Here is a 57,671-nt window from a genome sequence, read left to right as displayed (position 1 = left end):
TAGATGGAATAATTGAAATTTTTAAATCCCGTAAAGGTATTATTGCATTTTTTATGTCTTCATCTTCAATCAGTACTGTATATGTAGTGTGCTTTAAAGAAGCCGGGTTTATCCCAAAGCCACTCGTCATATTACTTTGAGGGTCTATATCTATACATAAAACTTTTTTCCCTTGTGTTGCTAAAGAATATCCTAAGTTTATAGTTGTAGTAGTTTTACCTACACCACCTTTTTGATTTGCAATAGCAATAACCTTACCCATTTCTTCACCCCCTTTTGCATACAAATACCTCTTTAAGGATGCTAAACTTATATGTCTATTATATCATTGTTTATATCAATGTTCCACATGGAACATTATCAAAGGGGGTGAAAAAGCTTTTACTTTTTTGAAATTTTGATTACAAACTCTATATATTCTTCCTTATCATTTTCAATATACTGCGCCGGCACACCGGATTTTTTCATTAAATCTACCGCTTGTTTCACTGTATTTACAAAAATTCTTATGTCTTTATAAAATTTCATCATTTTTTTGTTTTCTTTTTTTACTTCTTCCGGTTGCTTTGTTATTTTGTCTATCATGTCTTGTATTAATTTTTCTGTTTGACTTACATTTAATTTTTTCTTTATAATTACATCTAGTGCCTTTTTTTGCAACTCTTCATCAGGAAGTCTCAAAAGTGCTCTGGCATGTCGCTCCGTTAAGTCATTTTCCAATAATTGTTCTTTTATCTCTTTGCTAAGCTTCAAAATCCTTAATTTGTTAGCAATAGTTGATTGGCTTTTACCCAAAATCCTTGCTAATTGTTCCTGTGTTAGATGGTGGTCGTTTATTAGGTTGTAATATGCTTCTGCCTCTTCAATAAAATTAAGATTTTCTCTTTGTAAATTTTCAATTAAAGCTAAAACAGCTGAATCTTCATCTTGCGCATTTATAATTATTGCTGGTATCTCTGCAAGACCTGCCAATTTAGAAGCCCTTAACCGCCTTTCCCCCGCTACTAACTCATAAAAATTATTGTGCACCATTCTTACAGTAATAGGTTGCAATACCCCATAAGCTTTAATTGATTCTGCTAATTCTTGTAAATTTTTTATATCAAAGTTCTTTCGAGGCTGATATGGATTGGGCCTTATTGAATCAATAGGCAGATAACAAATTTCTTGTGTTTTACTCTGTACCACTTTTACACACCCCGCTCTTAAAACAATTAAAAAATTCCTCCACAATATATATTCGACAGATAATGTAAAATTCCTCCTTAAATTCAAATATATTGTTAAAAATTATAAAAAAGTTTCGGGAACAGGAATAAGATTTTTAAAAAAATTCTCTTGTTGTATAAGCTCAGCCAATTTTTGAGGATAAACTTGATAGTTTTTCAAATCCTTAAGTTCAATCCATTTTACCTCTTTTAAAACCTGTTTCTCTTTAGGTAATTCAGGGTCACTTCCTAATGTCAATCTTCCTCCAACAATTGAAGAATAAAAATATGTTACATAGTAAATATCATATTCCTGAATATAGCAGACACCATTTAACTTAATGTCATAACCTGTCTCTTCTTTACATTCTCTTATAGCAGCATCTGCTACTGACTCATTTTCTTCTACTCTACCTCCTGGAAAAACCCATGCTACTTCCTCCCCTTCTTGATGTTTTACTAAGAGAACTTTTTCTTCTTCAACAATGACAACTCTCGCTACTAAAAAGCTCGCTCTAAATTTTAACATTTTTTCTTCCCTCATTCCAAGAATGGTAAGTTATTTGGAATATTTATATTAAAATTATACCACAAAAATTTTTATAAAAATAAAAAACAGTCTAAAAGTAATTTTAGACTACAGTTTGTTGACAAAGTTAAAAAATATTCAAAGTAGATATTTTGCATCGTCGCTCCGATGTTCAAAAGTGACAAAACTAAAGCTCGACCTTCGGGCTCCGGCAGGGTACCTACGTCAGGTGGCATCCATGCCTTAAGGTGCCCGCCTCCGCCCTCACAAGGCTACGGCCCTGCCTCTACCCTCGGTCTTGCTAAGTTTCCCGGCACTCAAGTAAGTATGCTTGTTTTTTCTATTTTTGCTTTATAAACTTTCTTACTTGAGTGCCGGGCCACTTTGTCACAAGTCACACCGATCGCAAAATATCCTATTTTCGAAAGTTTGTCTACAGGAGAGAAAGACAGCGATTTTAAGCTGCCACAAAACAAGCCTTAGGCACAGCTTAGAAACGAGAACATGTACTCGAGCATATTTATTCTTTCAGTTTATAAAGGAGATCTTTGTATAGCATTTGCTCTTCTAGGATACTTTGTAGGGCATTTATCTGTTTTTTTGATAATTATTAAGTGATGTAATATATCACTATAAGGAAGTTTAACTTCCTCTATTTTTTCAATTTTTCCCTTTAATTCTTTTAAAGCTTTTTGACTATTTTTTATTTCCTCTTTAATCTCTCGGCCTTTTAAAGCAATAAAACAACCATCTACTTTTACAAAAGGAAGAGTATATTCCAATAAAATATTTAAAGGTGCCACAGCTCGTGCCACGGATAAATCAAACTGTTCTCTATATTTTATGTCTTTTCCTATATCTTCAGCTCGTCCGTGAATTAATTCTATTTCATTTATATCCAATTTATTTATAACTTCTTCTAAAAAAATAATTCTTTTTTTGGAAGAATCTAAAAGAGTAGCTTTTAATTTAGGAAATACAATTTTTAAAGGAATAGAAGGAAAACCAGCCCCTGTACCAACATCTATAATTTTTTCGTCCCCTTTTATTTTTCCACTCTTAACCGCAGATAAACTATCTAAAAAATGCTTAATTACAACTTCACTTTCTTCTGTAATTGCCGTTAAATTCATCTTCTGATTCCATTCCAATAAAAGAGCATAATATTTTTGGAAATGTTCCACATGGAACATTTCCAAAAATATACCCCACTCTTTAGCTCCTTCAATTAGCATATCAACCGATTTGTTCTTCATCGCCTTTATTTCTCCTTAACTGCTCCATAAAAATTAAAAGCACAGAAATATCTGCAGGTGAAACTCCCGAAATACGAGAAGCCTGTCCAATTGAAGTAGGCCTTATTTTTGTCAATTTTTCTTTTGCTTCATTGCTCAAACCATGAATTTGATAATAATCAATATCATCTGGAATTTTTTTGTTTTCTAAAGCTTTAAAATGTTCAACTTGTCTTAGTTGTTTCATTATATATCCTTCATATTTAATATTTATATCTATTTGTTCAGCCACACTATCTAAAATATCATGGGGCCTGTTTTTATCCAAAAATTCAGTAGACTTATAATCAATTTCAGGTCGCTTTAGCAAAGTATAAAGGTCAACTCCTGTAACTAAAGGAGTACTTCCTTTAGAGATGAGAAAATTGTTGACTTCCTCAGAAGGTCTTACCATGACGCCAGGAAGTCTTTGCATCTCTTTTTCTAACTGAATCTTCTTCTTTAAAAATTTTCCATATCTTTCTTCTGTTACAAGGCCAATTTTATACCCTAGCTCTGTCAATCTAAAATCTGCGTTATCTTGTCTTAATAAAAGTCTATATTCTGCTCTCGAAGTAAGCATCCTATAAGGCTCATTTGTACCTTTTGTCACTAAATCATCAATTAGCACTCCTATATAAGCTTGAGACCTATCTAAAATTACAGGAGGTTTGTTTAAAAGCTTCATAGCAGCATTTATTCCCGCCATCAAACCTTGAGCAGCTGCTTCTTCATATCCAGATGTGCCATTGACTTGTCCTGCAAAGTATAATCCTTCAATTTTTTTAGATTCTAAAGTAGCTTTTAATTGCGTTGGGTCTATACAGTCGTATTCAATAGCGTAAGCTGGTCTCATCACTCTTACATTTTCAAGACCGGGAACAGTCCTCAAAAATTCCAGTTGTACATCTTCAGGTAAACTAGAAGACATGCCTTGTACATACATTTCATAAGTATTTAATCCTTCTGGTTCAATAAAAATTTGATGCCTTTCTTTGTGAGGGAATTTCACAACTTTATCTTCAATAGAAGGACAGTATCTTACTCCTACCCCTGTTATTTCACCACTAAAAAGAGGAGAGCGGTCAATATTTGCCATTATTATTTCATGAGTTCGTTTATTAGTATAAGTAAGCCAACAGGGTAACTGTTCTATTTCGATTTTATCATGCATATAGGAAAAAGGAGTAATTACTTCATCCCCTGGCTGTATTTCCATCTTGGAAAAATCAATACTTCTTTTATCAACTCTCGCAGGAGTACCTGTTTTAAATCTCATCAACTTAAAGCCTAATCTTTTTAAAGTCTCAGAAAGCTCATTAGCTGGAAAAAGTCCACTAGGCCCACTCTTAAAACTTACATCGCCAATTATAACTCTTCCTTTCAAGAAGGTACCTGTAGTAATAATACAAGCCCTACATTTATATATCGCACCTAATTTTGTTACAACCCCTGTAACTTTGTTGTCTTCTACCAAAATGTCTACAATTTCCGCCTGTTTTATATCAAGGTTATCTTGTCTTTCTAAAGTGTACTTCATGTTTGCTTGGTAAAGTTTTTTGTCAACTTGTGCTCTCAAAGACCTTACAGCAGGGCCTTTACTTGTATTCAAAGTGCGAATTTGTAGTAGCGATTTGTCTGTATTTATAGCCATTTCTCCACCTAAAGCGTCAATCTCTCTCACCAACTGAGCTTTGGCAGGGCCTCCAATAGAAGGATTACAAGCCATCAAAGCAATAGAATCTAAGTTTACAGCAAAACCTACCGTTTTAAGGCCCAACCTTGCACAGGCGAGAGCAGCTTCACTGCCCGCATGTCCCAGCCCTACCACTGCAACATCGTATTCACCTGCAATAAAATTCATACTTTCACCTACTTTCCCACACAAAATCTCTCAAAAATTTCATTTATTAAATCCTCAGTTGCCGTCTCTCCAGTAATTTTACCTAATTGGTCAAGAGCCGCATGCAAATCAATTGTAATTAGGTCTTCACTATACCCCCTTTCGATAGCATTAACACAGCTTTCCATATAATTTTTAGCATTGATAAGTGCTTCTTTGTGCCGCGAATTTATGACTATTTCATCTTCCCTCACACTTATGTCTCCTCTAAACACCAAATTATAAATGGTGTTTTCTAATTCTTCCAATCCAATTTTTTCAACAGTCGAAACCTCTATTATTATACCATCTTTGGTAAGATTTTTTAATTCTTTTTCATCAATTTTTTTAGGTAGATCTATCTTATTCAGCACAAATATGATGTTTTTACCTGTTAAAATATCGAAAATTTCATAGTCCTCTTTAGTTAACTCTCTTGAGGAATCCAGCACAAACAATATTAAATCTGCTTCACCCAGAACTTCTTTACTTTTAGCAACCCCTATTTTTTCCACCAATTCGTCTGTATCTCTAATTCCTGCTGTATCAATAAGTTTTATTGGAATACCTTTTACATTAACATATTCTTCAATAATATCCCTGGTAGTTCCTGGTATATCTGTGACAATAGCTCTATTTTCTTTTAATAAAGCGTTTAAAAGAGATGATTTACCAACATTCGGTTTACCAATTATGGCGGTTTTAAGTCCTTCTCTTATAATCCTTCCACTTTCAGAAGATGCTATAAGTTTATCGATATCTTCCACTATTTCCTTAGAAGTTTCTAACATTTCTTTTCTCTCTAGTTCCTCCACATCCTCTTCAGGAAAATCTATTAAAGCTAAAAGATGAACTAACAGACCCATAATTTTATCTTTAATTTCCTTTATTCTACTTCCCACATATCCAGCCAACTGTTTCTGAGCATATTTATTAGCAAGCATAGTCTTAGCGCTAATTATATCTATAACTGCTTCGGCTTGAGATAAATCAATTCGCCCATTTAAAAAGGCTCTTTTTGTAAATTCCCCTGGTTCGGCTAAACGGGCACCTTGTTTTAATACTAATTCCAAAATTTTAGAGGTAATTACTATACCTCCATGACAATTTACTTCAACTATATCCTCTCTTGTATAGGTATTAGGTTTTTTCATGATAGATACTAAAACTTCGTCATATACTTCTTCTGTTTCAGGGTCTACTATATGTCCATAATGTAAAGTATGACTTTTTACCTTTTTTATATCTTTAGGCTTATGGGGCTTAAAAATTTTTGAAATTATTTCTAAAGCATCATCTCCACTTATTCTAACTATTCCAATTCCTGCTTCCCCTGGGAAAGTGGAAATAGCTGCAATTGTATCAAAAACCATTTTCATCACCAACCAAAAAATTATCTTATAAAATAATATACCAATATTTTGGGCTTTTCAATCACAAATATAAAAAAACCCCTTTCACAGGGTATTATTTTAAAGCTATTATAACTCTTCTGTTAGGCTCCTCTCCTTCACTATAAGTCTCTACATAAGGATGGTCCTGCAAAGCCATGTGAATTATTCGTCTTTCATTAGGGCTCATCGGCTCTAACTCAACGCTTTCTTTTGTCTCCATTACTTGTTTAGCTAATTTTTTGGCAAGCCTAATTAGAGTCTCTTCCCTTCTTTTTCTATAATTTTCTGCATCTAATATAATCCTTCTATATCTATCATATTCTCTATACTTGCTGGCAACAATATTTACAAGATATTGCAATGAATCTAATGTCTCTCCCCTATGACCTATCAGCAACCCTACATTTTTTCCATATAAATTAAACTTTATAGTATCCTCCTCTTCTTCTATATCAAATTTAACATCTAATTTCATCGCTTCAATTACTTGTTGTAAAAAATTTCTAGCACTCTCCTTTACTACATCTTTTAAAATCACTTTAACTATTGCCTGCTTGCTTATAAGACCTAGAAAACCTTTACCCCCTTCATCCAACACTTCTACTTCTACCATTTCCCTCGTTACGCCAAATTCCTGCAAGGCAAGATTTACAGCTTCTTCAACCGTCTTGCCTGTCCTTATAAGCTCTTTCAACTTATGATTCCCCCTTAGCAGTATTGGTCTCTCTCATAAAAATATACTGCTGCACTATCTGGAATATATTACTTGTAACCCAATATATTCCTATACCTGCTGGCAAAGAAACAGTTATCCACCCCATAAAGATTGACATCATTATATTCATAGAATTTTGACTTTTGTCCGTTGCTATCATGGCAGAAGATATATAAGTAGTTACAGCAGCTAAAATAGGAATTATATAATAAGGGTCCTTTTGCGCAAGACTATGCATCCATAAAAAAGAAGCAGTTGAAAAAGCCGGATAAGTTCTAAGCATTGTAAAAAGCGGCCACAATATTATCAAAGGCAAAAGCATAGGTAAACATCCACCAAAGGGATTTACTTTCTTCTCTTGATACAATTTCATTGTTTCCATATTTAATTTTTGAGGGTCTTTAGCATACTTCTTCTGAAGCTCCTGCACAAGAGGCTGTATTTCTTTCATCTTTTTCATCGTACTCATTTGCTGCATATAAAAAGGCAAAAGAAGTATCCTTATTAAAATAGTAAAAATAATTATAGCAATACCATAATTTCCTACATAATGATGTATAAATTCTAACAATTGTCCTAAATACATAGCAATTGTTGCCATAATATACCTCCAAAAATTTATTTTACAGGGTCATATCCCCCAGGATTAAAGGGATTGCACCTTAAAATTCTCCAAATAGACATAATCCCACCTTTTAAAAGTCCATACTTTGATATTGCTTCTATAGAATATTGAGAACAAGTTGGATAAAATCTACAGGTCCTTGGCTTCATAGGCGAAATATATTTTTGATACACCTTAATTAAAAAAATAACAACATTTTTCATTTTTCATTCCCCGCATAAATAGGTGTTTTCATAATTAATTTTTTAATAGAACTTTTTAAAGTGTGAAAATCAGCCTCTACAATTTTCCCTCTTGCGACAAAAATTATATCAAAACCTGTTTTTATCTCAATATCTAAAAGTCTAAAACTTTCATGTAAAAGCCTTCTAACTCTATTTCTTACCACACTTTTACCTATTTTTTTACTCACTGAATAGCCAACCCTATTAAAGCCTAAATTATTTTCCATAAAATACATTACAACAAACTGATTAGCAACAGATTTGCCATTTGAATAAACCTTTTTAAATTCATAACTCTTTTTAATTTTTACAATCTTGTTACTCATTTATACCTCCGGATTGTAAAAAAGGCCCTAAAGGCCTCACGCTGTCAATCTATGTCTACCTTTTTGTCTTCTTCTTTTTAAAACATTGCGACCACTTTTGGTAGACATCCTCTTTCTAAAACCGTGTACTTTTTTTCTATGTCTTTTTTTGGGTTGATAAGTGCGAAGCATTGCCACACCTCCTAAAACCTAAAAAATGCTATAAAAATTATAACGTTAATTAAGGAGGATGTCAACAAGACTTTTTAAAATAAGAAAATTATCAACAACTTAAGAATTATCTACACATAGCTGTAGACAAAATTATTTTTCTTATTGATAATCTGTTGATAATTTGTTATTATAAAATTAAACTGTTGATAACTTAAATAAATTGTAGCCACAAAAATAACAACTTATTCACATATTGTTGATAAATTTGTGGATAAGTTGTTATTTCAATGTTAGTTTTCTTATTCATTATACTTATAATGTAGGTATTTTAATTTTTTTATCTATTTTTTTATTAAAATATTTTTTATCAACAATATATGTATATGTGTTTTTGCAAAAGTTATCAAATTAAAAAATTCACAAAATCAAATCTAATTTACTAACAACCAAATTAAACCGATATATATTATGCCACCCTTTTAAATAAGTTATCCACATTTTATTGATGGGCTTAGGAGGTCGTACAATGTATGGTGATCATCGTCAAACATGGGAGAGGATAGTGGAAGTCATAAAAAGTGAGCTTACCCCCACCAGCTATAACACTTGGTTAGTTCACATAAAACCATTAGCAATTATTGATGATGTACTATTTTTAAGTACCCCTAACACTTTTACAAAAAATATAATAAATGGAAGATATATAAATATTATCTATGATGCTGCTTCAAAAGCCTCAAATAAATTATACAACATAAAAATATTGTCAGAAGACGAAGAAGAATATAGAGAAATTAAAGAATCTATCGAAAAAGAAAACTTAACTGAATCCACTACTCTTTCCACCCTAAATCCAAAATATACTTTTGATACTTTTGTAGTTGGAAACAGCAATAAACTTGCTCACGCTGCATGTCTTGCAGTAGCTCAAGCTCCTGCAAAAGCGTATAACCCTTTATTTATTTATGGAGGAGTGGGTTTAGGTAAAACCCATTTAATGCATGCAATAGGGCACTTTATCAATAAACATCAAAGTGGTTACAAAATAATGTACGTTACGTCAGAAACGTTTACAAATGAGCTGGTTAACTCCATAAAAGACGACAAAAACGAAGAATTTAGAAACAAGTACAGAAACATTGATGTCCTTCTAATAGATGATATTCAATTTATAGCAAAAAAAGAACGAACTCAAGAAGAATTTTTTCATACTTTTAACACTCTTTACGAAGCCAATAAGCAAATAGTTATATCCAGTGATAGACCACCAAAAGAAATTCCAACTTTAGAAGAGAGACTAAGGTCAAGGTTTGAATGGGGTTTAATTGCGGATATACAGCCACCAGATTATGAAACAAGAATTGCAATACTTAAGAAAAAAGCTCAATCAGAAAATCTAAATATACCCGACGAAGTTTTAGCTTATGTGGCAGAAAAAATCCAATCAAACATAAGAGAGTTAGAAGGAGCGTTAATAAGAATCGTAGCTTTTTCAAATCTTACAAAATCTAATATAGATTTAGAATTAGCTAAGCATGCTTTAAAAGAAATTGTATCCAATAAAACGAGAGAAATAACTGTAAAACTCATACAAGAAGAAGTTTGCAAGTACTATAACATAAAACTAGAAGATTTCAGGTCCCGCAAAAGGACAAAAAACATAGCTTATCCGCGGCAAATTGCAATGTACTTAGCGAGAGAACTGACAGATTTATCTCTTCCAAAGATAGGAGAAGAATTTGGAAAAGACCATACTACTGTAATCCATGCCTATGAAAAAATCTCTAGTGAAATAAAACAAGATGAACTTCTCTCAAGGCAGATTGAAGAACTTAAAAAGAGAATAAAAGGTTTTTAACATATAAACAGGGATAACCCTGTTTATATGTTTTAAAATTTTTTGTCTGTGAATATTGTTAATAATTTTAAATAATTATCCAAAAGTTATTCACAGACAATTATCGACTTTTTCTCTGCTTTACAAACTCTTACTAACAAAATAACACTTTCTATTACTACGACTACTAAATGTTTATCTTATCTATTATATGATTTGATTCAAAAAAATATTCTCAAAAACAGGAGTGAAAAAAATGAAATTTGTGTGTGACAAAAATTCATTATTTGAAGGAGTAAATATTGCAATAAGGGGGGTATCCTCCCGTACTACTCTTCCTATTCTTCAAGGTATAAAAATCTCGGCTTTAAAAAGTCAGGTCAAATTTTCAGGAACTGATTTGGACATAGGAATAGAATGTCAAATTCCTGCGGTGGTAGAAGAAGAGGGTGAAATAGTAGTACCTGCAAAAATTTTTTCAGAATTAGTTCGGAAATTGCCTGAGGGAGATGTAAAAATAGAAAGTGATTCTCAAAACACAGTAAATGTAGTTTGCGATAGTATAAATTTCACTATTGCAGGAAGTGATGCTTTAGAGTTTCCTGAAATTCCTAAAGTATCTAAAGAAAATTCTTTTAAATTGACGCAAAATATTCTAAAAGACTTAATAAGAAAAACGGTCTTTTGTATTGCCCAGGAGCAAACAAGACCTATTTTGACAGGTGTTCTATTTGAAGTGTTTCAAAATGAAGTTAAAGCAGTAGCTTTAGATGGATTTAGAATGGCTATATATTCTTATCAGAGTGAGGAAAAATTCTTTGAAGAGGATATAGAAAAATATTCTATAGTAATTCCAGGTAAAACTTTAGAAGAGATATACAGAATCTTAAAAGATGAGGAAACGGAGATAGAGATATACCACACTGCTAATCAAGTGTTATTCCAAATTGAAAATACAAAGGTAATATCGCGGCTTTTAGAAGGAAGCTTTATAAACTACAATGCTGTTTTACCTAAGGATTATAAGACTGAAGTGGTAGTCAAAAGAGAAGTTTTAACTGAAAGTATTGAAAGAGCTTCACTAATTGCAGAAAGCAAAAATAATTTGATTAAGTTTGAGATTGGTGATAAATTTATTACTGTCTCTTCTAATTCTGAAAAGGGTAAAATGGTAGAAAAGATAGAAGTCGATGTAAAAGGAATTTTTCTTGAGATCGCTTTTAACTCAAGATATTTATTAGATTCTTTAAGAGCTATCGATGAAGAGGAAATAACACTTTATTTCATAAATAGTATAAATCCGTTAATAATAAAACCTATAGGAAGTAAAGATTATCTTTATATGATACTTCCTGTAAAGCTCAATTAAAAATAAGAGGTGTTTTTTAAATGATAGAAGTGCCTATAGAGACGGAACATATTACTTTAGGGCAATTTTTAAAGTATATGAAAATATGTCAGACTGGAGGACAAGCAAAGCAATTTGTTTTAGAAGGAAAAGTTAAAGTAAATGGCGCAATAGAATTAAAAAGAGGTAAAAAACTTCGCAAAAATGATATAATTGAGGTAGAGGGTAAAACTTATATCATAAAGTGAGGAATTTAACTTGTATGTGAAGGAGCTATTTGTCGACAATTTTAGAAATTTACAAAAGCAAAAAATAGAATTTTGCAAAGGAATAAATATATTTTATGGTTTAAATGCACAAGGAAAGAGCAATCTATTAGAAAGTATTAGGCTTTTAAGTATGGGAAGGTCTTTTAGAGGAAGTAAAACTACAGAACTAATAAAATTTGGAGAAGATTATTTTTATGTAAAAGCAATAATTTGTCAAGAAAATAACGATAAAAAAATAGAATTTGGATACAAGAAAAAAGAAAATAAAGTCATTAAAATAAATGGCAATAAAATAAAGTCGGCTTCTGAACTTTTAGGTCAACTTTTAACAGTCATTTTTTCTCCTGAAGATTTAAACATAATAAAAGAAGGACCTTCCCATCGCAGAAAATATTTAGATTCTTGTATATCTGTCGTTGAAAAGAATTATCTTTATAACCTCATGCAATATAATAAAATACTGATAAATAGAAATAAGCTATTAAAATACATAAAAGAAGGGAAAAGTAAAAATATATTAGAAATTTTTGATGACCAATTAGTTGAATACGGGGCAAAAATAATTGTGGTGAGACAAAATTATTTAAAAAATATAGAAATTAATATAAAAAAATTTTTACTTGAAATTTCCAATGAAACAGCAGAAATTGTCTACCTAAATAGTGTTGGACTTAAGGATGCTTCAGATGAAAAAATAGTTAAAAAAAGATTAAAAGAAAAACTATTAAAGAATATAGATTTAGATTTAAAGTATCTTACAACACAAATTGGGCCTCATAGGGAAGATTTTAAGATTATTATAAACGGATATGATTCGAGAGTATATTCTTCTCAAGGTCAACAGCGAACAGTGGCTTTATGCCTTAAATTATCAGAGTTTGAAATTTTAAAAAAGGAGACTGGTGAAAAACCCATACTGCTTCTAGATGATGTAATGTCAGAGTTAGATGAAAATAGAAAGAAATATATCTTAGAAAAATTACAGGGTTTTCAGACTTTTATAACCCATACTACAAAAAGAGATTTAAAAGGAGATTGTTATTTTAAGATATCTAATGGGTCTGTCATTAAAGAATAGGGGGTCAAAAAATGTACGTCCATTTAGGCGGCAACGTAGTAGTCCCTGATAAAGACATTATAGCTATTTTTGACATGAGTGTTGTAACTACGTCGGAGGCTACTGTGCAATTTTTAAAGATAGCCGAAGAAGAGGGATTTGTTGTCAGAATTTCTGACGAAAAGCCGAAGTCTTTTATAATCACAGAAAGGGATAAGAGAAGTATTATTTATCTATCACCAATTTCTGCTTTTACCCTTATAAGAAGGACACAAAAAATAGAGGAATAGGGAGGTATTAAATTGTATCAAAAAACATCAGAAGGAATTGTTTTGAGAAATAAAGAAAGAAAGTTAGAGCTTAGGGTATTAAGCGATAAGATTATTAACGTTTTTGTAAGTGATAAAGAAGAAAAAAGGAAAGATACAATTGCAATAGAAAGAAAAGAATACGATATTCCTGAGTTTAGTATAAGTGAGGAATTAGAAGGTATATTAATTGAAACTAATTCTTTAAAAGTAAAAATAAACAAAAATGACCTTTCTGTGAGTTTCTTAGATAAAAATGAAAATATGATTAATGAGGATTACAATGGAGGAGTAAAATTTAGTGAAACAGATGTTAGATGCTATAAAAAGTTAAGAGAAGACCATTTTTACGGTTTTGGAGAAAAAGCAGGATATCTCGACAAAAAAGGCGAAAGGTTAGAGATGTGGAATACAGATGAATTTATGACTCACAACCAGACTACAAAACTTTTATATGAGTCTTACCCTTTTTTCATAGGAATAAACGATTATCACACTTACGGAATATTTTTGGACAATAGCTTTAGGTCTTTTTTTGATATGGGACAGGAAAGCCAAGAATACTATTATTTTGGGGCCTATGGAGGTCAAATGAATTATTACTTTATTTATGGAGAAGACATAAAAGAGGTTGTAGAGAATTATACATATCTCACTGGAAGGATAAATCTTCCACCTTTATGGGCATTGGGAAATCAGCAGAGCAGGTACAGCTATACTCCACAGGAGAAAGTATTGGAAATTGCAAAAACTTTTAGAGAAAAAGATATTCCTTGTGACGTGATATATCTCGATATAGATTACATGGAAGGATATAGAGTTTTCACATGGAATAAAGATACATTTAAAAATTATAAGGAAATGCTAAAGCAGCTTAAAGAAATGGGATTTAAAGTAGTGACAATTGTAGATCCAGGAGTTAAGAGGGATTACGACTACCATGTTTACAGAGAAGGAATTGAAAAGGGTTATTTTGTAAAGGATAAGTACGGTATAACCTACGTTGGAAAAGTATGGCCAGGGGAAGCTTGTTTTCCTGACTTTTTACAAGAAGAAGTGAGATATTGGTGGGGTGAAAAGCACAGAGAATTTATAAATGATGGCATTGATGGTATATGGAATGATATGAATGAGCCAGCTGTGTTTGAAACTCCTACTAAAACTATGCCAGAGGATAATATTCATATTTTAGATGGAGAAAAGGTACTTCACAAAGAGGTTCACAATGTCTATGCAAATTATATGGCAATGGCAACAAGAGATGGTTTACTAAGAATAAGACCTAATGAAAGGCCTTTTGTTTTGACAAGAGCTGCTTTTTCAGGAATACAAAGGTATGCGGCAATGTGGACGGGAGATAATAGAAGCTTGTACGAACACCTTCTTATGATGATGCCTATGATAATGAATATAGGTCTATCTGGACAACCGTTTGCAGGAGCAGATGTTGGAGGATTTGAAGGAGATTGCCATGAAGAACTTTTTATAAGGTGGATAGAGGCAGCTACCTTTACTCCCTTTTTAAGAGTGCATTCTGCAATAGGAACAAAAGACCAAGAGCCATGGTCTTTTGGTAAAAGAGCAGAAGATATTTCTCGAAAATATATAAAAATAAGATATGAAATTTTGCCTTACTTATATGATTTGTTTTACATCGCCTCTCAAAAAGGTTATCCTATCATGAGGCCATTGGTTTTTGAGTATCAAGAAGATGAAAACACTCATAAGATATACGATGAATTTATGTTGGGAGAAGGTTTCTTAGTTGCTCCTGTATATCTTCCTTCAAAAGAAAGAAGAGAGGTTTATTTGCCTGAAGGAATCTGGTATGATTACTGGACGGGAAAAGAATTCAAAGGAAAAAACTATTACCTTGTGGATGCTCCTATAGATGTAATACCTCTTTTTGTAAAAGAAGGAGGAATACTGTTAAAACAGCAGTCTCAATCTTTTATAGGGGAAAAGAAGCTGGAAGAATTAACAGTGGAGATATACAAAGGGAAAGAGGGACATTATCTCCATTATGAAGATGATGGAGAATCTTTCGCTTATACTAAAGGGGTTTATAACCTCTTTGATATAAGTTTTTGTTATAAAGAAGGAAGAATGGATATAAAATTTGATAAAATTCACTTTGGTTATGACAAAGGAGTTAAAAAGTATAAATTTATATTTAAAAATTTTGACGACATCAAAGAGATTAAAATAAATGGTGAAAAAGTTGAGAAGGAATGTTGTGAAATTGAATTGTAAAATAGAGGCAAAAGCCTCTATTTTTTTTCAAATCTTTCTATCAAAGATTGTTTAGCTTGTTGTTCTAAAGAGTCATCCAAAGGAATTAATTCTACTTTTCCATATTTTATCTTTAAAGCAGTTTCAATTAAAATATCTGCAAATTCAGGATTTTTAGGAAGTACTGGGCCATGGAGATATGTTCCATACACATTTTTATAAATACATCCTTCTGTTTTATCTTCTCCATTATTTCCACTTCCAATTATTACTTTTCCTAAAGGATTAGATTTTCCAAGATAGGTTTTTCCAGAATGATTTTCAAAGCCTACCATTTTAAAGCTTTTTCTATTTATATTTGCTTCAATTACCACATTTCCTATCATCCTTTTGGTAGAAGCAATAGTCCACATATCTAATATACCAACACCTTCTAATTTATCACCTTTTGAGGTTTGATAATAATTTCCTAAAAGTTGGTATCCACCGCATATACCTAATACTGTCAAACCGTCTTCAATAGCTGCTTTAAGATTTTTTCCCTTTTTGATTGTCAAATCGTTGCTTACAATTTTTTGTTCTCTATCAGATCCGCCTCCTAAAAAAAGTATATCTATATCAGCAAAATTTGTGTTTAAATCTACTGTAATTGATTTTACTTCGGTTTCAATGTTTCGCCACTCACATCTTCTTTTTAATGACAAAATATTTCCCAAGTCCCCGTATAAATTTAATAAGTCTGGATACATATGGCCAATGACAAGTTTCATTTTTTGTCCTCCTGTGAGTTTAAATATTTATTTACCTCATAAAGGGATGTATAATTGGGAAGTACTGCTATTAATTCTTCCTTAGTTAGTTCAGATATTGAATCAAGAGCTTTATCTATAGAGTTTATGACTTTTATTTTATTAATATCAAAGTTTGCATATTTCAGTCTTACTGCCATGTCTTCAGCTCTTAAACCAGAAGTTATTATATAATTTACCTTTGTTTTTGATAAAAAGTCTTCTAAGTTTACGTCCCACAACCAGGACACATCTCTTCCATCCGCGTAGTTATCATTTATAGAGATTAAAAGGTTTAGAGGTTTATTAAATTGAGATAGCATATTTAAAGTACTTTCAAAACCGATAGGGTTTTTGATTAAATTTATTATCGCTTTTTTGTTTTTTATTTTAGTTTTTTGTAATCTTCCTTCTATAGGCCAATAGCTTTCTGTTGCTTTTGATATAGTGCTAAAGTTTATGTTCAACAAAATGCCAGCGGATATAGCTGCTAATAAATTATAAACATTGTATATGCCAATTAATCTACTTTTAAATGTAAGAATTTTATCTTTATAGTATAGATTAAAATTTATTCCATCTTCATTTAAAAATATATTAGTAGCTTTAAAATGAGGGTTTGGTCGCTTTTTGCCACAATTAGGGCAGTAATAATCTCCTAGTTGTCCGTAATATATTCTTTTGTATTTATATTTGTGGCCACAAATTGGACAGTATTTTTGTTCAAAAGAAGAGGAGTTAATTCCTTCAAGGTTGTCTTCAATTCCATAGTAAAAGACTTTCGATTTTATCTCATCTCCTATTGAAGCTGTAAAAGGTTCATCAGCATTTAACAGAACTATAGAGTCTTCAGGCAGTTTTAAAAGGGCTTCTTTTACTTTTTCTACTGTTGTGTCCAGTTCTCCGTATCTATCTAGCTGGTCTCTAAAAAAATTTGTTATCACTACAATGTTAGGTTTTACTTCTTCAATAATTACAGGCATGTTAGCTTCATCTACTTCGAAAACAGCTGCATTTTTATCTAAATTACCTAAAAAATTGCTGTTTTTTATTAAAGCAGTCGCAATTCCAGTTTTCATATTTGCTCCTTCTTTGTTGTGTACAACGCTTTTCCCAGAAATGGTCAAAATATAGGCTATTAATCCGGAAGTTGTAGTTTTGCCATTTGTACCTGTTATTATTACTTTGTTTTCTTTTATAGGTTCAATTAATTTTTTTATTAATTTAGAATCAGATTTCAGAGCTATTTTTCCAGGTAAAGATGTTCCACCTTTTCCTGTTATTTTACAAGATATATTCACAAGTTTACCTAAGTTAACGCTTAAAAATTTCACTATTTACCACCTTCTAGTAAATTTTATTCCCTATTTTTACTTCTCTTTCTGGTTGAAGCAATACTACATTTCCTTCTTCATCATCTACTCCTAGTACTAAAACTTCGGATACGAAGTCTGCAATTTGTTTAGGTGGAAAATTTACTACACACACTACTAATTTATTGTACAAATCTTCTTTTTTATATAACTTTGTTATTTGAGCGCTAGACTTTTTAATACCTAATTCACCAAAGTCAATTTTTAACTTATAGGCAGGTTTTTTTGCTTTAAGAAAATCTTCAACTTCAATTATCTTTCCCACTCTTATGTCAAGTTTTAAAAAATCTTCATAAGTAGCCATTGAATTCACCTCAATTTAAGTATATTATATTATAGGTATATTTGTTAAGTATATTATATTATAGGCAATAATAAAAATAAAATTATTTCCTCTTCATTTCCCGGGAAATTTTTCGGGAAATCATTTGAATTGAGCAATTCTTAAAAGAATGATAAAATAAAACTGTTGGATAAATTTGCGGAGGTTGTGAATATGGCAAAGGATGAAACTTATACTGCGAGTCAAATACAAATATTAGAGGGTTTAGAAGCAGTAAGAAAAAGGCCAGGAATGTATATAGGTTCTACTGGCAGCAGGGGATTGCATCACCTTGTATACGAAGTAGTCGATAATAGTATAGACGAAGCATTGGCCGGTTATTGCAAAAATATAGTAGTTACTATACACAAAGATAATTCTATAACGGTTGAAGATGACGGAAGAGGTATACCTACAGATATTCACCCCAAAGTTGGAAAACCAGCTGTAGAAGTAGCTTTAACGATGTTACATGCAGGTGGAAAATTTAATAATGACGCTTACAAAGTATCGGGAGGATTGCACGGAGTAGGTGTTTCTGTTGTAAATGCATTATCTGAAAAATTAGAAGTTATTGTAAAACAACATGGGAAAATTTATAGGCAAATATATGAAAGAGGAGTTCCAAAAACGGATTTAGAGGTTATTGGAGAGACAGAAGAGACAGGTACAACTATTACTTTTAAGCCGGATAAGGAAATTTTTGAAGAAACTGTATTCGACTATGATGTATTGGCCCAAAGATTGAGAGAATTAGCGTTTTTAAATAAGGGCATAAATATCAAACTCATAGACGAAAGAGACGGAAAAGAAGAGGTTTTTAATTATGAAGGTGGAATTATATCTTTTGTAAAGTATTTAAATAGAAATAAAGAAGTCCTCCATGAAGAGCCAATATACATGGAAGCGAAAAATAACGACTATGAAGTAGAGGTTTGCATGCAGTATAATGACAGCTATAATGAAAATATCTTTAGTTTTGCTAATAATATTGATACTAGAGAAGGTGGTACTCATCTAGTAGGCTTTAAAGCAGCTTTGACTAAAGTTATTAATGATTACGCAAGAAAATACGGAATTATAAAAGATAACGAGAAAAATTTACAAGGTGAAGATGTAAGAGAAGGACTTACAGCTATTGTAAGTGTAAAATTAAAAAATCCACAATTTGAAGGGCAGACTAAAACAAAATTAGGAAATTCTGAAATGAGGTCTATTGTAGAAAATGTAGTAACAGAAAAACTCACGGCTTTTTTAGAAGAAAATCCCTCAGTTGCAAAAATTATAGTAGAAAAAGCTACTCAAGCAGCAAGAGCAAGGGAAGCTGCGAGAAAAGCCAGAGAGCTTACCAGAAGAAAGTCTGCTCTTGAGAATACTACTTTGCCGGGTAAACTTGCCGACTGCTCAGAGAAAGACCCTTCTAAATGTGAGCTTTTCTTGGTAGAGGGTGACTCTGCAGGAGGTTCTGCTAAATCAGGTAGAAACAGCAGATTTCAAGCTATACTTCCACTCAGAGGAAAAATTTTAAATGTGGAGAAGGCAAGACTTGACAAGATACTATCTAATGAAGAGATAAGAGCAATGATAACTGCTTTAGGTACTGGCGTAGGGGATGATTTTGATATAAGTAAGTTAAGGTACCACAAAATAGTTATAATGACAGATGCAGATGTAGACGGAAGCCATATTAGGACACTGCTTTTAACATTTTTCTATAGGTTTATGAGACCTTTAATTGAAAATGGAAATGTGTACATTGCTCAACCACCTTTATATAAAATTACAAAAGGCAAAAAAGTATATTATGCTTACTCGGATAGAGAATTAGACAAGATTTTAAATGAAATTGGAAGGGAAAATTATACTGTTCAAAGGTATAAAGGTCTTGGAGAAATGAATGCTGACCAGTTATGGGATACAACTATGGATCCAGAAAAGAGGACGATGCTTAAAGTTACATTAGAGGATGCGATAGCTGCAGATGAGGTTTTCACCATTTTGATGGGGGATAAAGTCGAACCAAGAAGGGAATTTATAGAAAAATATGCAAAAACAGTTAGAAATTTAGACATATAAAAGAGGTGGAATAGATGAGTGAAGAAAAAGAGAAAGTAATTCCGGTAGACATTGAAGATGAAATGAAAAAATCTTATATAGATTATGCAATGAGTGTAATTGTTGGAAGAGCACTGCCAGATGTGAGAGATGGTTTGAAACCAGTTCATAGAAGGATTCTCTATGCTATGAATGAGTTGGGATTAACCCCTGACAAGCCATTTAAAAAGAGCGTTGCAGTTGTTGGTGAAGTTTTAGGAAAATACCATCCTCACGGTGATGCGGCTGTTTATGATACTTTAGTGAGACTGGCACAGGATTTTTCAATGAGAGAAACTTTGATAGATGGACACGGAAACTTTGGAAGCATAGATGGAGACCCTCCAGCTGCCATGAGATATACGGAAGCGAGGCTTTCAAAAATTGCCCTTGAAATGCTTACAGATATAAATAAAGAAACAGTAGATTTTGTGCCAAACTTTGACGAGACTTTAAAAGAGCCAGTTGTGCTTCCTTCTCGATTTCCTAATCTTTTAGTCAACGGTTCTCAAGGCATTGCTGTAGGTATGGCTACCAACATTCCTCCTCACAATTTAGGAGAAGTCATAGATGGCATTGTCGCTTATATAGACAATCCTTATATTTCAGTAGATGAACTGATGAAGTATATAAAGGGACCTGACTTTCCTACAGGAGGAATAATTCTAGGAAGAGACGGTATAAAAGAGACTTATGAGACAGGAAGAGGTAAAATTGTCGTTAGGGCAAAGGCAGAAATTGAAGAACATCACGGTAAGATGAGAATCGTAATTACTGAAATCCCTTATATGGTTCTTAAAGCTAAGTTAATTGAAAAGATAGCTGAGTTAGTCCGTGACAAGCACATAGAAGGAATTTCTGATTTAAGAGATGAATCTGATAGAAATGGAATGAAAATTGTAATAGAGCTAAAAAGAGATGTCAATCCAAAGGTGATACTTAATAAACTTTACATGCACACACAAATGCAGCAGACCTTTGGAGCTATAATGTTAGCTCTTGTAGACGGGGAGCCAAAAATATTAAATTTAAAGCAGATTATAGAAAAGTATGTAGATCATCAAGCAGATGTTGTAACGAGAAGGACCAAGTTTGACTTAAGAAAAGCGGAAGAAAGAGCACATATTTTAGAAGGGTTAAAAATTGCTCTTGACCACATTGATGAAGTTATAAACATAATAAGAAGTTCGAAGACAGAAGCAATTGCTAAGCAAAATTTAATGGATAAGTTTGGGTTAAGCGAAAAACAAGCACAAGCGATAGTTGACATGAGATTAGGAAGGTTGACGGGGCTTGAAAGGCAAAAAGTAGAAGATGAGCTTAAAGAGTTAATTGAAAAGATAAAAGAATTGAAAGAAATTCTGGCAGATGAAAGAAAAGTGTTGGAAATAATCAAAAAAGAGATTTTGGAAATAAAAGATAAATATGCTACTCCAAGGAAGACAAGCATTGTAGCAAAAGAAGAAGAGTTAGATTTAGAGGATTTGGTGCAATTGGAAGATGTAGTTGTGACAATGACTCATTATGGATATATAAAGAGAATGCCTCTTGATACTTATAAGGCTCAAAAACGTGGAGGAAAAGGCATATTAGGTATATCTACAAGAGAAGATGATTTTGTAGAGGATATATTTATCACTACAACTCATGACAGACTGTTGTTCTTTACAAACAAAGGGAAGGTATACAGTTTAAGGACAATAGACATTCCTGAGACAGGAAGACAAGCAAAAGGTACGGCTATTGTCAATCTCATACAGATAGCTCAAGGAGAGAAAGTCACAGCAGTTATTCCTCTTAAAAAGTCAGAAGATATTAAGTATGTTGTGATGTGCACTAAAAAAGGCATAATTAAAAAGACTTCTATAGAAGAGTTTAGGTCAATTAAGAGAAATGGTATAATAGCTATCACGTTGGAAGAAAGTGATGAGCTTATAAATGTAAAATTAACAAATGGAGAAAGAGAAATAATAATAGGGACTGCCAGAGGCTATGCTATAAGATTTAATGAAAAAGACATAAGACCTATGGGAAGAGTGGCGAAAGGTGTAATAGCTATTTCATTAAGAGAAGATGACGAAGTAGTAGAAATGGACCTTGTTCATCCCAATAGTGAAATTTTAGTAGTAACAGAAAATGGGTTTGGGAAGAGAACGGACTTAGAGGAATACAGGCTTCAAACAAGAGCAGGAAAGGGAATAATCGCAATAAGGCTTAGCGAAAAGACTGGTAAATTAGTGTCTATACGGTCAGTAAATCCGGAAGATGAATTTATGATAATTTCTGCAAATGGAATTCTTATAAGAATGAAGGTATCTGATATTTCTAAGATGCACAGAGATACAAGAGGAGTAACTCTTATGAAGCTTGATGATGGGGACAGGGTTGTTTCTACTGCAAGAATAGAAAATGAAGAATAAAATAAGCCCTCAAATTTGTGGGGGCTTATTTTTTAAAAGCTCTTTCATATTGTTTTGGCCAGTCTTCCTTTGAAGTGTAAGTATGCAGAACCCAATAGGGATTTCTTAAGAGCTCTCTTCCCAGTGCAACCAAGTCTGCCCTTTCATTTGAAAGAATTTCTTCTGCAAGCTCTTGTGTCGTTATTAATCCTACTGCAGAAGTTTTTATATTACAGTGCTTTTTAATTGCTTCAGCGTATTTAACTTGATATCCGGGATATAGGTTTATATCAACATTTAAAAGTCCTCCACTGCTTACATCAATTAAATCAACTTTGTTTCTTATCATGTTGATATATTCTACCATCATATCTATGTTTATTCCCCCTTCAATGTAATCATCTGCAGATACACGCACAAAAATAGGTTTGTTTTGAGGCCAATTTTTTCTAACTTCATCTATAACTTCAATTAAAAATCTTGCTCTATTTTCAATACTACCACCGTATTCATCTTTTCGTTTATTTGAAAGAGGAGAAAGAAATTCATGAATTAAATAGCCGTGAGCTGCATGTATTTCAACAACATCATAACCTGCTAAATGAGCCCTTCTGGCAGCTTTTCCAAAAGCTTTTACTATATATTTTATTTCCTCAATTGATAATTCTCTCGGAAGTTTGTAGTGTTCTCCTGCTTTAATAGGAGAAGGTCCTATGACATCCTCGTAGGATATATTACATTTTCTTCCTGCATGAGCAAGCTGTATTCCCATCACAGCGCCATTTGCCTTGCAGATGTCTACAATTCTTTTTAATTTTTCAGCCTGCTCATCATTCCATATACCAAGGTCATGGTCGGTTATTCTTCCTCTGCTTTCAACAGCTGTAGCTTCTTGCACAATAAGTCCTACTCCACCAATAGCCCTTGTGGCATAATGAACTATATGCCAGTCATTTGGCATTCCATCTGTAGAAGCTGTATACATACACATGGGAGACATCATGATTCTATTTTTGATTGTAATATCTTTTATTTTCAAAGGTGTATGTAAAATACCCATAAAAACTCTCCTTTCTTGAGATTTCTAATTTTAATCATAATACATAACTTTTCAAAAACCAAATCAGAAAAATATTTAAGTTTAATGTAATTTAGACAATTTAATGATAGTTTAAAAAAGAGCAATTTTTTTGGGGGATGTTTAAAATTTTTTAGTAAATGTAAACGATAGATTATTGAAAATTTACAAATAATTTAGTTGACTAAAGTAGGAGATGCTGCTAAAATAACAAGTAACTTTATTCGGATTTGCATTTTTAAAATGATAAAGAATAAAAGCGATGAAGGTGAGGGGTATGTGCGTAGGCTTAAGAGAGCCGGTGGCTGGTGCAAACCGGTGCCGAGGCGCATATTAGATCGCTCTGGAGCTGTATAGCTGAACGGTGGTAAGCTCATTAGGCTATACCGGGATTACCCGTTACAGGTCAAGTTGTATGACTTGGTGAGGCTATTGCCGTGAGGTAATAGCGAAAACAGGTGGTACCGCGTGGAGGAAATCCCCGCCCTGTGCTTTCAGGGCGGGGAATGATTTTTATAGGGGGTGATAATTTGCACATTATATCTGTCCTTGTTAACAATCATCCAGGAGTTTTGTCAAGGGTAGTAGGTCTTTTTTCAAGAAGAGGTTACAATATTGAAAGCCTTGCAGTAGGTACGACAGAAAGGGAAGATATTTCACGAATAACTTTGACAGTGGAAGGAGATGATTATACAGTTACACAGGTGATAAGGCAACTTAATAAACTCATAGATGTGTTGAAAGTACAAAACATAGGAGCAAGGGATAATGTTTCTCGAGAATTGCTGTTAGTTAAAGTAGGTTATGATTCAAACACAAGGGATGACATAATGCACATTGTAGATACTTTTAGAGCAAAGGTTATAGATATCTCAATGGATTCATTGATTATAGAACTTACCGGAGATAATGAAAAGATAAATGCTTTTATAAATTTAATAAATAAGTTCGATGTAAAAGAACTTGTCAGGACAGGACTTGTATCTTTAGAGAGAGGCAATAAAACACTAAAAGAATATGAGGGGGAATTGTAATGGCAAAGATGTATTATGACAAGGATGCAGATTTGAATTTGCTTAAAAACAAGAAAATCGCAATAATAGGTTTTGGAAGTCAAGGTCATGCTCATGCACTAAATTTAAGAGATTCTGGGCTTGATGTAGTAGTTGGTCTTTACGAGGGAAGTAAATCAAAAGAAAGGGCAGAAAAAGAAGGGCTGAAAGTTTATACAGTTGAGGAAGCAGCTAAAGTAGCAGATATCATAATGATACTAATACCGGATGAAAAACAGGCAAAAGTCTATAAAGAAAGCATAGAAAAAAATCTTACAGAAGGTAAAGCTCTTGCCTTTGCTCATGGTTTTAACATTCATTTTAAACAGATTGTTCCTCCTGAAAATGTAGATGTGTTTATGGTAGCTCCAAAAGGTCCTGGACATCTTGTAAGAAGGGTATATCAAGAAGGAAAAGGAGTTCCAAATCTTGTAGCTGTATATCAGAATTACACTGGTAAGGCTTTTGAAATAGCTTTAGCCTATGCAAAAGGAATAGGAGGTACACGGGCAGGTGTTATTGAAACTACATTTAAAGAGGAAACAGAAACAGACCTTTTTGGAGAGCAAGCTGTTCTTTGTGGTGGAGTTACAGAACTTATGAAAGCAGGATTTGAAACATTAGTAGAAGCTGGTTATCAGCCAGAAATAGCTTATTTCGAATGTGTGCATGAAATGAAACTTATAGTCGACCTAATATACGAAGGCGGTTTTAGTTATATGAGATATTCTATTTCGGATACTGCAGAATTTGGAGACTATATGACAGGAAAGAGGATAATAACAGAAGAGACTCGAAAAGAGATGAAAAAAGTTTTGTCAGAAATACAGTCAGGAAAATTTGCAAAAGAGTGGCTTTTAGAAAATCAGGTAGGAAGACCACAGTACAATGCTATAAAAGAAAAAGAGGCAAATCATCTTATTGAAAAAGTTGGTAAAGGTTTGAGAGAAATGATGGCTTGGATTAAAAAAGAATGAATAAGGAGGTAGATAGGCAATGGGGGTCAAAAGAGTCATTGTTTTTGACACTACGTTACGAGATGGTGAGCAGACTCCTGGCGTCAATTTTAACATTAACGATAAATTTGAAATAGCAAAACAGTTGGTATCCTTAGGAGTGGATGTCATAGAGGCAGGATTTCCAGCAGCTTCTAATGGAGATTTTGAAGCAGTTAAAAATATTGCTGATAAATTAAAAGGTGTTACTATTGCTGCAATGGCAAGGTCTGTAAAAGAGGACATAGACAGAGCCAGCAGTGCTTTGAAAAATGCTGAAAGGTCGAGATTACACGTTTTTATCGCAACTTCTGATATACATCTTAAATATAAACTTAAGATGTCAAGAGAAGAAATGCTCCAAAGAGCTGTTGAAATGGTAAAGTACGCAAAAGGAAAATTTGATGAAATTGAATTTTCAGCAGAAGATGCTTCAAGAACTGATTGGGACTTTTTAGTAAAAGTTTTTAGTGAGGTAATCGATGCAGGAGCAAATGTAATAAATGTGCCCGATACTGTGGGATATGCGATGCCAAGAGAATTTGGAGAACTCATAAAATACATCAGAAATAATATTCCCAACATCGATGGAGTAATGATAAGTGCTCATTGTCACAATGATTTAGGAATGGCTGTAGCAAATTCCTTGTCTGCCATAGAAAATGGAGCGACTCAGGTAGAAGTGACTGTAAACGGAATAGGAGAAAGGGCAGGAAATGCAGCTATGGAAGAAGTAGTAATGGCATTAAATACGAGAAAAGATTATTTTGGCCTTGTTCACGGAATAAACACTAAAGAGATATACAATACAAGCAAACTGGTAAGCAAACTTACAGGAATTAACCTCCAACCTAATAAAGCAATTGTAGGTGCTAATGCTTTTAGGCATCAAGCGGGAATTCACCAACATGGAGTTATAAACAACAGAGCTACTTATGAGATAATGAAACCAGAAGATATCGGAATAGTTCCAGATACTTTTGCATTAGGTAAGCTATCAGGAAGAAATGCTTTTGAATTAAAAGTCAGACAATTGGGGTACAACAATCTTTCGCCAGGAGAGTTAAGTGATGCTTTTAGAAGGTTTAAAGATTTGGCAGACAGAAAAAAGGTGATTGTAGATGAGGATATAAGATTTGTTGTTGAAGAGACTTTGGAAGAGTTTAGAAGTCTTAAGGAGGGAGAAGCTTGGGCTTAACATTGACACAAAAGATATTGTCAGCAAAAATTGGTAGAAAAGTCAAAGCGGGGGAGTTAATTGAAGTTGATGTGGATATGGTGTTAGGCAATGACGTCACTGCTCCTGTTGCTATAAAGGAGTTTGAAAAAATAGGAAAAGAAGAGGTATTTGACAAGACTAAAATTGCCCTTGTCCCTGACCATTTTGTTCCTAATAAGGACATAAAATCGGCGGAGCAAGTGAATATAATGAGAAAATTTGCAAAAAAACATGGAATAGTAAATTTCTTTGAAGTAGGGCAAATGGGGATAGAGCACGCACTTTTACCCGAAAAAGGACTTGTACTTCCGGGGGATGTTGTCATAGGTGCTGATTCTCACACTTGCACCTATGGCGCTCTTACTTGTTTTTCTACAGGGGTAGGAAGCACTGATATGGCGGCAGCAATGGCGACAGGCAAGGCGTGGTTTAAAGTGCCAGAAGCTATAAAATTTGTGTTAAAAGGCGATTTGCAAAAATGGGTAAGTGGAAAAGATGTTATCTTGTATATAATCGGAAAAATAGGAGTTGACGGGGCTTTATACAAATCTATGGAATTTACAGGGAATATAAAAGCTTTGTCAATGGACGATAGATTCACAATCGCCAATATGGCAATAGAAGCAGGGGCTAAAAACGGTATTTTCGATTTTGACGAAATTACCGAAGCATATGTTAAAGGGAGAGCAAGAAGAGAGTATAAGGTATTTGAAAGGGATGTAGATGCTGAGTACAGTGAAGTTTATGAGATAAATTTGGATGAGATAAAGCCTCAAATAGCATTTCCTCATTTGCCTGAAAACACCAGAAATATTGATGAGGTTGGAAAAGTGAAAATAGACCAAGTGGTTATTGGTTCTTGTACCAATGGACGTATATCAGACATGGAGATAGCTTATAAGATATTGAAGGGCAAAAAGGTTCATCCTGATGTAAGACTTTTAATTTTCCCCGCAACACAGGAAATATACTTAGAATGTGTTAAAAGAGGTTACATCGAAGAGTTTATAAAAGCAGGTGCAGCAGTATCTACTCCTACGTGTGGTCCTTGCCTTGGCGGACATATGGGAATTTTGGCTAAAGGAGAAAGGGCACTGGCTACTACTAATAGAAATTTTGTAGGAAGAATGGGACATCCTGAGAGTGAAGTGTATCTTTCAAGTCCAGCTGTTGCGGCGGCTTCAGCTATTGCAGGATATATCGTAAGTCCAGAGGAGGTAGAATGATGCAGGGGAAAGCCATAAAATATGGGGACAATATAGATACAGATGTTATAATACCAGCAAGGTATTTAAACACATCAGACCCACAAGAATTGGCACAGCATTGCATGGAAGATTTAGACAAAGAATTTAAAAACAAAGTTCAAGAAGGAGATATACTGGTTGTAGGTGAAAATTTTGGTAGTGGTTCCTCCAGAGAGCATGCGCCAATTGCTATTAAAGCATCTGGTATATCCTGTATAATTGCTAAGTCGTTTGCAAGAATTTTTTTCAGAAATGCAATAAATATAGGGCTTCCGATATTAGAATGCAAAGAGGCAGTAGATGGGATTGAAGAAGGTGATATTGTTTTGGTTGATACAGATAATGGAATTATAAAAAATTTGACTAAAGGAACAGAATTTAAAGCTCAACCCTTTCCTGACTTCATAAAAGAAATAATGAAATATGGTGGACTTATAAATTATGTCAGAGAGAAGGTGTGACATTGTTTAAAATTGCTGTTTTGCCTGGAGATGGAATTGGACCTGAAGTCATAGAAGAAGGGTTAAAAGTTTTGTCTGCTATAGAAGACAAGTACAAACTTAAATTTGATGTAAAAAAGTATCCCTTTGGGGGAGAAGCTATAGATAAATATGGTGTTCCCTATCCGGAAGAGACAAAAAATGCATGTCTTTCTAGTGATGCTGTTCTTTTGGGAGCAGTAGGGGGACCTAAATGGGATGACCTTGAGGGGGATAAAAGGCCAGAAGCGGGTCTTCTGGCTTTAAGAAAAAGCCTAGGGGTTTATGCAAATCTAAGACCTGCCGTTCTTTATCCTCCTTTAAAAGAAGCTTCTCCTTTAAAAAACGAATTATTACAAGAGGTGTTAGATATTCTTGTGGTAAGAGAACTTACTGGTGGTATTTATTTTGGACCGAGAGGAACAGTTGCTATAGATTATGGTTTTAAGGCTTATGATACAGAAGTGTACCAGACTTCAGAGATAGAAAGGATAGCAGTTATTGCTTTTGAAGCGGCTTTAAAGAGGAAAAAGAAAGTCACTTCTGTAGACAAGGCAAACATTTTGGATTCTTCAAGATTGTGGAGAAAAACGGTAGAAGAAATAAGTAAGAGATATCCTGATGTTGAGTTAAACCATATGTATGTAGATAATTGTGCTATGCAACTAATTAAAAATCCTTCTCAATTTGATGTAATTCTCACTTCCAATATGTTTGGCGATATATTAAGTGACGAGGCTTCCCAACTTACAGGTTCTATAGGTATGCTTCCCTCTGCTAGCTTAAGAGAAGATAAAGTAGGACTTTATGAACCTATACACGGTTCTGCTCCAGATATTGCTGGAACAAAAAAAGCAAATCCTTTAGCTACAATACTGTCAGTTGCTATGATGCTGGAATATTCTTTTGACCTTATAGATGCTGCTAATGACATAAAGGATGCAGTAAATAAAGTTTTAGAGGCAGGTTATAGGACTTTTGATTTAGGAAAGGGAATAATTTTAAATACTCAGGAGATGGGAGATAAAGTGGTAGAGTATGTAAAGGGGTGAGGAGATTGATAAGCGATAGCATAAAAAAGGGAGTTGAAAAGGCGCCGCATAGGTCACTTTTATATGCTTTAGGCCTTACAGATGAAGAAATAAAAAGGCCGATTATTGGTGTGGCAAATTCAAAAAACGAAATTATACCAGGACATATTCACCTTGACAAAATAGCGGAAGCTGTAAAAGCAGGCATCAGAATGGCAGGAGGAACTCCTATAGAGTTTTCCACTATTGGTGTTTGTGATGGCATTGCCATGAACCATAAAGGTATGAAATACTCTTTAGGGAGTAGAGAACTTATTGCAGATAGCATTGAAATCATGGCAATGGCCCATGGTTTTGACGGGCTTGTGCTTATACCTAATTGCGACAAAATAGTGCCAGGAATGCTTATGGCAGCAGCACGCCTAAATATTCCTGCAATAGTTGTAAGCGGAGGGCCAATGCTTGCAGGAAAGTGTAATGGAGATACCTGTGATTTGAGCAGTGTTTTTGAAGCGGTAGGGGCTCACAAGGTTGGTAAAATCACTGAGGAAGACCTCTACAGAATAGAGCTTAACGCTTGCCCTACCTGTGGTTCCTGCTCTGGTATGTTTACCGCAAATACTATGAATTGCTTGACAGAGGCTTTAGGAATGGGACTTCCGGGGAATGGCACAATTCCAGCTGTTTATTCTGAAAGGATAAGACTTGCAAAACAAGCTGGAATGAAAATCATGGAGCTTGTAGAGAGAGGAATTAAGCCTTCCAATATACTTACAAAAGAGGCATTTATAAACGCCTTTAGTGTAGACATGGCTTTAGGTGGTTCTACAAATACAGTATTGCACTTAAAAGCTATAGCTCATGAGGCAGGCGTAGATATACCTTTAAATGAGATTAATGAGATTAGTGCAAGAGTACCTAATTTATGTAAATTAAGTCCTGCAGGGAAATACCACATAGAGGACCTTTATTTTGCAGGCGGAATTTCAGCTGTTTTAAAAGAGCTAACGAAAGCTAATCTTATAAATATTGAAGCGTTAACAGTTACAGGAAAGACATTAGGAGAGAATATAAAAGACGCGAAAGTTTTAAATCATGATGTGATAAGGCCAATAGACAACCCTTACAGCAGTACTGGAGGTCTTGCGATACTGTACGGGAACATTGCAAGAGAAGGAGCTGTTGTAAAAGCATCTGCTGTAGCAAAAGAGATGTTAAAACATGAAGGACCAGCAAAGGTATTTAATTCTGAAGAAGAAGCCATAGCTGCAATATATGGAGGAAAAATACAAAAAGGTGATGTGGTAGTAATAAGATACGAAGGTCCAAAAGGTGGGCCGGGAATGAGAGAAATGTTAAGTCCTACTTCAGCCCTTGCAGGTATGGGACTTGACAAAGATGTCGCTCTTATAACAGACGGTAGGTTTTCAGGTGCAACAAGAGGAGCTTCCATAGGACACGTCTCTCCGGAAGCTATGGAAGGAGGAGAAATAGCGATTATTGAAGATGGGGATATTATTGAAATTGATATTCCCGCAAGAAAAATTAATGTGAAATTAACTGATGAGGAGATTAAAGAAAGAATGAAAAGATGGGTAAGACCTGAACCAAAGATAAAAACTGGTTATATGGAAAGATATGCAGAGCAGGTGACTTCTGCAAATACAGGTGCAGTTTTTAAGGGGGGAGGTATATGAAGTTAAAAGGAGCGCAAGTAGTTATAGAAGTTTTAAAAGAGATGGATGTTGATACTATATTTGGCATACCAGGAGGAGCAGTTATTCCCATTTATGATGCTCTTTATGACTCTGATATAAGGCATATTTTAGCTACTCACGAGCAAATGGCAGCTCATATGGCAGATGGTTACGCTAGGGCAACAGGAAGAGTTGGGGTTTGCTTTGCTACCTCTGGCCCCGGTTCTACCAATCTTGTAACGGGTATAGCTAATGCTTATATGGATTCAGTACCTGTTGTAGCGATAACAGGACAGGTTCCTACAAATCTTATAGGAAAGGATGCTTTTCAAGAAGTAGATATAACAGGTATTACGATGCCTATAACTAAACACAACTTTATTGTAAAGTCTCCTGATAAACTGGCAGATACAATAAGGCAGGCATTTGCAATAGCCAAAAGTGGAAGGCCTGGTCCTGTGTTAGTAGATATTCCAAAAGATATACAGAATGCTGATATAGAATATGTTAAGGAAATGGGAGATAGTATTAATATAAGAAACAATGTCAATGTAATAGTTTCGCAAAAAGAGTTAGACAAAGCCATTGAATTCATTTTGCAAAGTAGAAAACCTGTAATATTTGCAGGAGGAGGAGTGATTTGGGGAGAAGCATCAGAGGAACTTATAAAATTTGCAGAGAAGACCAATATACCTGTTGCTACTTCTTTAATGGGGTTAGGATGCTTTCCAGAAGACCATCCTTTGTCATTAGGTCTTATTGGCATGCATGGAAGCAGATTTGCAAATTTGGCTGTGTATAAATCAGACCTTGTGATAGCGATAGGAACGAGATTTAGCGACAGAGTCGCTGGCAAAGCAGGGGGACTTGCTCCAAATGCTAAAATAATCCATATTGATATTGACCCTGCAGAATTAGGAAAAAACGTGGAAGTAGAGGTAGCAGTTATAGGCAAAGTAAAAGAAGTATTGAAACTTTTAACGAATAAACTTCCATTTATTGAGAGAAAAGAATGGTTAGAGGAAACTTCTTTCTTGAGAGAAAAGCACGGATTAAAGTATAAAAACGATGAAGTTTTGAGGCCTCAGTGGATAGTAGAAAAAATTCAACAGCTTTCAAACGATGACCTTATAATAGCCACTGAAGTGGGACAAAATCAAATGTGGGCTGCGCAGTATTATAAATTTAAACAGCCCAGGACTTTTGTGACTTCAGGAGGACTAGGGACAATGGGCTTTGGGCTTCCTGCTGCAATAGGTGCACAAGTGGGAAAGCCAGATAAAAGAGTTGTAAACATTGCAGGTGATGGAAGTTTAAGAATGAATATACATGCCTTAGAAACAGCTGCTGTATATAATATTCCGGTTATAACGGTACTACTCAACAACCAAACTTTAGGAATGGTAAGACAGTGGCAAAATCTTTTGTATGACAAGAGATTTTCCCACACAGATTTGAACGCAAATTTGAATTTTGCTAAGCTTGCAAATGACTTTGGAGTAGAAGGAATAAGAGTTACAACAAAGGAAGAATTCGAAAAAGCTTTTAGAAAAGCCTATAGCGAAAATAGACCTTTTATGATAGAATGTATTATAGATAAAGATGAAATGGTGCTTCCTTTTATTCCTGCAGGTGGTACTGTTGAAAATACAATTGGATAAAACCTTCGGGGATCGGTGAAATTCCGTACCGGCGGTATAGCCCGCGAGCCTTTTGGCAGACTCGGTGAAATTCCGAGGCCGACAGTTAAAGTCTGGATGGGAGAAGGAGAAATATTCCTCAGGGAATATGTTCTCTGGGGATTTTTTAACCCTGAAGGTTTAACCTTCAGGATTTTTTAGTATAGGAGGGATTAAATTGGAAAAATATATGAAAATGGCTTTAAAACTGGCTGAAAAAGGATGGGGACATACAAACCCTAATCCACTTGTGGGTGCTGTAATAGTTAAAAATGGAAAAATAATAGGGGAGGGTTATCATGAATATTTTGGAGGGCCACATGCTGAAGTAAATGCGTTAAAAAATGCAGTTGAAGATGTCAAAGGTTCTACTATGTTTGTAACACTTGAACCTTGCAGCCATTATGGCAAAACGCCTCCTTGTGTTGAAGAAATAATTAAATCTGGCATTAAGAGAGTATATATAGCGATGGAAGACCCAAATCCCAAAGTTAGCGGGAACGGTATAAAAATGTTAAAAGAAGCGGGAATAGAAGTACATGTGGGGATGATGGAGAAAGAAGCGAGGAAACTCAACGAAATATTTGTTAAATATATTACGACAAAATTTCCATTTGTGATATTAAAATCTGCTATGAGTATTGATGGTAAGATTGCTTGTTATAATGGAATTTCTAAATGGATTACAAATGAGAAATCAAGAAAATTTGCTCATAAAATAAGAGGACGTGTATCCGCGATTATGGTTGGGATAAATACAGTAATTAAAGATAACCCAATGCTTACAACAAGGTTGGAAGGGTATAAAAGTCCTATAAGGATTATTGTGGATAGCAGAGGCAGAATTCCACTTGACTCAAATGTAATAAGAGACAAAACGGCCAAAACGATAATTGCTACAACAGAACTTATACCAAACAATGTGAGAAAGAAGCTTGAAGATATGGATATTGAAGTTATTATATTAAAGAACGACAATGGAAAAGTACCTTTAAAACAACTAATGATAAAACTTGGAGAGAGGGGGATTGATAGTGTATTGATTGAAGGCGGTGGGACATTAAATTGGTCTTTATTTAAAGAGGGAATTGTTGATAAAGTTATGTTTTTTATATCACCTAGAATAATAGGAGGAAAAAATGCTTTAACACCTGTAGAAGGTATAGGCTTTTCGGATATAGGAAATTCAATAGTATTAAAAGATGTGGAGATTGATAGAATAGATGATGATATACTAATAACAGCATATGTTAGAAAGTAGGTTATGGCGTATGTTTACTGGAATTATAGAAGAAACAGGGACTGTAAAAAATATTATACATGGTACTTTTACAAAAATTGTTATAAAATGTAGCAAAGTCCTTGAGGGAACAATAATAGGTGATAGTATAGCAGTTAACGGTGTATGCTTAACTGTTACTAATATGTCAAACGAAAGTTTTGTAGCTGACGTTATGCCTGAAACCATGAGAGCAAGCAATTTAAAAGATTTAAAAATTGGAAGCATTGTCAATCTTGAAAGAGCACTTCAAGTTGGAAGGAGAATGGGTGGGCATATCGTAACTGGTCATATAGATTGCGTTGGAAAAATCATAGACAAAAGGCAGGAAAAAAATGCTTTTATATTTAAGATAGCTATAAATGAGAAATTTGCAAAATACATTGTGCGGAAGGGAAGTATTGCGGTTGATGGTATAAGTTTAACGGTTGTTGAGGATGGATATGATTATTTTGCTGTTTCAGTTATTCCACATACAATGCTTAAGACCACATTGGGTTATAAAGGGGTAGGAGATAGTGTAAATATCGAAGTTGATATACTTTCCAAGTATGTAGAAAAACTAATAGGGAAAAAGGATATAAAAGATTTATTAAAAGAAAATGGATTTATATAGATGTGGATGACTTCTCTAAGTTAAGGAGGAAAGACCGATGTTTGATAGGATAGAAGATGCAATAGAAGATATAAAGCAAGGGAAAATGATTATTGTGGTAGATGATGAAAATAGGGAAAATGAAGGCGACTTAGTTATGGCAGCAGAAAAAGTTACAGGAGAACACGTTAATTTTATGATAAAATATGGACGGGGTCTTGTATGTGTTCCAATGACAGAAAAGAGACTTAATGAGCTTGGCATTTACCAAATGGTTGAGAATAACACTGACCATAAAGAAACTGCTTTTACTGTATCTGTAGATTATAAAGAATGTACCACTGGTATTTCTGCATTTGAAAGAGCACTGACGGTGAAGAAATTAGTAGATAATAATTCAAAGCCAGAAGATTTTACAAAGCCGGGACATATCTTTCCTTTAAAAGCAAAAGATGGTGGTGTCTTAGTAAGAGCAGGACATACAGAAGCAGCTGTAGACCTTGCAGTTCTTGCGGGACTCAAACCTGCTGGAGTAATATGCGAAATCATAAAAGACGATGGAAATATGGCAAGATTACATGACCTTTTGGAGTTTGCAAAAAAATTTGGATTAAGAATCATATCTATTGAAGATTTGATAAAGTACAGAATGAAAAATGAAATACTTGTGAGAAGGGTAGCACAGGCGAAACTTCCAACAAAATATGGGAATTTTGAAATTGTCGGGTATGAAGAAATATTAACAGGAAAACAGCATGTAGCTTTGATTAAGGAAGACTTGATTAAAGAACCTGTACTTGTGAGGATACATTCTGAATGTCTTACAGGGGATATATTAGGGTCGTTAAGATGTGACTGTGGTGACCAGCTTCATGCGGCAATGGAAAGAATAGGACAGGAAGGAGGGGTACTAGTTTATTTGAGGCAGGAAGGAAGGGGCATAGGACTTTTAAACAAGATTAAAGCGTATCATCTGCAGGATCAAGGATTTGATACTGTTGAAGCGAATATTAAGCTTGGTTTTCCACCTGATTTAAGAGAATACAGCATAGCTGCACAGATTTTGAAAGATATAGGAGTTAAAAAGATAAGGATTATGACAAATAATCCGCAAAAAATTATGGAATTATCAGAGTATGGTCTTGATGTTGTAGAAAGGGTTTCTATAGAAATCTGTCCAAATCATTATAATGAAAAATACCTCAAAACAAAAAAGGAAAAAATGGGACATCTAATTTTGGAAGTGTGAAATACCACAAAAAGGAGAGTGTATAGTTTATGAAAATATATGAAGGAAAACTTATAGCAGAAGGAAAGAAATTTGGAATTGTGGTAAGCAGATTCAATGAATTTATAACGGGAAAACTTCTCGAAGGGGCACTTGATGCCTTAAAAAGGCATGGTGCTTTAAATGAGGATATTGAAATTGCGTGGGTACCTGGAGCATTTGAAATACCACTGATAGCTAAAAAAATGGCTGAATCTAAAAGGTATAATGCAGTAATTGCACTTGGAGCAGTAATAAGAGGAGAAACACCCCATTTTGATTACGTTGCAAATGAGGTATCAAAAGGTATTGCAAAAATATCTCTTGATACAGAAGTTCCAATTATATTTGGTGTTCTTACCACAGATACAATTGAGCAAGCTATTGTAAGGGCAGGAACAAAGGGTGGCAATAAAGGTTTTGAGTCAGCCGTTACTGCAATAGAGATAGCAAATCTAATGGAGGAAATAAAATAAGGGCAAAAAGCCCTTATTTTATTTCCAAGGAGGGATAATTTCTGCTTTTTGAAGAGCTTTAAATACTACCACAAATACAGGCCCCATGATAAACCCTGTAAAACCAAAAAGTTTTGCACCTATAAACATAGAAAGAAGTATCACGAGAGGGTGCAATCCTATTGTATATCCTAATATTTTTGGTTCTACTATTTGTCTGACAACTGTTATAAATCCATACAATATTAAAAGATATATTCCTAACATGTAATTTTTTGTAGTTATATGGTATATGGCCCATGGAATGAGTACAAAACCGGAGCCTAATGCGGGAAGAAGGTCTGCTAAACTTACTAAAAGTCCTAAAAGGAGATAGTATTTAATACCTATGATAGCAAGACCTATAGAAGCTTCCACAAAAATCATAAATAAAACAATAAAAGTGGCTTTAAGATATCCAAACATTGTTCTAAAAAGGTCTATTTGAATATTTTTAGCGTGCATTGACCATTGTGAAGGAAACTGCCTTTTTATAAAGTCTAGTATTATATACTTGTCTTTACTCATAAAAAAAGCAGATACAAAAGAGATTAAAGTCATAAAGAGAAAATTGGGTAATTTAGTAGCAAAAGTCAAAAGCCACGTAGCAATTTGTTTAGCTAGAGCTGAAATATTATTTGCAATTGTTTGTATTTCACCTTCAATAAACGATGTAATATCAGGAGGAAGAGTCACATAATATAATTTTATTCTTTCAATTAGATTTAAAACATAGTTATTTATATTTTCTGTATGATGGGTAGCTATATCAGCTAAATTATTTAGTTCATAAACCAATTGTGTTATTGCAAGAGCAATTAAAGAACTTATTATACCAATTAACAATAAAAGTAATAAAAAAGATGCTAATCCTCTTGGCACCTTTAATTTTTTTTCTAAGAAATTTACACCAGGATCAATTATTACAGCAAAAAGCAAAGCCACTACAAATGGCATCAAGAAAGGAATAATTTTAAATATGACCAAGTAAAATATAACAAAGACAGCAACAATGAGCAGTGTTTTTTTTATTATATCACCGTATCTCAATAGAAAATTATTCACCGTTTTAACCTCCTTTCTCTTTATTATAATATGAGAATTGTTGAAAGTCTATTGTTAAGTAATTATTGACTATAATAAAAAATCCGCCGAAACGGATTTTTCAAAGGGCGGTTTTTATTTTTGCTATTTCTTTTGATTTTTGTGCGAGTTCACTTCTCGTTATAAGTCCTTTTTCTACCAGTAAATCTATGAGGGAAAGTAAAGCCAGTAAATTTTTGTACTCTGTGTCTTTTATTTCGGCTAAATCTAAAAGATACTCTATTTCTCTCATTTTACATCTCTCCCAAAAAATTCTTTAATTTTATTATTAACAGATATTAGAAAAAATATGCATACAAAATAAAAAAATTAGAATTTGTTTGAAGTTTATGTTATAATATCACTGTACTTTTAAGTGAGGAGAGAAAATATGGGCAAAAATATGCAAAAAGAAATATTAAGCTGGATATTTACTATAGCTCTTGCTTTTTTAATTGCAATGTTCATAAGAACCTATGTTTTTGAATTGGTAGATGTACCTACTGGTTCAATGCTAAATACTATTCAAATAAATGATAAATTTATTGTAAACAAGTTTATATACAGGTTTGAACCTGTCAAAAGAGGAGATATTGTAGTATTTCGTTTTCCTGATGATCCAAAGGTTAATTTTGTAAAAAGAGTTATTGGCATTGGTGGAGATGTAATTGAAATAAAAAATGGTCAGTTAATAAGAAATGGAAAAGTAGTGAAGGAACCTTATATAAAAGAACCAATGAAGGGAAATTTTGGTCCATATGTAGTTCCACCTGGTCATTATTTTATGTTGGGAGATAATAGAAACCAATCGATGGATAGTAGGTTTTGGGAGCACAAGTACGTATCGAAAGATCAAATTTTGGGCAAAATAGTTTTTAGAATATGGCCTCCCGATCGAATTGGTTCTATGTCTGGAAAATAGCTATTGAAAGTAAAGTGATAAAGTAGTATAATATTAAGAAAAGAAATAAGTTGGCAATGAAGGGACGAGTAGTAAGTATAAACTTTTAAGAGAGCTGGTGGTGGGTGTGAACCAGTAAGTTTTGCTTATGAATTCCATCCCAGAGCTAAGGTGTAATGACCTTCGGGCGACCGTTAAATCATGTGGAGGGCTTGTTTAAGCCGAAAGAGGGTGGCAACACGGCATTCCCGTCCCTTTAGGGGACGGGAATTATTTTTTAAAGGAGGTGTATCAGGTGTTAGATGTAAAAAGAATAAGAAGCAATCCTGAAGCTATAAAGCGGGCTATTGAGCTTAAAAAAGATAAGGCAGATATAGATAAATTTTTAGAATTAGATGAGAAAAGAAGGCAGATGTTAGTAGAATTAGAAGCATTAAAAAATCGGCGAAATGTAGAGTCAGATAATATTGCAAAACTTAAAAGAGAAGGAAAAAATGCTAGTGACTTGATAGCTGAAATGAAGGAATTGTCTGACAAAATTAAAGAAATGGAGCAGGAAGTAAAAGAGGTAGAAGAAGAATTAGAGCGAATTTTGTGGACAATCCCTAATATACCTCACGAGAGCGTGCCAATCGGTGATAGCGATGAAGATAATGTTGAAGTAAGAAGATGGGGTGAACCAAGAAAATTTGACTTTGAACCAAAGCCTCATTGGGAAATAGGGGAAGAATTGGGCATTTTAGACTTTGAAGCTGCAGCGAGAGTAACAGGCTCCAGGTTCACTTTTTACAAAGGTCTTGGGGCTCGTTTAGAAAGGGCACTTATAAACTTCATGCTGGACTTACACGTTGAAAAACATGGGTACACTGAGGTGTTTCCCCCATTTATGGTACATAGAAGGAGTATGCTTGGCACAGGACAACTTCCTAAATTTGAAGAAGATGCTTTTAAGGTTTACGGTACTGATTATTTTTTGATACCCACAGCAGAAGTGCCTGTAACCAATATGTACAGAGATACAATAATAGATGGTGACGAGCTTCCAATATATCATTGTGCTTATAGCGCATGCTTCAGACAAGAAGCAGGTTCTGCGGGGAGAGATACAAGAGGACTTATAAGGCAGCACCAATTTAATAAAGTTGAACTTGTCAAATTTACAGAACCAGAAAAATCCTATGAAGAATTAGAAAGAATGACTAAAGATGCTGAAGAAGTTTTACAGGCATTAGGACTTCCTTACAGAGTAGTGGCTATATGCACAGGAGATTTAGGTTTTACTGCTTCAAAGAAATATGACATAGAAGTGTGGATGCCAAGCTATGGAAGATATGTGGAAATATCCTCTTGCAGTAATTGTGAAGATTTTCAAGCGAGAAGAGCTAATATAAAATACAGACCTAAAAATGGAGGAAAAGCACAATATGTCCATACTTTAAATGGTTCTGGGGTTGCTGTAGGAAGGACTTTTGCTGCAATATTAGAAAACTATCAGCAAAAAGATGGTTCAGTTGTCATACCGGAAGTTTTAAGACCTTACATGAAAGTAGATGTTATAAAGAAATAAATGTATTATATTCAAATATTATACTTCTAAAGCATATTGACAACACTGCTGGTGTATGATATACTTTATATCGTCCCAGCTGGGAGAGGTGTCCGAGTGGTTTAAGGAGCTGGTCTTGAAAACCAGTGACTCCTCACGGAGCCGTGGGTTCGAATCCCACCCTCTCCGCCAGAAAGTTAATATTTCTTATGAGCAACCAGCGTGGAGAAGTACCCAAGATGGTGAAGGGGCGGTCCTGCTAAGACTGTAGGTCGGGGATAACCCGGCGCGAGGGTTCGAGTCCCTCCTTCTCCGCCATTTTATTATGTGGTTGCTCTATTTTATTATTTTTTATCTTTTCCAAGTATTACTGTCACATCTACATTTGCATCAGGTGAGATATCTTTTTCTACAGTGGTTATAAAAAGTGTTTTTGCAACTTTTTTAGCTTTTTCTTCATTAGTTCTCGCATATACGTGGGAAGAAGTAAAAGTCATACCGACGATGTTTCCAATCTTCACAACATCAAAACCTTGGTTTTTTAAAATTTCAGCATATTTTGTAGCAAGTCCCGGTATTCCTGCACCGTTTAAAACTTCTACTTTTATGTCTTTATTTTCAAGTAAAGACGTAGTTGAAGTATTTGAGCTTGAGACCTCATTGCTGAAAAGTTCTTTTATTATTTCTTGAGCTTTTAAACTGTCTACAAAGAAATAACTGGTATTACCATCATATCGCCCTTCTCCAGGAAGGGTTCTTGCATCTATAGATGAAGGCTTGTCTTTTATAAATTGATAAGCGTATTGAGTTATCTCGGAGGCAGTTAGGTCTGTTTTCAAATATTGACTAACTGTTATTGCTAAAGAAGGTACTTTTGGCAATATTGAGGGTTGTAGTATTTTTTTTAATAAAGCTTGGAGAAATTGATGCTGTGCATTTATTCTTCCAAGGTCACCGTCTACATAACCATGTCTATATCTTACAAACTGAATTGCCTTTTCTCCATCTAATACTTGTTTACCTTTTTTTAAATCTATATGAAGAGGGGGATTTGAACTGTTGTCATCGTATTTCATGTTAAAAGGTACATCAACTTCTACTCCTCCAATTGTATCTATTATTTTCTTGAAACCTTCATAATTTAAAATTACATAATTATCAATTTTGATATCTAATAAATCTTCTATTGCTTTTTCTAGCCCTTCAATTTTTTCTTCAGAAAAGGCAGCATTTATTTTTTTCTCTTCTGGAGCGTTAAATCCTGGCCTTGGATAGTATGTATCTCTTGGAATTGATAATATATTTATTTTTTTGTTTACAGCGTCATAGTTTATTACAAAAATAGTATCTGATAAATTGTTTTCATCACTGCCTACAAAAAGAATGTTTTTATTTTCTATAGCTTGTTCTTTATTTTGAGACTCATTTTTACTAACGGTAGAAGTATTTTTTTCATTTGAAACAGGAACATGGATATTTTTATAAAATATATAAGTTCCTACACCTAGGGAAAGGACGATACCTATTATAATAAGAATTATTATTTTTAGTATTTTTTTCATGGCTTTTCCTCCTATAACTACCGTACCATTATTTTGCTTATATAATGAATATATAGCATTTTAGAAATTAAAAGTCAATTAATAGAATGTTATAAGTTATTAAATATTTATTAAGTTTATCTTTCTTCTTTCTCTAAGACTACATATCAAGATTATGATATAATTAATAAAAAGAAAAGTTATGAAAAAGGGGTGCTGAGTTTGAAAAGACCTAATATTTTTTTAATTTCTTTTATCATTTTAATTTTTGTGATTTTAGGAATTGTTGTAAGTTTTATAAACATCCTCGTGGATTTTCAATGGTTTTCTGATTTGCATTATCTTAATGTATTTTTTAAAAAATTTTTGACTCAGCTTACAATAGGCGTGCCGATTTTTATTCTTGTATTTATGGTGTTGTATTTTTATACAAACAAGATAATAAGAGATTATGTTAATTTTGCACAGGATATAATCGTTAAAAAAAATATTAACATATATAGAAGATTAGGTATTGCTATTTCTCTATTAATTGCACTATTTATAACGCTATATGCAGCGACAAATTGGTGGAATGATTTATTGTTTTTTGTAAATTCTGTAGATTTTAATGAAACTGACCCCATATTTCATAAAGATATTAGCTTCTATATGTTTAAATTACCTCTTTTTTATGATATTTATAATCTTTTAATTGTCTTTATACCTATGATAATAGTTGGCATAATAATCGCGTATGGACTAATGTACTTGTCTGATAAAACAAGGTTTTATGAGATTTCAGATAGAGATGGAAATTTATTTAAAGCCATTTATAACAAAGACATTTTAATAAAAGCATTTAAAGAAGTTGTTCTCTTAGGATTTATCTTTTTTATACTCATGGGAATAGGGTATTATTTAAAAGCTTTTAAACTTTTGTATTCTACAAAAGGTATAGTTTTTGGAGCAACTTATACTGATATTCACGTTTCACTGCAGTTTTATAGGGCACTTGTAATAATTTCTTTTGTAGCAGCTATTTTTCTTTTGATAGGATTTTATAAGAAAAATGTAAAATATATAGTTGCTGCTCCGGCTATTATAATAATTTTAGCAGCCATAATGGTGATCACTGAAACAGTCGTTCAGAATTTAATTGTTTCTCCTAATGAGTTAGACAAAGAAAAAAAATATATAAGCTATAACATAGAATACACAAAAAAGGCTTTTGGGTTAGATAGAGTAACAGAAGAAAATTATGATATGAAAAAAGAGTTAACTCCTAAAGTTTTGGAAGAAAATAAGGCTACTATTGATAATATAATGATTAACGACTATAGACCAGTTAAACAGGCGTATAATCAATTGCAAGCGATAAGGCTTTATTACAAGTTTAATGACATTGACATAGATAGGTATACAATAGATGGAAAATACAGGCAAGTATTTTTAGCAGCAAGAGAGATGGACCACGAAAGTTTATCTCCTCAAGCAAAAACATGGATAAATTTACATTTAAAATACACCCATGGTTACGGTGTAGTAATGTCTCTAGTCAATGATGTTACACCAACAGGCCAACCGGCTATGATAATAAAAAACATACCACCTTCTACCGACACGGATATAAAAATTGAAAGACCTGAAATTTACTTTGGAGAACTTACTAACGATTATGTTATTGTAAATACAAAAACTGGAGAATTTGATTATCCTTCTGGAGACAAAAATGTCCAGACAAATTATAAGGGAACTACAGGTATACCTATGACATTTATAAACAGAATACTTTTTAGTATATATACCAAAGATGCAAGAATTTTATTGTCTACTGATATAACAAAAGACAGTAAAATAATGATATATCGCAATATAGAGCAAAGGGTTTCTAAAATAGCTCCTTTTTTGCTCTATGACGATGACCCTTATATTGTAATAGATAATGGTAAATTATATTGGATAATAGACGCTTACACATATTCTACTAATTATCCATATTCTCAGCCTTATGGGAGTATGAGAATCAATTATATAAGAAATTCTGTGAAAGTAGTTGTAGATGCTTATAATGGAGATGTTAAGTACTATATTTCAGACAATAATGATCCTTTAATAAAAATATATAGCAAAATTTTCCCTACATTATTTAGAGATATAAAAGAAATGCCTCATGGTTTGAAACAACATATAAGGTATCCTCAATTTCTATTTGACATTCAAACAGAGGTTTATAAAAATTATCACATGACTGACCCGCAAGTGTTTTACAATAAAGAAGACGCATGGGATATTGCAAAAGAAAAATTTGAAGATAAAATAGAGTACCAGGAATCTCAATATATGATAATGAGGTTACCTGGGGAAAGCAAGGAAGAATTTATTTTGATGATACCTTATACTCCTGCGACAAAAGCCAATATGGTAGCGTGGATGGCTGCAAGGATGGATGGTGATAACTACGGCAAACTTATTGTATACAAATTTCCTAAAAATACAATTATGTATGGACCTTTGCAAATAGAAAACATGATTGATCAAGATCCTAATATTTCTAAAGAATTGAGCTTGTGGAACCAACAGGGTTCAACAGTCAGTAGAGGAAATCTTCTTTCGATCCCGATTGATGATTCTATGCTTTATGTAGAGCCTTTGTATATACAGTCGCAAAATCAGAATGCATTGCCAGAAGTAAAGAGAGTTATTGTAGCTTATAAAGACCAGATTGTAATGGAAGATACTTTAAAAAATGCTTTAAATAAATTGTTTAACCTGAATACTCAGCAAATACCTCAGCAAAATGTACCTTCAAATACAGCAAATGATACACAAAAGCAGCTTATAGAGAACGCTCATGAAACATATCAAAACGCCATGGAAGCAGTTCAGAAAGGAAATTGGTCTGATTTTGGCAAATATATGGAGGAATTAAGGAAGATATTAGATGAATTAAATAAAAGTGTGAAAAAATAATATAAGGGAAAATAAAGAAGGTTACAATTGCAATTGAAATTAAAATGTGTTATTATATATTATAGCTTAAGCGCCCGTAGCTCAATTGGATAGAGCATTTGACTACGGATCAAAAGGCTGGGGGTTCGAGTCCCTCCGGGCGCACCATTTTGACAACTTTATAAACTTAATTTGTGAACATTTTGCAAACATCCGAAATAATTAACTCTCACCTATAAGGTGAGAGTTAATTTGTTGACAAAAAGCCAAAATATTAAAATAAGATATTTTTTATCGTTATTATGATATTTCAAATCGAATAAACTAAACTTGACCATTGGGTTTTGGCAGGGCGCACCTCCTCTCTTAGTAACGCATTCGATTCTCTTTGCTACGGCCCTACATCCACCAGCGGTCTTTATAAGCTTTGTTAGTGCTTTCTCACAAACCGCACCAATTTCACATATTTACTCTGAACAAATGTATTTAAGAACATCTATTATTATGATTTTAAAGTCATACCTATATAAAATATTACAGGTATTGCTATAGCATGAATAAGGACCCACCAACCCCAACCTATAGAAGGAGTCCATTTTACCATATTTTCACCACCTTATATATTGGTTCATAATTTATTATGTTTGATTTTGCATTATTTATACTTTAAAGTTTTATGCGTTTTGTTAGTTTAAATACATAGATTATTTCTCAATGATAATGAAATTATAAGAGAATACGAAAGTATTTATATAAAGTTAAGGGTATTGGCATTGTGCTGATACTCTTTTTATTATTTGGACTCGACTAACATTATTTTGTACAAAGATATGGATTTCTTTTATTGGTTTAAAAGGTTATTAGTGGTATAATGATAATGGAAATTGCTAAAAAATTAACTTTTGTTACAAAAGGATTGATATTTTGGCAAATAAAAATTTTATGATGGAGTGGTAAAAATGGCCAATGTGGCATTGCAAAATTATTATGACATTGTTATAACAGGGGACTCTATTTCAAAGGGTGTGGTATATAGCGAAGAAAAAAATAAGTATGTTATATCGGATGTAAATTATGTAAATTTACTAAAAGACAACATAAAAGGAACAGTAAGAAATATTGCCAAATTTGGGAACACTCTTTTAAAAGGTATTGACACTTTGAAGAGGTACTTGTCAGATAAACCTGATATAGTTGTAATAGAATTTGGAGGAAATGACTGTGATTTTGATTGGGAAGAAATTGCAAAGAATCCTCATGCTGAGCATAGACCCAAAACAGATTTTTATATTTTTAAAGAAAAGCTCAAAGAATTGATAAAATTCTTAGAGGATGCAAACATAATTCCTGTGTTAATGACATTACCTCCTTTGGATGCTGACAGATATTTTAAATGGATAAGTAAAAACAGTGAAGAGAGGGGTGAAAACATTTTAAAATGGTTAGGCAGTGTGACTAAGATATATTGGTGGCAGGAAAAGTATAACTCAGCTATATTAAGTATAGCAGAAGAAACAAAAACAAGGCTTATTGATATAAGGAGCGCTTTTTTGGATTACCCGGATTTTAGGCAATTTATTTGTACTGATGGTATTCATCCTAATGAGAGGGGACATAAAATAATAGCACATAAGATATACGAATATCTACAAAAAAATTATACGCATCTTTTAAAGGAGTGAACGTATAAAATTAAACCAAAATTATGTAGTTTTTTATTGCACTATCAATCAATATATACGATGTTATGGGAGGGAAATTTATGAAGAAGATACTTGTATGTGATGATGAAAATTCTTTATTGAACATGTTAAGTATTATTTTAAAAAAAGAAGGATATGATGTAATATGCACACAAAATGGGAAGGAAATTATTGAGAAATTGAAAGAAAACATACCTGATCTGATTGTTCTTGATGTAATGTTACCTGATGTAAATGGGTTTGATATTTTAAAAACAATTTCGCCGAAATATAAAATACCTATTTTAATGCTGACGGCGAAAAGCGACATAATTGATAAAGTTCTGGGTCTTGAATTTGGAGCTGATGACTATATTACAAAACCTTTTGGTACACGTGAATTTTTAGCAAGAGTAAAAGCACTATTAAGGAGAATGGAAGAAGTAAAAAAAATAAGCACGACATTTAGCTATAAAGAGCTTTTTGTTGATTTTGATCAAAGAGTTGTTAAAAAAAGCGGTAATCCTTTAAATTTAACGCCTAAAGAGTTTGAACTTTTGAAAGTTTTAATCGAAGCAAAAGGGGCTGTTTTGTCAAGAGATGAGTTACTTGACAGGGTATGGGGCTATGACTACTGCGGTGATACAAGAACTGTGGATATTCATATATTGCGTTTGAGGAAAAAAATTGAAGATGACGTTTCTAATCCAGTTTATATATTAACAGTTTATGGCTGTGGATATAAATTGGGTATAGAATAAAAATAAAGAAAAATTAATAAAAATGTAGCAGGATTGAAACAAGAATGTAACAAGAATGAAACAATTGGAATTTATAATGTAATTGTATAAAATTATTAGAATAAATTTGGAGGTGCTGAAGTGAAATCTATAAAATTATTAATTTTATTTATTTGTTTTATATTACCAATCAATTTAACCGCATGCAAAAGTACAAATAATGGAGATATAAAGCCAGTAAAGAACAATAAAGATATATCTTTTAATATGACCATTGAAGACAAAGATGCGACTAAGGTTATTTATGAATTTTATAAACTTGTGGTAGAAAAAAAGCCCGATGAATATACAAAGTTATATACAAAAGAATATAGAAAATTATTAATGGATGAAAATGTAAAAGATGATATAAAATATATAAAAAGTGCAACTATAAAAGATGTAAAATTTTTAAAAAGTATGCCTCAAGAAAAAGGTACCCAAGAATATAAAGTAGAAATTGACCTTCAATATGAAGGAGTACCTGAGGATTTAAAGCCAATTGCAATTTCGGGAGAAAGGACATTATTTATTATATTAAAGTTTGAAGATGGTGGATGGAAAATTGCCTCTATTGGAACGGGACCATAGGAGGTAGATAATGAAAATTAGAACAAGAATTTTAATATATTATACTGGCGCGTTTATTGCTATTATTACATTGATAGGTTACTTTATGTTAAATTCTATAACTAATTATGTCATTAAAAATACGGTCAACAACTTGATTGACAATATTTATATAAATCGAGAAATAAACTTGATTGGAAATAATCCCTTTGTTCCCGAAGAATTACTTAGAAAATATGCGGATAGTATTGTTTCAAATTTAAGTCAAAATAATATTTTTATTAAACTGTATGACAAGCAAAATTTAATTAGTTATTCACTACCTGACTCTGTTAATATGTGCAATGACGGGAAAACAAATATGGATGATATTTAAAGTTGGAAGTCTCGCCGAGACTTTTAATCGCATGGCAAAGGCTATATCAAAACACATCATAGATATTGCGATTGAAAAAAATAAACTTAATAGTGTTTTATCTGGACTAAATGAAGGTGTGATTGCTTTTAATGATAGTCATATTATTATATTTAAAAACAAAAAAACTAATGAATTATAAAGGAAACACAGATGAAAAACTCAAAAAAATGGGGTTTAAATGAGAATAGTTATTTGTTTTTAGATGACAGTGATAATAGTTTAATTTTAAAGCAGCTTTTTGAATTTTCACGCGAAGTGAAATTTGAAGGAGAAGTTAAGTTACTTGCAGAATTTACTTTACCCAAAATACTCTGATAATTCAAAATAAAGGTTATTTTGTGAATATAGGTAGTAAAATAATTAGAGATAGTAAAATTTCCGAGAATAGAATAGTAAGGAGTTAAAAAATTATCAACTTTTTAAAGGGAAATTAATAAAAGATAAAAAACAATGCTACTTCTTGGATTCGAGGTAGAGCTAAATTGCCTGGGTGCTTTCCCATAAAATGGGGAGACTATTTTCAGGCCTTTTTCGTTTATATCCTTGAATACCGCCTTTAAAATTTCTTTCAAACTTTTTCTCTCATCTATGTATTTTTCCCTGTATCGTATTATTTCTGCTATAGCATTAGTCTGGCTCTTATCTACAGTTTGTTCAACATAATCAAGGTCAATTTCTTCATATCCAAGGCGTATAGTTTCTTTGTCTTTTGATTTTACTTTTTTCCCCTTTGCTCTAAGCCCTTCTTTGAGAGGTATTCGATCTTTCACAGTAGAAATTTACTTTGTGAGGATGGGATTCATCCAAATGAAGAGGGGCATAAGATAATGGCTCATAAAATAGATGAATATTTGAGGAAACATTATCCATTTATTTTAAAAATCTAAGAGGAGGGAGATGTCAGATGGAATTTATGAATGCCAGTCTTCCGGAAGAAATTGCAAGAGAAGAGAACTTGGGAAATTACGATAAGGCTTTGCAGCTTATTGAGAGATGGCTCAAAAAGGATATACCCTCATGGCTTAAAAAAAGGCTTATTTTTGAAAAAGACAGAATAAAGATTTTTTTTTCAAGTTATCCTTACACAGAGGAAGAGGCAATTAAAAAAGGTAAAGAGGTTATTAAAAGTTTTAGTGAGGAAGAGTTTTACAAACTTTTAGAGGAGGGAATTGTTGATTACATTGTTGTCAATGGAGAGAGAAAATATGAAAGAAGGTATGCTTACAATATAGGATATACTCTTTCTGAATATAAGGAAAGGATAGCAAGGTCAGAAAGCATAGAAAAAGATAGAAAATTACTTAAGGAGAGGTTGAATAGTCTGATAAAAGGAGATAAAGCAAAGGAATATAGAGTTAAAGGGCGAATGAGTTTAAAAATAGAAGAAGATGTAAAAGATGAGGTAAGAGTCTGGATTCCTTTCCCTAAAGAAGAATTACAGCAAAAAGATGTAAAACTTATATCACAGAGCCACGAAAAATATACTCTTGCTCCCAGTGAAGCTCCTCAGAGGACGATTTACTTTGAAGGTAAAAGCTCGGAGGAGTATTTTGTGGAATTTGAATATACCATAAAAGAGTGGGTAAACAAAGTGGAACCTGAAAAAATCAGAGAAGCAAAGGGCAGTGTTTTTCTAGAAGAACAGCCTCCTCATATAGTTTTTACACCTTATCTTAAAAAACTCGCCTACGAAATTGTGGGAGATGAGAAAAATCCATATTATAAAGCTAAAAAAATATACGATTGGATTACTTTAAATGTAAACTATTCTTACGTTAAACCTTACGTCATTTATGATAATATATCTCAGTTTGTTGCTTCTAATTTGAAAGGGGATTGTGGCTTTCAGGCACTTTTATTTATAACACTCTGCAGAATTGTAGGGGTGCCTGCAAGATGGCAGTCTGGGTGGTACATAAGTCCTTTCTTCACATCTCCCCATGATTGGGCGCTGTTTTTTGCACCGCCTTACGGCTGGTTGCCTGCAGACCTCTCCTTTGGAGGACGTTATAGGGGAAATAAAGAACTTCGCAATTTCTACTTTGGAAATTTGGACGGATTTAGAATGGTGGCTAACAGCGATTTTATGAAGGATTTTATTCCATCTAAGACTCATTGGAGGAGTGACCCTTGTGATAATCAAGTGGGTGAAGTAGAGACAATGGATAGAAATATTTACAATTTCTCATATAAAATAAATGTTTTGAAATTTAATTCCATAAATTAATGATTGTGTTCACTTGACAGGAGAGAGATTCTCTGATAAAATACATTCATGCAGAGAGTGAAAAGCAATGGCAAATAAATTTATGGAAGAAGCCTTGAAAGAAGCGAAGAAAAGCTACGAATTAGGCGAAGTTCCTGTTGGAGCTGTCATAGTAAAAAATGGAGAAATAATAGCAAAAGGTCATAACCAAAAAGAATCGTCAAATAATGCGACAGCTCATGCGGAAATAATTGCCATAAGAGAAGCCTGCAGAAGGTTGGGGAATTGGAGGCTTGAAGATTGTAGCTTATATGTTACTATGGAACCTTGTCCCATGTGTGCGGGGGCTATTGTGGAGGCTCGAATAAAAAGAGTCTATATAGGAACAGAGAGCCCAAAAGAAGGAGCAGCTGGTTCTGTAATAAACATCTTAAATAATAAAGATCTAGGGACTAGTACCGAAGTTTACTTTGGAATAATGGAAGAAGAAGCAAAAGGACTTCTAAAGAAGTTTTTCGAAAATTTAAGAGAGTAAGTGCGGAGAGATGGCTGAGTGGTCGAAAGCGCTCGCCTCGAAAGCGAGTGGGCGAATTTTTCGCCTCGTGAGTTCGAATCTCACTCTCTCCGCCATGAAAATTGAATAAAAAGGTGGAGTAATCACAAGGGTTGAAGTCCAGTAAAACGTGGAGAGATGACCGAGTGGACGAAGGTGCACGACTGGAAATCGTGTGTACCCTTTAAAAGGGGTACCGAGGGTTCGAATCCCTCTCTCTCCGCCATGAAAAAGGTAATTCTTGGCCGTACTAGATGGGGAGGTAGCGGTGCCCTGTAACCTGCAACCCGCTATAGCAGGGTCGAATTCCCAGGCTGAGGCCTGACCATTGTAAGGTCTGGCATAAGTAAGTGGCGTTGATACTTGAGTCCTGCGCAACGGAAATTTGCGAACCCCGTCAGGTCCGGAAGGAAGCAGCGGTAAGCAAATACTTCCGTGTGCCGCAGGGGCGCTTGAGTGGAGCTAACTGCTTATGTAACGCTTATGGTGGCAGGTCGAAGCTGGGTGTACGGCCTTTTATTTTTTATTTGTCCTTTGCTATTATGTTCTCAAAAATCATATCTTCAGCTTTTGAAATTTTGTGATGATTAGGGTGCACTTATTCTGAGTCTATTTTTGGGGGAGGCATTCAGAATAAGTGTGCTATTTTTTTATGGGTGATTTTTGCCTACTCCAACGTTTATTCTAGAACCCATATGTTTTTTACATAGCCCTTCTTAAAAGTTTCCATTTAAGTTTTTATAGGTTTATCCGAAATAACATAGGGAAGTCGTTTTCTACAAAAGAAGAAAGTTGGGGGATTTTATGTTAAGTGATTATAATAAAAAGCTATTCTTTGTTTTATTTGGTTTATCGATAACTGTGTACACATTGTCTGTTGTGCATTTTTTATCAGGCTTTGAAAATAAAATTTTTATTGGTGGCATAATTTTATTAATTTTAACGGGGCTATCTGTTATTTTGTCTAAAAAGCTATCTCAGCCCCTTGAGAAATTAAATGAAGGTGTAAAGAGAATAGCTCAAGGGGATTTTAGTTTTCGCATAAATGTTACCGATTCAAAAGAATTTATAGAACTATCAAAAAATTTCAATTCTATGGCAATGGAGTTATCACAAAGTTACATGAAACTAAAAGAACAAACTGAAAATTTAATGCGCCAAAACGAAGAATTACAAGAATTTAATGCAGAGTTGGAAGCTTCATATGAGCAATTAGAAGTTTTAGCTCATGAGCTAGAAATTTCTGAAAGAAAGTATAGATTGTTAGTTGATAATATTTTAGATATTTTGTGGGTGACAGACAAAAATTTTATTATTGAATTTGTCAATTCAAGAGTTGTAAGATATTTGAATTATACACCTCCGGAGTTAATAGGGAAAAGTCTCTTGGAAATTGTGGATGAAGAAAGTAAAGAGACATTAAAAGACATGATGGCAGGAAAAATCAATTTTTCGGAGATTAATTTTAAAAGTAAAGAAGGTTTGCTGGTCATAACAGAAACTCATGTAAAAAGGCTTAAAGTTGAGGGAGATGTGGTAGGCATACAAGGTATTTCCAGGGATATTACAGAGATCTATCATGTTAAACGGCAAATAGTTGAAAAAAACAATGAAATATTGGCCATAAGCGATGTAGGAAGACTTTTAACATCGGGAAGTGACATGAAGGAAGTGTTAAATAATATTGTGGAAAAAGTAGCAAATATACTCAATTCACCTCTCTGTACCATAAGAGAGCATGATAAAAAGTCACAAAAATTTATTTTACTTACAAAAGGCGGGGAGCTTAAAGATTATCCTATCTCAAGTGAAATAATATTGCCACAACAAGATATTAATGATTTAGTGAATTTGAAAGAAATAAAAATAAAAGGTGTTGAGGAGTTCCCACATGATAATAATTTAACCTCTATTTTTGTTGCTAAAGAAGTCTTTTCTGTCGTTATTGTGCCTTTAGTCTCCAGGAATGAAACGATTGGAATATTGACTGTATGGACTTCTACCAAGACAGTAAAAAACATGAGTTTGTTGAGGTCGATTGCGAGTGCAGTCTCTGTTGCAATTGAAAATTCCAAGCTTTATGACGAAATCAAGAAGTTATTTATAAAGATGATAGAAGCTCTTGCTTATGCAGTTGAAGCAAAAGACGTTTATACAAAAGGGCATTCAATGAGAGTATCTCAATATGCGGCTTTGATAGGAGAATATATGGGGCTTTCAAGAGAAAAAATAGAACAACTTAGAATTGCTGGGATATTACATGATATAGGAAAGATAGGTATTTCAGATGCGATTCTTTTGAAGATGGGAAAACTTACAGATGAAGAATATAAGGTAATTAAAAGTCATCCAGAAATATCAAGAAGAATTTTAATGCCTATTGATCTGCCAGAAGAGATATTAGAGGCTGTTTCAAAGCATCATGAGCGATATGATGGGAAAGGTTATCCTTATGGGTTAAAAGGGGAAGAAATCCCTATAGAGGCAGCAATTCTCGGTGTGGCAGATGCATTTGATGCCATGACTTCAGATAGGTCTTACAGAAAAGGAATGAATGTTGAAGAAGCTATAAATGAGTTTTTAAAATATAAAGGAACACAATTCCATCCTGAAGTGGTAGATACCTTTATTTCTCTTTACATGAATGAAAAACACAGACTAGAAGAGATAAAAAATCAAGTTTTTTCAAATGCTTCTTAAAAGATATAGAAATATATCTTTTTTTTTGTTACAATTGAATATAACGAGGTGTTAAAGTATGTATCAGTCTTTATATAGAAAGTACAGGCCCAAAAGCTTTAAAGAGGTGGTGGGGCAAGAGCATATTGTAAAAACTTTAAAAAATCAAACAAAGCTTAATAAGATAGGACATGCTTATCTCTTTACAGGCACAAGAGGAACAGGGAAAACCAGTGTAGCTAAGATTTTTGCAAAAGCAGTTAATTGTTTAAATAATACAGATGGAGAGCCTTGTAATTCTTGTGAGATTTGTCAAGCTATAAATAACAATACTACGATGGATGTTTTAGAGATTGATGCTGCATCTAATAACAGTGTAAATGATGTAAGAGAATTGAGAGAGTCTGTAATTTACGCTCCTTCTCAAGCTAAGTACAAAGTATATATAATTGATGAAGTGCATATGCTTTCTACGGGGGCTTTTAATGCTCTTTTAAAAACGTTGGAAGAACCTCCTCCTCATGTGATTTTTATTCTTGCTACTACTGAACCGGATAAATTACCTGATACTATTTTATCCCGCTGTCAAAGGTTTGACTTCAAAAGAATACCTACCCGGTTAATCGTTCAAAATCTTGATAGGATTTGCAATGACAGTGGAATAAAAATCGAAGAGAAGGGCCTTAAAACTATTGCTCTCTATGGCAATGGTTCTATGAGAGATGCGATAAGTCTACTAGAACAATGTGCTTCTTACAAAGAAGGCCTTATAATCTATGAAGATGTATGCGAAATGTTAGGTGTAGCTAATGATGAAATGTTATTTTCACTTTTAGATCACATGAATGCTAGAGATGTAGCAGCTTCATTGAAACAATTAGATAAAATTTTGTCTTATGGAATAGACGTGGGAAATTTTTTAAAGTCCTTAACTTATATTTTAAGAGATATGGTGCTTTACAAAACAGGAGGAGAAGAGTTAAAAGAAATTTTGTATAGCGATGTAGAAACTATAAAAGAAAGAGTGCAAAAATTTGGTACAGCTTTTTTGACTAACGCTTTAGAAAAATTTACAAATCTACAAAAAGAAGTTAGATATGCTATATCTCCGTTAACCCTCTTAGAAGTAACTATTTTGAGGTTGATAAAGCCGGAAATTTCTTACGATATGATGAGTTTGTTAACAAGAGTAGAACAAATAGAAGACAAATTAGAAAAAGGACAATTTTTTTTGAAGGAAGAAAAAGGAGAGGAAAATAAAAAAATAAATTTGCCAGAAGAAGAAAAAGAAGAAAACGTGATATCGCAAATAGTACAGCAAGAGGATATAGATCTAGAAAAGGTGTGGGCTGAAGTAAAAGAAATGATAAAAAAAGAAAGAATAGCTTTGTATGCCTTTATAGAAAAAGGAACTCCTTATTTAAAAAAAGGAATAATTGTGGTAGAATATCCTGAAGAGTATGCTTTGTTAAAGGAAGAATTAAGCAAAGCGGAAAACAAGAGTTTTATTGAAGAAATATTAAAAAAACTAGTTGGGAAAGCAATTCCTTTGAAGTTTGAGTTAAGGAAAAATGAAGAAGAATTACTTGTGCAGCAAGTTAAAGAGCTTTTTGGCGAAGATATAGAGATAATATAATAATTTTCACAAATAGTTCAAAAAAGCATATAAATATTTTTAGAATAAAAATTTAGGAGGTTATACTGTTATGGCAAAAGGAGGATTTCCGGGCGGGTTTAATATAAATAATATGATTAAACAAGCCCAGCAAATGCAGGAAGAAATGAAAAGAGTGCAAGAGGAATTAGTGCAAAAAACTGTAGAAGCTACTGCCGGTGGTGGGATGGTAAAAGTAGTTGCTAATGGCAGAAAAGAGCTTGTTAGTATTGAAATAAACCCTGATGTGGTGGATAAAGAGGATGTAGAAACGTTGGAAGACCTTGTATTGGCTGCGGTTAATCAAGCTTTGAGAAATGCAGAAGAAATGATTGCTTCTGAAATGGCAAAGATAACCGGAGGACTAAACATTCCTGGACTGTTTTGAGGTGAAAAAATGAACTATTATTCTGCATCTTTAGCAAAGCTTATAGAAGAACTGTCAAAGTTGCCCGGTATAGGTCCTAAAACAGCACAAAGGCTTGCTTTTTTCATAATAAACATGCCTTTAGAAGAGGTAAAAAGCTTATCTCAAGCGATTATTGATGCAAAAGAAAAGATAAAGTATTGTAGAATTTGTTATAACATAACTGATACAGAGGTTTGTAATATATGCAGTAATAAAGAAAGAGATCATTCTCTTATATGTGTGGTTTCTCATCCTATGGATGTTGTCGCAATGGAGAAAATACGAGAATATAAAGGAGTGTATCATGTACTCCATGGTGTTATTTCTCCGATAGAAGGCGTTGGTCCTGAAGATATAAAAATTAAAGAACTTTTAGACAGGGTTAAAAATGGAAATATAAAAGAAGTCATACTTGCTACAAATCCTGACATAGAAGGAGAAGCGACGGCAATGTACATTGCTAAGCTATTAAAGCCGTTAGGAATAAAAGTCACAAGGATTGCTCATGGGGTGCCGGTAGGCGGTGACCTGGAATACACCGATGTTGTAACTCTTTCAAGGGCTCTTGAAGGTAGAAGAGAATTGTAAAAGGTATTGCATTTTCATTTGTAGTTTATTATAATAAATTTGTGATGAATACCATAAGGCGATGGAGCTCGCCATAAATGCGGAAACGCTAATTGCTCCTATTAGGAGGATAGAAGGCCTAATAGGGGTTTTTTATTGCCTAAAAATGTAAACAGAAAGGGGATTTTCATGGAGTACATCTATATAGGTATAGGAGGATTTTTTGGAGCAGCACTAAGATATTTAATAACAATTTACTTTACAAAAATGTATCACACTATATTTCCCTTTGAAACTTTTATGATAAATATTTTAGGTTCGTTTTTATTAAGTTTTATCGCTAATTTTACTATGGATGAGTACGAGGTAAATACTAATTTGAGGTTAGCGATAACAACAGGATTTATTGGAGCTTTTACGACATTTTCTACTTTTAGTGTGGAAACAATAAATTTATTAAAGTCTGGGAAGGATTATATTGCTCTAAGTTATATAATTTTATCAATATTTGGTGGCCTTATGATGTCTTATTTAGGGTTTGAATTTGCTGACAAAACTTTTAGCTTACTAAAGGAGCGGGAAAGAGAATGATAACAAGTATACTGTATGTGGGAATTGGAGGAATTTTTGGAGCAATATTGAGATATGAAATATCGAGGCATATAAAGGAAAACCGAGAGATAATTATTCCAATCGAAACTTTCATTATAAATGTATTAGGTGCGTTTTTATTAAACTTTTTATCAAGTCCTAGAATAAATGTAGATTTAAGCTATGATGTTAAACTTTTTTTGACAACGGGATTTCTAGGTGCTTTTACGACATACTCAACTTTTTCCCATGAGACAGTAGACTTAATCAAGAATAAAAAATATTTTCATGCATTTATATATATGTCCTTAACAATTATATTTGGACTAATAGGAGGAGTATTGGGATATTATCTCGGAAATTATATGGGAAAATTAATTTGATTGGTGTATAATATATATCAGTAGAAAATAAATATCAATTAGGAGGAATAAAATGTGAACTTAAATTATAATAATTTGCTGTCCGCTTTATCTTTGGCCCTTGACGTCCAAGAGTATAAAAACATGGGACATGCAAGAAGGGTGGCTTATATTTCTTTAAGGATTTCTGAGATGTTAAATTTAAACGAAGAAGAATCAAAAAAAGTATACTATTCTGCTTTTTTACATGATATAGGGAAAGGGGATATATACGAAGACTTTGACACAGATGAATGGTGGAAACACAGTGAAAGAGGAAGTGAGATTGTAAAGAAGTTGCCCTTTGGAGAAAATTTTTCGGATATTATAAGATATCATCATGAAAATTACGATGGAAGCGGATATTTTAAGCTAAATGGCGATTCTATTCCTTTAGGAGCTCAAATTGTTTTTATATCTGATCAATTTGATATACGTTACACCTCATTGGCTGGGAAAGAAAGCGAGTATAATATTCGGAATAATATCAAAGAATGTATAAAAAGTGGCACTGGAAAGATGTTTAATCCTGTGGTTGCAAATGCATTACTTGACCTTACAAGACAAGAAAAATTTTGGCTTGATTATAAATTTTTTGATATAAAAACTATATTAAAAAGGATTGAACCTAAGGACATGGTTTCAATAGGAATTAATGAATTAGAAGATATAGCAGAAACTTTCGCGCAGA

56 protein-coding genes, 5 tRNA genes, 1 other RNA gene, 2 pseudogenes, 2 riboswitches and 2 other annotated features (2 of these 68 running past the window's edge) are annotated in these 57,671 nt (G+C 33.4%); of the genes and pseudogenes, 44 read left to right on the top strand and 20 right to left on the bottom strand.

The window, feature by feature from the left end; genetic code table 11:
• From THYS13_RS10020 to rpmH, 12 genes and pseudogenes are all read right to left on the bottom strand, one after another.
• Positions 1–262, bottom strand: partial view of a ParA family protein gene (locus THYS13_RS10020; RefSeq protein WP_042834388.1) — the start only. 506 nt of this gene lie to the left of the window's left edge; only the first 262 of its 768 coding nucleotides appear in the window; its start codon is at positions 260–262; its stop codon lies beyond the left edge, outside the window.
• Between the two features lie 119 nt (positions 263–381).
• Positions 382–1,188, bottom strand: coding sequence for a nucleoid occlusion protein (gene noc / locus THYS13_RS10015; protein ID WP_042834775.1), 807 nt, complete (start codon positions 1,186–1,188; stop codon positions 382–384).
• Positions 1,189–1,290: 102 nt separating this feature from the next.
• Positions 1,291–1,737, bottom strand: a complete 447-nt coding sequence (locus THYS13_RS10010; RefSeq protein WP_042834387.1) for an NUDIX domain-containing protein — start codon at positions 1,735–1,737, stop codon at positions 1,291–1,293.
• Positions 1,738–1,850: 113 nt separating this feature from the next.
• Positions 1,851–1,973 (bottom strand): annotated as a pseudogene (locus tag THYS13_RS14935) (HAD family hydrolase); the annotation flags it as partial.
• A gap of 297 nt (positions 1,974–2,270) precedes the next feature.
• Positions 2,271–2,993, bottom strand: a complete 723-nt coding sequence (gene rsmG / locus THYS13_RS10005; protein ID WP_042834386.1) for a 16S rRNA (guanine(527)-N(7))-methyltransferase RsmG — start codon at positions 2,991–2,993, stop codon at positions 2,271–2,273.
• Positions 2,974–4,875, bottom strand: coding sequence for a tRNA uridine-5-carboxymethylaminomethyl(34) synthesis enzyme MnmG (gene mnmG / locus THYS13_RS10000; RefSeq protein ID WP_042834384.1), 1,902 nt, complete (start codon positions 4,873–4,875; stop codon positions 2,974–2,976). Before mnmG ends, rsmG begins: the two co-directional genes overlap by 20 nt.
• 8 nt (positions 4,876–4,883) lie before the next feature.
• Positions 4,884–6,266: a tRNA uridine-5-carboxymethylaminomethyl(34) synthesis GTPase MnmE gene (gene mnmE, locus THYS13_RS09995; RefSeq protein ID WP_201035680.1), complete on the bottom strand. Its 1,383-nt coding sequence runs from the start codon at positions 6,264–6,266 to the stop codon at positions 4,884–4,886.
• 94 nt (positions 6,267–6,360) lie between these two features.
• Positions 6,361–6,981: an RNA-binding cell elongation regulator Jag/EloR gene (jag, locus tag THYS13_RS09990; RefSeq protein WP_042834382.1), complete on the bottom strand. Its 621-nt coding sequence runs from the start codon at positions 6,979–6,981 to the stop codon at positions 6,361–6,363.
• 1 nt (position 6,982) lies between these two features.
• On the bottom strand, positions 6,983–7,603 hold the full coding sequence (locus THYS13_RS09985) for a YidC/Oxa1 family membrane protein insertase (protein ID WP_042834381.1): 621 nt from the start codon (positions 7,601–7,603) through the stop codon (positions 6,983–6,985).
• A 17-nt stretch (positions 7,604–7,620) separates the two neighbouring features.
• On the bottom strand, positions 7,621–7,830 hold the full coding sequence (yidD, locus tag THYS13_RS09980; protein ID WP_042834380.1) for a membrane protein insertion efficiency factor YidD: 210 nt from the start codon (positions 7,828–7,830) through the stop codon (positions 7,621–7,623).
• Positions 7,827–8,177: a ribonuclease P protein component gene (gene rnpA / locus THYS13_RS09975; RefSeq protein WP_042834379.1), complete on the bottom strand. Its 351-nt coding sequence runs from the start codon at positions 8,175–8,177 to the stop codon at positions 7,827–7,829. Before rnpA ends, yidD begins: the two co-directional genes overlap by 4 nt.
• A gap of 36 nt (positions 8,178–8,213) precedes the next feature.
• Complete coding sequence (rpmH, locus tag THYS13_RS09970; protein WP_003867410.1) at positions 8,214–8,348, bottom strand: 50S ribosomal protein L34; 135 nt, start codon at positions 8,346–8,348, stop codon at positions 8,214–8,216.
• 508 nt (positions 8,349–8,856) lie between these two features.
• Between rpmH and dnaA the strand changes: the two genes are divergently transcribed.
• The 6 genes from dnaA to THYS13_RS09940 all read left to right on the top strand — a co-directional run bounded on the left by dnaA (position 8,857) and on the right by THYS13_RS09940 (position 15,402).
• Positions 8,857–10,188 carry a chromosomal replication initiator protein DnaA gene (dnaA, locus tag THYS13_RS09965; protein WP_042834378.1) on the top strand — a complete coding sequence of 444 codons (1,332 nt, stop codon included), beginning with the start codon at positions 8,857–8,859 and terminating at the stop codon, positions 10,186–10,188.
• Between the two features lie 235 nt (positions 10,189–10,423).
• Positions 10,424–11,536, top strand: a complete 1,113-nt coding sequence (gene dnaN / locus THYS13_RS09960) for a DNA polymerase III subunit beta (protein ID WP_042834377.1) — start codon at positions 10,424–10,426, stop codon at positions 11,534–11,536.
• A 20-nt stretch (positions 11,537–11,556) separates the two neighbouring features.
• Positions 11,557–11,763: a S4 domain-containing protein YaaA gene (gene yaaA, locus THYS13_RS09955; RefSeq protein WP_042834376.1), complete on the top strand. Its 207-nt coding sequence runs from the start codon at positions 11,557–11,559 to the stop codon at positions 11,761–11,763.
• A gap of 10 nt (positions 11,764–11,773) precedes the next feature.
• The gene (gene recF, locus THYS13_RS09950) at positions 11,774–12,862 is read left to right on the top strand and encodes a DNA replication/repair protein RecF (RefSeq protein WP_042834375.1); all 1,089 of its coding nucleotides are present in this window, start codon (positions 11,774–11,776) and stop codon (positions 12,860–12,862) included.
• An 11-nt stretch (positions 12,863–12,873) separates the two neighbouring features.
• Entirely contained in the window at positions 12,874–13,131 is a 258-nt protein-coding gene (gene remB / locus THYS13_RS09945; RefSeq protein WP_042834374.1) for an extracellular matrix regulator RemB, read from the top strand.
• Between the two features lie 12 nt (positions 13,132–13,143).
• Positions 13,144–15,402: a glycoside hydrolase family 31 protein gene (locus THYS13_RS09940; protein ID WP_042834373.1), complete on the top strand. Its 2,259-nt coding sequence runs from the start codon at positions 13,144–13,146 to the stop codon at positions 15,400–15,402.
• A 17-nt stretch (positions 15,403–15,419) separates the two neighbouring features.
• Here the strand turns inward: THYS13_RS09940 and THYS13_RS09935 are convergent, their stop codons facing one another.
• Genes THYS13_RS09935 through THYS13_RS09925 form a run of 3 tightly spaced genes read right to left on the bottom strand, consistent with a single transcriptional unit; the run spans position 15,420 to position 17,846 of the window.
• A complete protein-coding gene (locus tag THYS13_RS09935; RefSeq protein ID WP_042834372.1) occupies positions 15,420–16,151 on the bottom strand; it encodes a type 1 glutamine amidotransferase in 732 nt (243 codons plus the stop codon).
• The gene (locus THYS13_RS09930) at positions 16,148–17,503 is read right to left on the bottom strand and encodes a Mur ligase family protein (RefSeq protein ID WP_042834371.1); all 1,356 of its coding nucleotides are present in this window, start codon (positions 17,501–17,503) and stop codon (positions 16,148–16,150) included. Before THYS13_RS09930 ends, THYS13_RS09935 begins: the two co-directional genes overlap by 4 nt.
• Before the next feature lie 13 nt (positions 17,504–17,516).
• Complete coding sequence (locus tag THYS13_RS09925) at positions 17,517–17,846, bottom strand: tRNA-binding protein (RefSeq protein ID WP_042834370.1); 330 nt, start codon at positions 17,844–17,846, stop codon at positions 17,517–17,519.
• Positions 17,847–18,038: 192 nt separating this feature from the next.
• On the opposite strand from THYS13_RS09925, the gene gyrB reads away from it, so the two are divergent.
• The gene (gyrB, locus tag THYS13_RS09920; RefSeq protein ID WP_042834369.1) at positions 18,039–19,940 is read left to right on the top strand and encodes a DNA topoisomerase (ATP-hydrolyzing) subunit B; all 1,902 of its coding nucleotides are present in this window, start codon (positions 18,039–18,041) and stop codon (positions 19,938–19,940) included.
• Between the two features lie 14 nt (positions 19,941–19,954).
• Positions 19,955–22,378, top strand: coding sequence for a DNA gyrase subunit A (gene gyrA / locus THYS13_RS09915; RefSeq protein WP_042834368.1), 2,424 nt, complete (start codon positions 19,955–19,957; stop codon positions 22,376–22,378).
• A gap of 25 nt (positions 22,379–22,403) precedes the next feature.
• Here the strand turns inward: gyrA and namA are convergent, their stop codons facing one another.
• Positions 22,404–23,417, bottom strand: a complete 1,014-nt coding sequence (namA, locus tag THYS13_RS09910) for an NADPH dehydrogenase NamA (RefSeq protein WP_042834367.1) — start codon at positions 23,415–23,417, stop codon at positions 22,404–22,406.
• Between the two features lie 271 nt (positions 23,418–23,688).
• Positions 23,689–23,927, top strand: a binding site (T-box leader).
• Positions 23,928–23,965: 38 nt separating this feature from the next.
• Here namA and ilvN point away from each other — a divergent pair.
• The 12 genes from ilvN (at position 23,966) to ribE (ending at position 36,451) form a co-directional block, all read left to right on the top strand.
• Positions 23,966–24,469, top strand: a complete 504-nt coding sequence (gene ilvN, locus THYS13_RS09905; protein WP_042834773.1) for an acetolactate synthase small subunit — start codon at positions 23,966–23,968, stop codon at positions 24,467–24,469.
• A complete protein-coding gene (gene ilvC / locus THYS13_RS09900) occupies positions 24,469–25,464 on the top strand; it encodes a ketol-acid reductoisomerase (RefSeq protein ID WP_042834366.1) in 996 nt (331 codons plus the stop codon). Before ilvN ends, ilvC begins: the two co-directional genes overlap by 1 nt.
• Before the next feature lie 19 nt (positions 25,465–25,483).
• Entirely contained in the window at positions 25,484–26,680 is a 1,197-nt protein-coding gene (locus THYS13_RS09895) for a 2-isopropylmalate synthase (RefSeq protein WP_042834365.1), read from the top strand.
• Entirely contained in the window at positions 26,671–27,927 is a 1,257-nt protein-coding gene (gene leuC, locus THYS13_RS09890; protein ID WP_042834364.1) for a 3-isopropylmalate dehydratase large subunit, read from the top strand. Before THYS13_RS09895 ends, leuC begins: the two co-directional genes overlap by 10 nt.
• Positions 27,927–28,409, top strand: a complete 483-nt coding sequence (gene leuD, locus THYS13_RS09885) for a 3-isopropylmalate dehydratase small subunit (protein WP_003867393.1) — start codon at positions 27,927–27,929, stop codon at positions 28,407–28,409. The genes leuC and leuD overlap by 1 nt, the downstream gene beginning before the upstream one ends.
• A 2-nt stretch (positions 28,410–28,411) precedes the next feature.
• A complete protein-coding gene (gene leuB / locus THYS13_RS09880) occupies positions 28,412–29,479 on the top strand; it encodes a 3-isopropylmalate dehydrogenase (protein WP_042834363.1) in 1,068 nt (355 codons plus the stop codon).
• Positions 29,480–29,484: 5 nt separating this feature from the next.
• A complete protein-coding gene (ilvD, locus tag THYS13_RS09875; RefSeq protein WP_042834362.1) occupies positions 29,485–31,155 on the top strand; it encodes a dihydroxy-acid dehydratase in 1,671 nt (556 codons plus the stop codon).
• The gene (gene ilvB / locus THYS13_RS09870; RefSeq protein WP_042834361.1) at positions 31,152–32,816 is read left to right on the top strand and encodes a biosynthetic-type acetolactate synthase large subunit; all 1,665 of its coding nucleotides are present in this window, start codon (positions 31,152–31,154) and stop codon (positions 32,814–32,816) included. The genes ilvD and ilvB overlap by 4 nt, the downstream gene beginning before the upstream one ends.
• A riboswitch (FMN riboswitch) is annotated at positions 32,814–32,928 on the top strand. Its footprint overlaps the gene before it by 3 nt.
• An 84-nt stretch (positions 32,929–33,012) precedes the next feature.
• Positions 33,013–34,095 (top strand): bifunctional diaminohydroxyphosphoribosylaminopyrimidine deaminase/5-amino-6-(5-phosphoribosylamino)uracil reductase RibD, encoded by a 1,083-nt coding sequence (gene ribD / locus THYS13_RS09865; RefSeq protein ID WP_042834360.1) that lies wholly within the window; start codon positions 33,013–33,015, stop codon positions 34,093–34,095.
• A gap of 10 nt (positions 34,096–34,105) precedes the next feature.
• Positions 34,106–34,729: a riboflavin synthase gene (locus THYS13_RS09860; protein WP_042834359.1), complete on the top strand. Its 624-nt coding sequence runs from the start codon at positions 34,106–34,108 to the stop codon at positions 34,727–34,729.
• Between the two features lie 37 nt (positions 34,730–34,766).
• On the top strand, positions 34,767–35,957 hold the full coding sequence (locus tag THYS13_RS09855) for a bifunctional 3,4-dihydroxy-2-butanone-4-phosphate synthase/GTP cyclohydrolase II (RefSeq protein WP_042834358.1): 1,191 nt from the start codon (positions 34,767–34,769) through the stop codon (positions 35,955–35,957).
• Between the two features lie 29 nt (positions 35,958–35,986).
• Entirely contained in the window at positions 35,987–36,451 is a 465-nt protein-coding gene (gene ribE / locus THYS13_RS09850; protein ID WP_042834357.1) for a 6,7-dimethyl-8-ribityllumazine synthase, read from the top strand.
• An 18-nt stretch (positions 36,452–36,469) separates the two neighbouring features.
• On the opposite strand, the gene ytvI is transcribed toward ribE, so the two are convergent.
• Together ytvI and THYS13_RS14420 are read right to left on the bottom strand one after the other, a co-directional pair.
• Positions 36,470–37,534: a sporulation integral membrane protein YtvI gene (gene ytvI / locus THYS13_RS09845; protein ID WP_042834356.1), complete on the bottom strand. Its 1,065-nt coding sequence runs from the start codon at positions 37,532–37,534 to the stop codon at positions 36,470–36,472.
• A gap of 100 nt (positions 37,535–37,634) precedes the next feature.
• A complete protein-coding gene (locus THYS13_RS14420; RefSeq protein WP_201035679.1) occupies positions 37,635–37,805 on the bottom strand; it encodes a hypothetical protein in 171 nt (56 codons plus the stop codon).
• A gap of 138 nt (positions 37,806–37,943) precedes the next feature.
• Here THYS13_RS14420 and lepB point away from each other — a divergent pair, with 138 nt between their 5' ends.
• The 4 genes from lepB to THYS13_RS09825 all read left to right on the top strand — a co-directional run bounded on the left by lepB (position 37,944) and on the right by THYS13_RS09825 (position 40,317).
• The gene (gene lepB / locus THYS13_RS09840; RefSeq protein ID WP_042834355.1) at positions 37,944–38,474 is read left to right on the top strand and encodes a signal peptidase I; all 531 of its coding nucleotides are present in this window, start codon (positions 37,944–37,946) and stop codon (positions 38,472–38,474) included.
• Positions 38,475–38,521: 47 nt separating this feature from the next.
• Positions 38,522–38,712 (top strand) — a binding site (T-box leader).
• Positions 38,713–38,748: 36 nt separating this feature from the next.
• Entirely contained in the window at positions 38,749–40,020 is a 1,272-nt protein-coding gene (gene serS / locus THYS13_RS09835) for a serine--tRNA ligase (RefSeq protein ID WP_042834354.1), read from the top strand.
• Positions 40,021–40,102: 82 nt separating this feature from the next.
• Positions 40,103–40,191 (top strand) — tRNA-Ser (locus THYS13_RS09830).
• Positions 40,192–40,223: 32 nt separating this feature from the next.
• Positions 40,224–40,317: transfer RNA gene (locus THYS13_RS09825), tRNA-Ser, on the top strand.
• A 26-nt stretch (positions 40,318–40,343) separates the two neighbouring features.
• On the opposite strand, the gene THYS13_RS09820 is transcribed toward THYS13_RS09825, so the two are convergent.
• Positions 40,344–41,561: an LCP family protein gene (locus THYS13_RS09820; RefSeq protein ID WP_042834352.1), complete on the bottom strand. Its 1,218-nt coding sequence runs from the start codon at positions 41,559–41,561 to the stop codon at positions 40,344–40,346.
• Positions 41,562–41,762: 201 nt separating this feature from the next.
• On the opposite strand from THYS13_RS09820, the gene THYS13_RS09815 reads away from it, so the two are divergent.
• From THYS13_RS09815 to THYS13_RS14315, 7 genes are all read left to right on the top strand, one after another.
• Complete coding sequence (locus tag THYS13_RS09815; protein ID WP_042834351.1) at positions 41,763–44,492, top strand: UPF0182 family protein; 2,730 nt, start codon at positions 41,763–41,765, stop codon at positions 44,490–44,492.
• A 70-nt stretch (positions 44,493–44,562) separates the two neighbouring features.
• Positions 44,563–44,639 (top strand) — tRNA-Arg (locus tag THYS13_RS09810).
• Between the two features lie 791 nt (positions 44,640–45,430).
• The gene (locus tag THYS13_RS09805) at positions 45,431–46,153 is read left to right on the top strand and encodes an SGNH/GDSL hydrolase family protein (RefSeq protein WP_042834350.1); all 723 of its coding nucleotides are present in this window, start codon (positions 45,431–45,433) and stop codon (positions 46,151–46,153) included.
• An 80-nt stretch (positions 46,154–46,233) separates the two neighbouring features.
• On the top strand, positions 46,234–46,914 hold the full coding sequence (locus THYS13_RS09800; RefSeq protein WP_042834349.1) for a response regulator transcription factor: 681 nt from the start codon (positions 46,234–46,236) through the stop codon (positions 46,912–46,914).
• A gap of 120 nt (positions 46,915–47,034) precedes the next feature.
• On the top strand, positions 47,035–47,523 hold the full coding sequence (locus THYS13_RS09795; protein WP_042834348.1) for a hypothetical protein: 489 nt from the start codon (positions 47,035–47,037) through the stop codon (positions 47,521–47,523).
• Between the two features lie 10 nt (positions 47,524–47,533).
• Entirely contained in the window at positions 47,534–47,878 is a 345-nt protein-coding gene (locus THYS13_RS09790; RefSeq protein WP_042834347.1) for a hypothetical protein, read from the top strand.
• Between the two features lie 192 nt (positions 47,879–48,070).
• Positions 48,071–48,235 carry a hypothetical protein gene (locus THYS13_RS14315; RefSeq protein ID WP_161485938.1) on the top strand — a complete coding sequence of 55 codons (165 nt, stop codon included), beginning with the start codon at positions 48,071–48,073 and terminating at the stop codon, positions 48,233–48,235.
• 115 nt (positions 48,236–48,350) lie between these two features.
• Here THYS13_RS14315 and THYS13_RS09780 read toward each other — a convergent pair.
• Positions 48,351–48,690: pseudogene (locus tag THYS13_RS09780) on the bottom strand (ATPase); the annotation flags it as partial.
• Here THYS13_RS09780 and THYS13_RS14855 point away from each other — a divergent pair.
• The 13 genes from THYS13_RS14855 to THYS13_RS09720 form a co-directional block, all read left to right on the top strand.
• Positions 48,682–48,807 (top strand): hypothetical protein, encoded by a 126-nt coding sequence (locus THYS13_RS14855; RefSeq protein ID WP_304440912.1) that lies wholly within the window; start codon positions 48,682–48,684, stop codon positions 48,805–48,807. The pseudogene THYS13_RS09780 and the gene THYS13_RS14855 overlap by 9 nt on opposite strands.
• 17 nt (positions 48,808–48,824) lie before the next feature.
• Positions 48,825–50,147 (top strand): transglutaminase-like domain-containing protein, encoded by a 1,323-nt coding sequence (locus tag THYS13_RS09775; protein ID WP_042834343.1) that lies wholly within the window; start codon positions 48,825–48,827, stop codon positions 50,145–50,147.
• 67 nt (positions 50,148–50,214) lie between these two features.
• A complete protein-coding gene (locus tag THYS13_RS09770; RefSeq protein WP_042834342.1) occupies positions 50,215–50,661 on the top strand; it encodes a nucleoside deaminase in 447 nt (148 codons plus the stop codon).
• Positions 50,662–50,665: 4 nt separating this feature from the next.
• A tRNA-Ser gene (locus THYS13_RS09765) sits at positions 50,666–50,756 on the top strand.
• Between the two features lie 55 nt (positions 50,757–50,811).
• Positions 50,812–50,905, top strand: a tRNA-Ser gene (locus THYS13_RS09760).
• 19 nt (positions 50,906–50,924) lie between these two features.
• Positions 50,925–51,191: signal recognition particle sRNA large type (gene ffs, locus THYS13_RS09755), an RNA gene on the top strand.
• Between the two features lie 292 nt (positions 51,192–51,483).
• On the top strand, positions 51,484–53,379 hold the full coding sequence (locus THYS13_RS09750) for an HD domain-containing phosphohydrolase (RefSeq protein ID WP_042834341.1): 1,896 nt from the start codon (positions 51,484–51,486) through the stop codon (positions 53,377–53,379).
• Between the two features lie 58 nt (positions 53,380–53,437).
• A complete protein-coding gene (gene dnaX, locus THYS13_RS09745; protein WP_042834339.1) occupies positions 53,438–54,994 on the top strand; it encodes a DNA polymerase III subunit gamma/tau in 1,557 nt (518 codons plus the stop codon).
• A gap of 70 nt (positions 54,995–55,064) precedes the next feature.
• The gene (locus THYS13_RS09740) at positions 55,065–55,400 is read left to right on the top strand and encodes a YbaB/EbfC family nucleoid-associated protein (protein ID WP_042834338.1); all 336 of its coding nucleotides are present in this window, start codon (positions 55,065–55,067) and stop codon (positions 55,398–55,400) included.
• Positions 55,401–55,409: 9 nt separating this feature from the next.
• Positions 55,410–56,009 carry a recombination mediator RecR gene (gene recR / locus THYS13_RS09735; protein ID WP_042834337.1) on the top strand — a complete coding sequence of 200 codons (600 nt, stop codon included), beginning with the start codon at positions 55,410–55,412 and terminating at the stop codon, positions 56,007–56,009.
• 48 nt (positions 56,010–56,057) lie between these two features.
• Positions 56,058–56,117: riboswitch (Fluoride riboswitch) on the top strand.
• A gap of 60 nt (positions 56,118–56,177) precedes the next feature.
• Positions 56,178–56,579, top strand: coding sequence for a fluoride efflux transporter CrcB (gene crcB, locus THYS13_RS09730; RefSeq protein WP_042834772.1), 402 nt, complete (start codon positions 56,178–56,180; stop codon positions 56,577–56,579).
• Complete coding sequence (gene crcB / locus THYS13_RS09725; protein WP_201035688.1) at positions 56,579–56,962, top strand: fluoride efflux transporter CrcB; 384 nt, start codon at positions 56,579–56,581, stop codon at positions 56,960–56,962. Before crcB (THYS13_RS09730) ends, crcB (THYS13_RS09725) begins: the two co-directional genes overlap by 1 nt.
• A gap of 54 nt (positions 56,963–57,016) precedes the next feature.
• Positions 57,017–57,671 carry the 5' portion of an HD-GYP domain-containing protein gene (locus tag THYS13_RS09720; protein ID WP_042834335.1) on the top strand. 518 nt of this gene lie beyond the right edge of the window, so 655 of the gene's 1,173 nt are visible here — the first part of the coding sequence; it begins with the start codon at positions 57,017–57,019; its stop codon lies off the right edge, out of view.

It is taken from the genome of Thermoanaerobacter sp. YS13 (genome assembly GCF_000806225.2).
Lineage (GTDB): Bacteria > Bacillota > Thermoanaerobacteria > Thermoanaerobacterales > Thermoanaerobacteraceae > Thermoanaerobacter > Thermoanaerobacter uzonensis.
The sequence above is the reverse complement of the archived record's forward strand: the minus strand, read 5'-3'. Positions and strand labels throughout refer to the sequence as shown.

Excerpts from the sequence above, each read along its gene's own strand:
- THYS13_RS10010 (WP_042834387.1), bottom strand. The coding sequence starts at position 1,737 with ATGTTAAAATTTAGAGCGAGCTTTTTAGTAGCGAGAGTTGTCATTGTT.
- rsmG (WP_042834386.1), bottom strand. The coding sequence starts at position 2,993 with ATGAAGAACAAATCGGTTGATATGCTAATTGAAGGAGCTAAAGAGTGG.
- mnmG (WP_042834384.1), bottom strand. The coding sequence starts at position 4,875 with ATGAATTTTATTGCAGGTGAATACGATGTTGCAGTGGTAGGGCTGGGA.
- mnmE (WP_201035680.1), bottom strand. The coding sequence starts at position 6,266 with ATGGTTTTTGATACAATTGCAGCTATTTCCACTTTCCCAGGGGAAGCA.
- THYS13_RS09985 (WP_042834381.1), bottom strand. The coding sequence starts at position 7,603 with ATGGCAACAATTGCTATGTATTTAGGACAATTGTTAGAATTTATACAT.
- yidD (WP_042834380.1), bottom strand. The coding sequence starts at position 7,830 with ATGAAAAATGTTGTTATTTTTTTAATTAAGGTGTATCAAAAATATATT.
- rnpA (WP_042834379.1), bottom strand. The coding sequence starts at position 8,177 with ATGAGTAACAAGATTGTAAAAATTAAAAAGAGTTATGAATTTAAAAAG.
- rpmH (WP_003867410.1), bottom strand. The coding sequence starts at position 8,348 with ATGCTTCGCACTTATCAACCCAAAAAAAGACATAGAAAAAAAGTACAC.
- dnaA (WP_042834378.1), top strand. The coding sequence starts at position 8,857 with ATGTATGGTGATCATCGTCAAACATGGGAGAGGATAGTGGAAGTCATA.
- dnaN (WP_042834377.1), top strand. The coding sequence starts at position 10,424 with ATGAAATTTGTGTGTGACAAAAATTCATTATTTGAAGGAGTAAATATT.
- yaaA (WP_042834376.1), top strand. The coding sequence starts at position 11,557 with ATGATAGAAGTGCCTATAGAGACGGAACATATTACTTTAGGGCAATTT.
- remB (WP_042834374.1), top strand. The coding sequence starts at position 12,874 with ATGTACGTCCATTTAGGCGGCAACGTAGTAGTCCCTGATAAAGACATT.
- THYS13_RS09935 (WP_042834372.1), bottom strand. The coding sequence starts at position 16,151 with ATGAAACTTGTCATTGGCCATATGTATCCAGACTTATTAAATTTATAC.
- THYS13_RS09925 (WP_042834370.1), bottom strand. The coding sequence starts at position 17,846 with ATGGCTACTTATGAAGATTTTTTAAAACTTGACATAAGAGTGGGAAAG.
- gyrB (WP_042834369.1), top strand. The coding sequence starts at position 18,039 with ATGGCAAAGGATGAAACTTATACTGCGAGTCAAATACAAATATTAGAG.
- gyrA (WP_042834368.1), top strand. The coding sequence starts at position 19,955 with ATGAGTGAAGAAAAAGAGAAAGTAATTCCGGTAGACATTGAAGATGAA.
- namA (WP_042834367.1), bottom strand. The coding sequence starts at position 23,417 with ATGGGTATTTTACATACACCTTTGAAAATAAAAGATATTACAATCAAA.
- ilvC (WP_042834366.1), top strand. The coding sequence starts at position 24,469 with ATGGCAAAGATGTATTATGACAAGGATGCAGATTTGAATTTGCTTAAA.
- THYS13_RS09895 (WP_042834365.1), top strand. The coding sequence starts at position 25,484 with ATGGGGGTCAAAAGAGTCATTGTTTTTGACACTACGTTACGAGATGGT.
- leuD (WP_003867393.1), top strand. The coding sequence starts at position 27,927 with ATGCAGGGGAAAGCCATAAAATATGGGGACAATATAGATACAGATGTT.
- ilvB (WP_042834361.1), top strand. The coding sequence starts at position 31,152 with ATGAAGTTAAAAGGAGCGCAAGTAGTTATAGAAGTTTTAAAAGAGATG.
- THYS13_RS09860 (WP_042834359.1), top strand. The coding sequence starts at position 34,106 with ATGTTTACTGGAATTATAGAAGAAACAGGGACTGTAAAAAATATTATA.
- THYS13_RS09855 (WP_042834358.1), top strand. The coding sequence starts at position 34,767 with ATGTTTGATAGGATAGAAGATGCAATAGAAGATATAAAGCAAGGGAAA.
- ribE (WP_042834357.1), top strand. The coding sequence starts at position 35,987 with ATGAAAATATATGAAGGAAAACTTATAGCAGAAGGAAAGAAATTTGGA.
- THYS13_RS14420 (WP_201035679.1), bottom strand. The coding sequence starts at position 37,805 with ATGAGAGAAATAGAGTATCTTTTAGATTTAGCCGAAATAAAAGACACA.
- lepB (WP_042834355.1), top strand. The coding sequence starts at position 37,944 with ATGGGCAAAAATATGCAAAAAGAAATATTAAGCTGGATATTTACTATA.
- THYS13_RS09820 (WP_042834352.1), bottom strand. The coding sequence starts at position 41,561 with ATGAAAAAAATACTAAAAATAATAATTCTTATTATAATAGGTATCGTC.
- THYS13_RS09805 (WP_042834350.1), top strand. The coding sequence starts at position 45,431 with ATGGCCAATGTGGCATTGCAAAATTATTATGACATTGTTATAACAGGG.
- THYS13_RS09800 (WP_042834349.1), top strand. The coding sequence starts at position 46,234 with ATGAAGAAGATACTTGTATGTGATGATGAAAATTCTTTATTGAACATG.
- THYS13_RS09790 (WP_042834347.1), top strand. The coding sequence starts at position 47,534 with ATGAAAATTAGAACAAGAATTTTAATATATTATACTGGCGCGTTTATT.
- THYS13_RS14315 (WP_161485938.1), top strand. The coding sequence starts at position 48,071 with ATGAAAAACTCAAAAAAATGGGGTTTAAATGAGAATAGTTATTTGTTT.
- THYS13_RS09775 (WP_042834343.1), top strand. The coding sequence starts at position 48,825 with ATGGAATTTATGAATGCCAGTCTTCCGGAAGAAATTGCAAGAGAAGAG.
- THYS13_RS09770 (WP_042834342.1), top strand. The coding sequence starts at position 50,215 with ATGGCAAATAAATTTATGGAAGAAGCCTTGAAAGAAGCGAAGAAAAGC.
- THYS13_RS09750 (WP_042834341.1), top strand. The coding sequence starts at position 51,484 with ATGTTAAGTGATTATAATAAAAAGCTATTCTTTGTTTTATTTGGTTTA.
- dnaX (WP_042834339.1), top strand. The coding sequence starts at position 53,438 with ATGTATCAGTCTTTATATAGAAAGTACAGGCCCAAAAGCTTTAAAGAG.
- THYS13_RS09740 (WP_042834338.1), top strand. The coding sequence starts at position 55,065 with ATGGCAAAAGGAGGATTTCCGGGCGGGTTTAATATAAATAATATGATT.
- recR (WP_042834337.1), top strand. The coding sequence starts at position 55,410 with ATGAACTATTATTCTGCATCTTTAGCAAAGCTTATAGAAGAACTGTCA.
- crcB (WP_042834772.1), top strand. The coding sequence starts at position 56,178 with ATGGAGTACATCTATATAGGTATAGGAGGATTTTTTGGAGCAGCACTA.